50 protein-coding genes and 1 riboswitch (1 of these 51 cut by a window edge) are annotated in these 57436 nt (G+C 71.5%); of the genes, 26 read left to right on the top strand and 24 right to left on the bottom strand.

Going from position 1 to position 57436, the window contains the following annotated elements:
- A protein-coding gene (locus tag IG99_RS22385; protein ID WP_037676630.1) for a glycoside hydrolase family 65 protein crosses the window boundary here: on the bottom strand, positions 1-1739 show its 5' portion. 607 nt of this gene lie to the left of the window's left edge; the window shows 1739 of its 2346 coding nt (coding positions 1-1739); the start codon lies at positions 1737-1739; the stop codon falls past the left edge of the window.
- The gene (locus IG99_RS22380; RefSeq protein ID WP_037676629.1) at positions 1736-2476 is read right to left on the bottom strand and encodes an HAD family hydrolase; all 741 of its coding nucleotides are present in this window, start codon (positions 2474-2476) and stop codon (positions 1736-1738) included. Before IG99_RS22380 ends, IG99_RS22385 begins: the two co-directional genes overlap by 4 nt.
- A gap of 90 nt (positions 2477-2566) precedes the next feature.
- On the opposite strand from IG99_RS22380, the gene IG99_RS22375 reads away from it, so the two are divergent.
- Positions 2567-3226, top strand: a complete 660-nt coding sequence (locus tag IG99_RS22375) for a nucleoside/nucleotide kinase family protein (protein ID WP_037676628.1) — start codon at positions 2567-2569, stop codon at positions 3224-3226.
- Positions 3227-3230: 4 nt separating this feature from the next.
- Positions 3231-3842, top strand: coding sequence for a hypothetical protein (locus IG99_RS22370; protein ID WP_037676626.1), 612 nt, complete (start codon positions 3231-3233; stop codon positions 3840-3842).
- Positions 3843-3848: 6 nt separating this feature from the next.
- On the opposite strand, the gene IG99_RS22365 is transcribed toward IG99_RS22370, so the two are convergent.
- The 6 genes from IG99_RS22365 to IG99_RS22340 form a co-directional block, all read right to left on the bottom strand.
- Positions 3849-5678 (bottom strand): hypothetical protein, encoded by a 1830-nt coding sequence (locus IG99_RS22365; protein WP_037676625.1) that lies wholly within the window; start codon positions 5676-5678, stop codon positions 3849-3851.
- A 5-nt stretch (positions 5679-5683) separates the two neighbouring features.
- Complete coding sequence (locus IG99_RS22360; RefSeq protein ID WP_037676624.1) at positions 5684-7384, bottom strand: hypothetical protein; 1701 nt, start codon at positions 7382-7384, stop codon at positions 5684-5686.
- Positions 7385-7386: 2 nt separating this feature from the next.
- Positions 7387-8289 carry a carbohydrate ABC transporter permease gene (locus IG99_RS22355; RefSeq protein ID WP_037676622.1) on the bottom strand — a complete coding sequence of 301 codons (903 nt, stop codon included), beginning with the start codon at positions 8287-8289 and terminating at the stop codon, positions 7387-7389.
- A complete protein-coding gene (locus IG99_RS22350; protein ID WP_037676621.1) occupies positions 8286-9197 on the bottom strand; it encodes a carbohydrate ABC transporter permease in 912 nt (303 codons plus the stop codon). The genes IG99_RS22355 and IG99_RS22350 overlap by 4 nt, the downstream gene beginning before the upstream one ends.
- A 119-nt stretch (positions 9198-9316) precedes the next feature.
- Positions 9317-10642 (bottom strand): extracellular solute-binding protein, encoded by a 1326-nt coding sequence (locus IG99_RS22345; protein WP_037676620.1) that lies wholly within the window; start codon positions 10640-10642, stop codon positions 9317-9319.
- A gap of 273 nt (positions 10643-10915) precedes the next feature.
- Complete coding sequence (locus IG99_RS22340; protein ID WP_234311917.1) at positions 10916-12049, bottom strand: ROK family protein; 1134 nt, start codon at positions 12047-12049, stop codon at positions 10916-10918.
- Positions 12050-12314: 265 nt separating this feature from the next.
- Here IG99_RS22340 and IG99_RS22335 point away from each other — a divergent pair, with 265 nt between their 5' ends.
- The 7 genes from IG99_RS22335 to IG99_RS22305 all read left to right on the top strand — a co-directional run bounded on the left by IG99_RS22335 (position 12315) and on the right by IG99_RS22305 (position 22431).
- On the top strand, positions 12315-13223 hold the full coding sequence (locus IG99_RS22335) for an N-acetylglucosamine kinase (RefSeq protein WP_037676786.1): 909 nt from the start codon (positions 12315-12317) through the stop codon (positions 13221-13223).
- Positions 13224-13440: 217 nt separating this feature from the next.
- Entirely contained in the window at positions 13441-15360 is a 1920-nt protein-coding gene (locus IG99_RS22330; RefSeq protein ID WP_037676617.1) for a phosphatase PAP2 family protein, read from the top strand.
- Positions 15361-15556: 196 nt separating this feature from the next.
- Positions 15557-17167, top strand: a complete 1611-nt coding sequence (locus IG99_RS22325) for an ArnT family glycosyltransferase (RefSeq protein WP_051865792.1) — start codon at positions 15557-15559, stop codon at positions 17165-17167.
- Positions 17168-17215: 48 nt separating this feature from the next.
- Positions 17216-18136: a MurR/RpiR family transcriptional regulator gene (locus IG99_RS22320; protein WP_037676616.1), complete on the top strand. Its 921-nt coding sequence runs from the start codon at positions 17216-17218 to the stop codon at positions 18134-18136.
- Between the two features lie 284 nt (positions 18137-18420).
- A complete protein-coding gene (locus IG99_RS22315) occupies positions 18421-18801 on the top strand; it encodes a hypothetical protein (protein ID WP_037676615.1) in 381 nt (126 codons plus the stop codon).
- Between the two features lie 534 nt (positions 18802-19335).
- Positions 19336-19899, top strand: a complete 564-nt coding sequence (locus IG99_RS22310) for an antibiotic biosynthesis monooxygenase (protein ID WP_037676614.1) — start codon at positions 19336-19338, stop codon at positions 19897-19899.
- Positions 19900-19986: 87 nt separating this feature from the next.
- Positions 19987-22431, top strand: a complete 2445-nt coding sequence (locus tag IG99_RS22305) for a SpoIIE family protein phosphatase (RefSeq protein ID WP_078947829.1) — start codon at positions 19987-19989, stop codon at positions 22429-22431.
- Between the two features lie 135 nt (positions 22432-22566).
- On the opposite strand, the gene IG99_RS22300 is transcribed toward IG99_RS22305, so the two are convergent.
- Both IG99_RS22300 and IG99_RS22295 read right to left on the bottom strand, forming a co-directional pair.
- Positions 22567-23244 carry a peptidoglycan-binding domain-containing protein gene (locus IG99_RS22300; RefSeq protein WP_037676612.1) on the bottom strand — a complete coding sequence of 226 codons (678 nt, stop codon included), beginning with the start codon at positions 23242-23244 and terminating at the stop codon, positions 22567-22569.
- A gap of 71 nt (positions 23245-23315) precedes the next feature.
- A complete protein-coding gene (locus IG99_RS22295) occupies positions 23316-24140 on the bottom strand; it encodes an ATP-grasp domain-containing protein (RefSeq protein ID WP_037676611.1) in 825 nt (274 codons plus the stop codon).
- A 549-nt stretch (positions 24141-24689) separates the two neighbouring features.
- On the opposite strand from IG99_RS22295, the gene IG99_RS22290 reads away from it, so the two are divergent.
- The 4 genes from IG99_RS22290 (at position 24690) to IG99_RS22275 (ending at position 30011) form a co-directional block, all read left to right on the top strand.
- On the top strand, positions 24690-25538 hold the full coding sequence (locus tag IG99_RS22290; RefSeq protein ID WP_037676609.1) for a bifunctional methylenetetrahydrofolate dehydrogenase/methenyltetrahydrofolate cyclohydrolase: 849 nt from the start codon (positions 24690-24692) through the stop codon (positions 25536-25538).
- Positions 25539-25657: 119 nt separating this feature from the next.
- Positions 25658-26380 carry a TetR family transcriptional regulator gene (locus tag IG99_RS22285; protein WP_037676608.1) on the top strand — a complete coding sequence of 241 codons (723 nt, stop codon included), beginning with the start codon at positions 25658-25660 and terminating at the stop codon, positions 26378-26380.
- Between the two features lie 210 nt (positions 26381-26590).
- A complete protein-coding gene (locus IG99_RS22280; protein WP_037676606.1) occupies positions 26591-27058 on the top strand; it encodes a Zn-ribbon domain-containing OB-fold protein in 468 nt (155 codons plus the stop codon).
- A 172-nt stretch (positions 27059-27230) separates the two neighbouring features.
- Positions 27231-30011 (top strand): alpha/beta hydrolase, encoded by a 2781-nt coding sequence (locus IG99_RS22275; RefSeq protein ID WP_037676605.1) that lies wholly within the window; start codon positions 27231-27233, stop codon positions 30009-30011.
- A gap of 50 nt (positions 30012-30061) precedes the next feature.
- Here IG99_RS22275 and IG99_RS22270 read toward each other — a convergent pair whose 3' ends face one another.
- From IG99_RS22270 to IG99_RS22245, 6 genes are read right to left on the bottom strand one after another with little or no spacing between them, the layout of a single operon-like run.
- Entirely contained in the window at positions 30062-30445 is a 384-nt protein-coding gene (locus IG99_RS22270) for a PPOX class F420-dependent oxidoreductase (protein WP_037676603.1), read from the bottom strand.
- Between the two features lie 26 nt (positions 30446-30471).
- On the bottom strand, positions 30472-31728 hold the full coding sequence (locus IG99_RS22265; RefSeq protein WP_037676602.1) for a glucarate dehydratase family protein: 1257 nt from the start codon (positions 31726-31728) through the stop codon (positions 30472-30474).
- The gene (locus IG99_RS22260; protein ID WP_037676601.1) at positions 31725-32633 is read right to left on the bottom strand and encodes a 5-dehydro-4-deoxyglucarate dehydratase; all 909 of its coding nucleotides are present in this window, start codon (positions 32631-32633) and stop codon (positions 31725-31727) included. Before IG99_RS22260 ends, IG99_RS22265 begins: the two co-directional genes overlap by 4 nt.
- A 26-nt stretch (positions 32634-32659) precedes the next feature.
- Positions 32660-33601, bottom strand: coding sequence for a carbohydrate ABC transporter permease (locus IG99_RS22255; protein WP_037676599.1), 942 nt, complete (start codon positions 33599-33601; stop codon positions 32660-32662).
- Entirely contained in the window at positions 33598-34509 is a 912-nt protein-coding gene (locus tag IG99_RS22250; RefSeq protein WP_037676597.1) for a carbohydrate ABC transporter permease, read from the bottom strand. The genes IG99_RS22255 and IG99_RS22250 overlap by 4 nt, the downstream gene beginning before the upstream one ends.
- Complete coding sequence (locus IG99_RS22245) at positions 34506-35837, bottom strand: ABC transporter substrate-binding protein (protein ID WP_037676596.1); 1332 nt, start codon at positions 35835-35837, stop codon at positions 34506-34508. The genes IG99_RS22250 and IG99_RS22245 overlap by 4 nt, the downstream gene beginning before the upstream one ends.
- A gap of 235 nt (positions 35838-36072) precedes the next feature.
- On the opposite strand from IG99_RS22245, the gene IG99_RS22240 reads away from it, so the two are divergent.
- Positions 36073-37098 carry a hypothetical protein gene (locus tag IG99_RS22240; RefSeq protein WP_051865750.1) on the top strand — a complete coding sequence of 342 codons (1026 nt, stop codon included), beginning with the start codon at positions 36073-36075 and terminating at the stop codon, positions 37096-37098.
- Positions 37099-37209: 111 nt separating this feature from the next.
- Positions 37210-38586, top strand: a complete 1377-nt coding sequence (locus IG99_RS22235; protein WP_037676594.1) for a S1 family peptidase — start codon at positions 37210-37212, stop codon at positions 38584-38586.
- A 4-nt stretch (positions 38587-38590) separates the two neighbouring features.
- Here IG99_RS22235 and IG99_RS22230 read toward each other — a convergent pair whose 3' ends face one another.
- From IG99_RS22230 to IG99_RS22225, 3 genes are all read right to left on the bottom strand, one after another.
- A complete protein-coding gene (locus IG99_RS22230) occupies positions 38591-39406 on the bottom strand; it encodes an EamA family transporter (RefSeq protein ID WP_037676592.1) in 816 nt (271 codons plus the stop codon).
- A gap of 71 nt (positions 39407-39477) precedes the next feature.
- Positions 39478-39639: a hypothetical protein gene (locus IG99_RS47730; protein ID WP_107055995.1), complete on the bottom strand. Its 162-nt coding sequence runs from the start codon at positions 39637-39639 to the stop codon at positions 39478-39480.
- A gap of 128 nt (positions 39640-39767) precedes the next feature.
- Positions 39768-40928, bottom strand: coding sequence for an ROK family transcriptional regulator (locus tag IG99_RS22225; RefSeq protein ID WP_037676591.1), 1161 nt, complete (start codon positions 40926-40928; stop codon positions 39768-39770).
- Between the two features lie 167 nt (positions 40929-41095).
- Here IG99_RS22225 and IG99_RS22220 point away from each other — a divergent pair, with 167 nt between their 5' ends.
- From IG99_RS22220 to IG99_RS22205, 4 genes are read left to right on the top strand one after another with little or no spacing between them, the layout of a single operon-like run.
- Entirely contained in the window at positions 41096-42061 is a 966-nt protein-coding gene (locus IG99_RS22220; protein ID WP_037676590.1) for a carbohydrate ABC transporter permease, read from the top strand.
- Between the two features lie 16 nt (positions 42062-42077).
- A complete protein-coding gene (locus IG99_RS22215) occupies positions 42078-43004 on the top strand; it encodes a carbohydrate ABC transporter permease (protein ID WP_037676587.1) in 927 nt (308 codons plus the stop codon).
- A 9-nt stretch (positions 43005-43013) separates the two neighbouring features.
- Entirely contained in the window at positions 43014-44357 is a 1344-nt protein-coding gene (locus IG99_RS22210) for an ABC transporter substrate-binding protein (protein WP_037676586.1), read from the top strand.
- A gap of 38 nt (positions 44358-44395) precedes the next feature.
- Complete coding sequence (locus IG99_RS22205; RefSeq protein WP_037676584.1) at positions 44396-45598, top strand: Gfo/Idh/MocA family protein; 1203 nt, start codon at positions 44396-44398, stop codon at positions 45596-45598.
- A gap of 25 nt (positions 45599-45623) precedes the next feature.
- On the opposite strand, the gene IG99_RS22200 is transcribed toward IG99_RS22205, so the two are convergent.
- Both IG99_RS22200 and IG99_RS22195 read right to left on the bottom strand, forming a co-directional pair.
- The gene (locus IG99_RS22200; RefSeq protein WP_037676782.1) at positions 45624-46322 is read right to left on the bottom strand and encodes a L,D-transpeptidase family protein; all 699 of its coding nucleotides are present in this window, start codon (positions 46320-46322) and stop codon (positions 45624-45626) included.
- A gap of 103 nt (positions 46323-46425) precedes the next feature.
- A complete protein-coding gene (locus IG99_RS22195) occupies positions 46426-47817 on the bottom strand; it encodes an aminotransferase-like domain-containing protein (RefSeq protein WP_051865747.1) in 1392 nt (463 codons plus the stop codon).
- Between the two features lie 62 nt (positions 47818-47879).
- Between IG99_RS22195 and IG99_RS22190 the strand changes: the two genes are divergently transcribed.
- Together IG99_RS22190 and IG99_RS22185 are read left to right on the top strand one after the other, a co-directional pair.
- On the top strand, positions 47880-49277 hold the full coding sequence (locus IG99_RS22190) for a pyridoxal phosphate-dependent decarboxylase family protein (RefSeq protein WP_037676583.1): 1398 nt from the start codon (positions 47880-47882) through the stop codon (positions 49275-49277).
- A gap of 26 nt (positions 49278-49303) precedes the next feature.
- A complete protein-coding gene (locus IG99_RS22185; protein WP_037676581.1) occupies positions 49304-49840 on the top strand; it encodes a hypothetical protein in 537 nt (178 codons plus the stop codon).
- A 2-nt stretch (positions 49841-49842) separates the two neighbouring features.
- Here the strand turns inward: IG99_RS22185 and IG99_RS22180 are convergent, their stop codons facing one another.
- The 3 genes from IG99_RS22180 to IG99_RS22170 all read right to left on the bottom strand — a co-directional run bounded on the left by IG99_RS22180 (position 49843) and on the right by IG99_RS22170 (position 52577).
- A complete protein-coding gene (locus IG99_RS22180) occupies positions 49843-50757 on the bottom strand; it encodes an SDR family oxidoreductase (protein ID WP_037676580.1) in 915 nt (304 codons plus the stop codon).
- Between the two features lie 102 nt (positions 50758-50859).
- On the bottom strand, positions 50860-51489 hold the full coding sequence (locus IG99_RS22175) for an MBL fold metallo-hydrolase (protein WP_037676579.1): 630 nt from the start codon (positions 51487-51489) through the stop codon (positions 50860-50862).
- Positions 51489-52577 (bottom strand): S-(hydroxymethyl)mycothiol dehydrogenase, encoded by a 1089-nt coding sequence (locus tag IG99_RS22170; RefSeq protein WP_037676578.1) that lies wholly within the window; start codon positions 52575-52577, stop codon positions 51489-51491. The genes IG99_RS22175 and IG99_RS22170 overlap by 1 nt, the downstream gene beginning before the upstream one ends.
- Before the next feature lie 117 nt (positions 52578-52694).
- Between IG99_RS22170 and IG99_RS22165 the strand changes: the two genes are divergently transcribed.
- From IG99_RS22165 to IG99_RS22150, 5 genes are all read left to right on the top strand, one after another.
- Positions 52695-54449 (top strand): ABC transporter ATP-binding protein, encoded by a 1755-nt coding sequence (locus IG99_RS22165; protein WP_037676577.1) that lies wholly within the window; start codon positions 52695-52697, stop codon positions 54447-54449.
- Positions 54450-54797: 348 nt separating this feature from the next.
- Complete coding sequence (locus IG99_RS22160; RefSeq protein ID WP_037676576.1) at positions 54798-55160, top strand: nuclear transport factor 2 family protein; 363 nt, start codon at positions 54798-54800, stop codon at positions 55158-55160.
- Between the two features lie 239 nt (positions 55161-55399).
- A riboswitch (ZMP/ZTP riboswitch) is annotated at positions 55400-55484 on the top strand.
- Positions 55485-55506: 22 nt separating this feature from the next.
- On the top strand, positions 55507-55647 hold the full coding sequence (locus IG99_RS48805; RefSeq protein ID WP_158973221.1) for a hypothetical protein: 141 nt from the start codon (positions 55507-55509) through the stop codon (positions 55645-55647).
- A 116-nt stretch (positions 55648-55763) separates the two neighbouring features.
- Positions 55764-57005, top strand: coding sequence for a glycosyltransferase (locus IG99_RS22155; protein WP_037676780.1), 1242 nt, complete (start codon positions 55764-55766; stop codon positions 57003-57005).
- A 62-nt stretch (positions 57006-57067) separates the two neighbouring features.
- The coding region (locus IG99_RS22150; protein WP_037676779.1) for a VOC family protein at positions 57068-57436 on the top strand (369 nt) is incomplete at its 3' end.

Below are 57436 nucleotides of genomic sequence, written 5' to 3'. Positions count from 1 at the left end.
AAGTGCAGCATCAGCGGGTACTGGTCGGCGCGGGTGTCCGCGAAGTCCCAGCGCTGGTAGCGGGTGAAGCCCGCGTGCTGCTCGTGGACGCCGAGATCCTCGTTGTAGGGGATGAAGACCGCTTCGGCGGCGTCCCGCCAGGCCGCGCTCTCCTCAGCATCGACACCGAGCCCGGCCGCCTGCTTCGGGTGGCGTTCGACGACGTCGGCGGCGGCCAGCAGGTTCGCCCGGGCCATCAGGTTGGTGTACGTGTTGTCGTCGGCGACGGCACTGTACTCGTCCGGTCCGGTCACGCCGTCGATGTGGAAGGTGCCCTGCGCGTCGTGGTGTCCGAGCGAGCGCCACAGGCGGGCCGTCTCCACCAACAGCTCCACGCCGGTGTCGCGTTCGAAGTCGGTGTCCCCGGTCGCGGCGACGTAGCGCACCACGGCGTCCGCGATGTCGGCGTTGACGTGGAAGGCCGCCGTGCCGGCCGGCCAGTAGGCGGACCCTTCCGAGCCCTCGATGGTCCGCCAGGGGAACGCCACGCCCCGCAGGCCGAGTTGGGTGGCGCGCTCCCGGGCCGCGGGCAGGGTGCTCTGGCGCCAGCGCAGTGCCTCGGCCACCGCGTCGGGGGCGGTGTAGGTCAGCAGGGGCAGGACGAAGGTCTCGGTGTCCCAGAACGCGTGCCCGTCGTAGCCGGAGCCGGTCAGCCCCTTGGCGGGTATGGCCCGTCGCTCGGCGCGGGCGCCGGCCTGCAGGACGTGGAAGAGGGCGAAGCGAACGGCCTGCTGGATCTCCTCGTCGCCGTCGACCTCGACGTCGGCGCGCGCCCAGAAGTCGTCGAGGTACGCGCGCTGTTCGTCGACGAGTCCGGACCAGCCGCTCTGCCCGGCGGCCGCCAGCGCCGCCTCCACCTGATCGCTCATCGCGGGCCGGGAACGGGCGCCGGACCAGCCGTGGGCGACCAGCTTCTCGACGCGCAGCCGCTCACCGGGCTCCAGCACGGAGGTGACCGTCAGCCTGGCCACGTCCACGTTGCTCTCGCTGCTGGTGGAGGTCCCGTCGGGGCCGCTGACGACGTGGTCGGCGGCGACGGCGACGCGCAATCCGCTGCGCCGGGTGCGGTGCACGAGCCGCAGCCGCCGCCCCGAGGTGTAGTCCTCCTCGGGCTCCAGGGGCGACTTCAGAACCCGCGCGGCCCGCGGGTCGCCCTTCGGCTCGGGCAGGGACTCGTTGGCGACGAGCTCCGACTGGATCACCACGCGGGTGCGGCTGTCGACGGGTTCCACCTCGTAGGCGACGGCGGCGATCGCCCGTTGGGTGAGGGAGACCAGGCGCGTCGAGCGCACCCGTACCGTCGTCCCGGCCGGGGAGGTCCATTCGCAGGTCCGCTCCAGGACGCCCCGGCGCAGGTCCAGGGTGCGTTCGTGGGTGACGAGCCGCCCGTAGCGCAGGTCGAACGGCTCGTCGTCGACCAGCAGGCGCAGCACCTTGCCGTTGGTGACGTTGATGACGGTCTGGCCGGACTCCGGGTAGCCGTAGCCGGCCTCGGCGTACGGCAGCGGGTGCAGTTCGTGCACGCCGTTGAGGTAAGTGCCGGGAAGGCCGTGCGGTTCGCCCTCGTCGAGGTTGCCGCGCCAGCCGACATGGCCGTTGGACAGGGCGAACACGGACTCGCTCTGGGCCAGTACGTCGAGGTTGAGGTCCGTCTCCCGCACGGTCCACGGCTCGACGGCGTACGAGCGCTGACTGATCACGACTTCCCTCCCAGTTCGGCGAGGTCCTTCACGACCACGTCCGCGCCGTGCCGGTACAGAGCGTCCGCCTGACCGACGCGGTCCACGCCCACGACGTACCCGAAGCGGCCCGCGCGACCCGCGTCCATGCCGGCCAGCGCGTCCTCGAAGACGGCCGCCTTGGAGGGTTCCACGCCGAGGTCGCGGGCCGCGGCGAGGAAGGTGTCGGGGTGCGGCTTGCCCGGCAGCTTCCGCTCTGCGGCCACCACGCCGTCGATCCGGGTGTCGAAGAGGTGTTCGGCGTCGATGGAGCGCAGCACGTCGCGGGTGTTGGCGCTGGAGGAGACGATCGCGGTGCTCAGGCCCTGCTCGCGAACCGCCTCGACATAGCGGAGGGTGCCCTCGTACGCCTCGACGCCCTGGGTGCGGATCTTCTCCAGGAGCAGTTCGTTCTTGCGGTTGCCGAGGCCGTGGACCGTCGCGGCGTCCGGCGGGTCGTCCGGGCCGCCCTCGGGCAGTTCGATGCCGCGGGAGGCGAGGAAGGTGCGCACCCCGTCGGCGCGTGGGCGGCCGTCGACGTACTCGTCGTAGTCGGCGCCCGAGTCGAACGGCCGGAAATCCTCGCCGTCCCGCTCGCGCAGGAACGCGTCGAACATCTCCTTCCAGGCGGCCGCGTGGACGACGGCCGTCTTCGTGACCACACCGTCCAGGTCGAAGAGGCAGCTCACAATTGTTTCGGGAAGACCGAGATCCGTCATACAGGACACGGTTCCCCTTTGACGGCCGTCCACGGGGTGGCGCACGCCACACGACCGGTTTTCGGTGTGCGCCGGTGACAGACTCTGTGTGTGTCCCTGACGTTCGACGATCTGCTGCTGCGGGCCCGCGCCCTCGTCCCCGGGGGGCGGCGCGCGCTCCTCGGCATCGCCGGGAGCCCCGGCGCGGGCAAGACGACCCTCGCCGAGCACCTGGTACGCGAGCTGAACGGCTCCGGGGAGCCCTGGGTCGCGCATGTGCCCATGGACGGCTTCCACCTGGCCGACGTGGAGCTCGACCGGCTCGGCCGCCGCGACCGCAAGGGCGCGCCGGACACGTTCGACGCGGCGGGTTACGCGGCGCTGCTGAGACGGCTGCGCGAGGAGACCGACGGTGAGGAGATCGTCTACGCGCCCGGTTTCGAGCGGGTCCTGGAGCAGCCGCTGGCAGGGGCGATCGCGGTGCCGCCGACGGCTCGGCTGGTGGTGACCGAGGGCAACTACCTGTTGCTGGAGACGGGCGCCTGGGCGCGGGTGCGGCCGCAGTTGGACGAGGTCTGGTTCTGCGCCATGGACGAGGAGGAGCGCGTGAACCGGCTGGTCTCCCGGCACGAGCGGTTCGGCAAGAGCCACGCGGAGGCGGTCGCCTGGGTCATGCGCACGGACCAGCGCAACGCCGACCTGGTGGCGACGACCCGGGAGCGGGCGGACCTGGTGGTGCGGCAGTCGGCGCTGCCCGCGCCCCTGGGGTGACCCCATGGGCCTCGACATCAGCGTGCTGGCGCTGGACTGGGGAACGTTGAGGGCCACGCCGGTCCGCGAGCGGCTGGGGCTGCTGGAGGATGCCGTCTTCCCCGACGCCGACGTCGGCCTCGACGGGGACGTGGAGCCGCGACACGGCTGGGTGTGGCCGGCGGCGGCCGGGATGCCGTGGTGCGCGCGGTACGAGTTCCCCGGCACGACGGGTTCGTACAAGCCGCACTTCTGGGCCGGGCAGGCGTGGGAGGACGTACGCGACTTCGCCGTGCCGGCGCTGCGGGAGGATCTGGACCCGTTTCTGCGGGGCCTGTTCTGGCACGACGACCCCGTCGCCCCGCCCCTCGACGGTCTCCTCCCGCCCGACCACGGCCCCTGGCGGCCAGGGCTCCTGGTCGCCTGCCCGCCCCCGACGGTGTCGGCCCTGGCCGCCCACTGGGCCCGGGCCGAACCCCTCTTGGAGGGGCTGCGACCGGCCTACGACGTGCACGCGGCCCGTCCGGGGCGGTGGATCGCGGACTTCGACGAGTTCGCCGCGCTGCTGCGCGAGTGGGCCGTGGCGGTCGGGGAGGCCGAGCGGCGTGGCTGGGGACTGCTCGGCCTGCCCTGGTGATCGCGCTCAGGGGCGCAGCGTCAGCTCCGGCTCGCCCCGCGCGTCGCCCGCCGGCCTCCCGATGACGGCGGTGAAGGCCTCCGTCCGCACGGTCAGGACCTCTCCGTCGAGCTCGAAGGACGGGGTGAACGGCGCGTCGGGACCGTAGCGCACGGCGAACACGTGCAGGTCGTGCGGTGCGTCCGGAGCCGGGTCGGCCTCCAGTGCCGAGGAGGCGACGAGGTGGCGCCAGCCCTCGTCCGGGTTGCCGTAGCCGCGCGGGTCGGCGGCCAGGGCGAACGCGGCCTGTTCCTGGGTCTGTTCGGAGCGGGCGTCGAAGTGGTGGACGTCCCCGGCGTGCGGGTGGGTCAGGCGCAGGGCACCGGCCGATGTGACCCGGGCGTCCGCCGTTCGGCGCACCCGGTCGCCGTCGTCCGCCGCGTAGGGCAGACCCGCCAGCAGGTACGGCGTGCCGTCGAGGCGTTCCACGGCCACCGTCATCCACAGCCGCGTGCCGTCGGTGACGTACAGGGAGCGCACATGTCGCAGGACGTGGTCGCGGCCGACCACCGGCTTGGTGACCAGCTTGGCCGCCAGCCCCTCGGTACGGACGTCGCGGACGCGGACCTCGCCCATCGGGCGGCACAGCAGGAAACCGTCGAGTACGGGTCCGAACCCGTGCTGCCGGTTGACGGCCGCGGGCAGGTAGTAGATGCCGTCGGCCTCGACCAGGGACGGGGTCATCCGGTCGTCGAAGGCAACCGAGACCGTGCCGGCGCGCAGCTGGTGGCGGGCGGTCACGGCGGACGGGGTGCGGTGCCAGCGCGTGTCGTCCTGGGTCTGCCAGACCAGCATCCACGCGAAGTGGCCGTCGACCCCGCCGTCCGCCTTGACCGCGTGCCGGGCCCAGCGGCTGTCACCGCGGTAACGGCCGAGGTCGGAGCCGATGCGGGCGCCGAAGTAGCGCAGGCCGAGGACCGACTCGAAGGCGGAGTGCTGCTCGCTGTAGCGCGGTCCGCCGTTGTCGAAGCCGCCGTTCGTCAGGCGGGCGTCGATGTAGCGGGCGAGCGCGTCGCCGTCCTCGGCGAAGATCGCCTCGCCGCTGACCCGGTGGGCCTGGGCGAGGAAGGACAGGGAGATCGGGCCGTAGTTGTTGTCGTAGGCGCCGCCGTGCTCGGGGGGCAGGAGGGCGCCCCGGTCGCGGACGCGGTGGGCGTGGATCTCGTCGACGTACAGCTCCAGCGCCCGCTGTCGGACCGACTCCCCCTCCGGCGGCGGCAGATGCTTGGCCAGCATCAGGCCGCCGACCACACAGCCGATCGCCTGGTTGCCCGCCTCCTGCGGGTTGAAGAAGGTCGCCTCGGTGAGCCAGCGCCAGTACCCGCGCGCCACGTCGACGAGGTGACCCCGGGCCTCGTCCTCGACGAGACCGTCCGCCAGATCCAGCACGTTGACCGCCTGGAGCAGTGCCCAGACCGTGCTCGGCCAGTCGCCGATGGGATGGGCGCCCGCCGCCAGGGTGTAACGGGCGTACGGAAGTCGGGAGTTGCACACCTTCAGGTTCGGGTAGCCGGGGTTGTCGTCGGTGTACACCCGCTCGCGCAGATGGAAGGCGAGGCTGCGGCCGACCGCCTCCGGCAGTCGCGGGTCCTTGCTCCGCTGCCAGGCGAGGGCGAGCAGGGAGGTGATACCGAGCGAGGTGTCGCCGATGTCGTCGACGCAGTCGGGGTGTTCGAGGTTGCCCTCGGGCGTGAGGCGCGCGAGCGCCTGCTCGGTGACGTCGGCGAGCACGGCGTCGTAAGCCTCAGGAGAGTCCGGCAGGTCGTGCAACGGGCCGAGCTGGCGGGGGAGGTGCAAGGAGATCAGCCCTTCATGCCCTGAGAGGTGGCGCGCAGTGTGAGGGTCAGTGTCTGCGGTCCGTGCCCACCGAGGTAGACGCGGTTCCCGGTCGTCGCGTCGGTGCCGCCGACCACGGTGTAGTCCTGCCCGGGGTCGTAGCGCAGTACGTCGCTCCGGTCCGGTCCGGCGAGCGGTTCGCCCGTCTCGACGGCGGCCTCGACCCGGATCTCGTCGTCGCCGACGCGGTAGGTCAACGGCTCGGTCGTCAGGCACCAGCTTCCGTCGCCGAGCGGTACGGCGCCCTGCGGCTCGCCGCCCGGCCGGAAGGTCAGTTCGAGGGACCAGGGCACCGATGGGCCGCTGATGTCGATCCGCAGGTCGGCCCCGTCGTCCCGCAGGTCGACCTCGACCCGGGTGGTGTGGGAGACCTCGTCCTGAGGGCGGTCGGGGAAGGCCATCGCCGCGGAGAAGCGGCCCTCGTCCACCAGGCGGTAGGCGCCGTCGTCGCGCCTGAGGTCCTTCGGGAGCGGCTGGTAGTAGGCGGATGTGAGGGTTTGGGTGAGCCGGTACCGGTTGTCGGCGAGCTGTTCCATGTCGGCGGCGCGGAACGGGCCCAGGTCGAAGAACGCCCGCGAGAGGCGGACCGCGTCGAGGACGGCGGCACCGGCGAACATGCGCAGGAAGGTGGGGTTGCAGGCGAGGCCCGAGCGGATGCGCCGGTGCTCGGGCACGTCGGAGCCGCCGTACACCACGGTGTGCGCGGTGGCCGAGACGTGTGCGGCGAGGCGTGCGGTGGAGAGGTACCGGTCGCGCGGGAGCTGCTCCGCGTCCGGGGTCGGCAGGGCGCGGCACAGATCCGGGGTGAGGAGGGTCTGGGCGAGCAGGTCGGGGTCGTTGATACCGCCGGCGGCGGCCAGGCGCGCCGCGCGGGCGAAGTCGCCCCGGCCGGTGCGGATCGCGAGCAGCCGGTAGTGCGGCAGGTAGGGCCACAGCGCGAACGACAGCCTCTGGTCCTGGCGGCGCGAGTGGACGGTCTCCACCGTGCCGTCCGGCCTGATCAGGCCCAGGGTCGCGGTGAGGTTGCGTTCGACGGCGTCCACCAGGTCCGTACGCCCGAGCACCTCGGCCAGCAACAGCAGCGCCGGGTTGGTCACGATGGACGCGTAGACGGCGCTGCGTTCCGAGTACAGGCCCTCCGCGTCGATGTCGACGCCCTCGGCGAGCCACTCCTCGGCGCGGGCGAGCAGCCGGTCGTCGGGGAACGACCGGTGCAGCCGGGCCAGCGCCGCGCTCAGCTCCCAGCGGTGGTTCGGGGTGTGGACCCCGCCGGTCAGGAGGCTTTCGGCGGCGGCGCCGGCGATCTCGGCGAGCGCCGCCGTGACGTCGGCCAGTTCGGGCCCCGCGCCCGCGGCGAGGACGTGCGCGTCGCACACGTCGTTGACGGTGAACGCGGAGTCCGGCGGCGACTGCACGTTGTCGCCGCCCGCGAAGAGGCCGGAGGCCGTCTGCACGGACCGCAGGGCACGGAGGTGGGTCAGCGCGGCGGTGACGGCCTGCTCGCTGCCGTGCAGGGCCGACTCCGGCGAGCGGTACGCCGCGACCAGGGTCTTCACCCGCCGGGCCAGGGCGCGGTGCGGCTCGATGAATTCCGCCGACGGGTCCGCCGACCCGTCGGCGGCGAGCGCTGCCGCGCGGACGAACTCGTGGTCGATCGGAGCGGCCAAGGTCAGTCCTTCAGACCGGCGTTGATGTCGGCACCCATGACGTAGCGCTGGAAGACCAGGAAGACGGCGATCAGCGGGATCATGGAGATGACCGACGCGCCGAGCAGGACCGACCAGTTGATGTTCTGCGCGCCGACGATGCTCTGGATGCCGATCTGCACGGTGAACTTGTTGGGGTCGTTGAGCATCAGCAGCGGCCAGATGTAGTCGTTCCACCGCCACTGGAACGACAGGATCGCGAGGGTCAGCATGATGGGCCGGGAGAGCGGCACCATGATCCGCGCGAAGATCGCCAGTTCGCGGGCGCCGTCGATGCGCGCGGCTTCCACGAGCTCGTCGGGCACCGTCAGGAAGAACTGGCGGAACATGAAGCATCCGGTCGCGGTGAGCACGGCCGGGAGGACGATGCCGGCGAAGGAGTTGTAGAGGCCGAGATTACGGACCACCAGGAACTCCGGGGCGAGCATGACCTCACCCGGCAGCATCGTGGTGGCCAGGATGCACAGGAAGAAGGCCTTGAGCCACTTGTTGTCGTACTTGGCCAGCGCGTACCCGGTGCAGCAGCTGACACCCACCGTGAGGATCGTCGTGATCACGCACACGATGGCCGTGTTGATGAAGTACTGGGAGAAGTTGGCGCTGTCCCACGCCGCCCTGAATCCCGACAGGGTGGGGTTGTGCGGGACCAGTGTCAGCGGATAGGAGAACAGGTCGCTGGCCGGCTTGAAGGCACTGAGGATGAACCACAGCACCGGGAACCCATAGAGGAACGCCAGGATCCACAGGAGTGTCGTCGCGGGTACCGCCCGCCGGATCCCACCGCGGGCCGCGCTGCGGGGGCTCTGCTTGGAAACGGGCTGTTTGGCGTCGGCGTCGAGCGGGCGTGGCATGTCTGTGGTAGTCATCGGTTCTCCACCCGCCGGTTGACGATCAGCTGGATGATCGCGACGGCCATCAGGATGAGCATGAGCACGAAGGACGCGGCGCTCGCGTAGCCGATCTGGCCCCGCTTGAAGCCGGTTTCGTAGATGTACTGGACGAGCAGGTTGTTCGACGATCCGGGTCCGCCGTTGTTGAGGGCGACGAACACCGGGTATTCCTTCATCGCGTTGATCGTGTTGAGCAGGATGACGATGAACGAGGTGGGTGCGATGCTCGGCAGTGTGATGCTGATGAACTGGCGCCACGGACCGGCGCCGTCGAGCGAGGCCGCCTCGTAGTACGACACCGGTACGTTCTTGATCGCCGCTATGAACAGCAGCATCGTGAAGCCGGTCCACATCCAGGACGCCGCCATGACCACGACGAGCAGTGACAGGTCCGCGTTCGACTGCCACGGAACGGCGCCGCCGCCGAGCTTCTCGATGACGTAGTTGACCAGTCCGAAATTCTCACCGAACATCCACCGCCACAGGACACCCACGACGATGGGCGACAGCAGCCACGGGATGAAGAAGATGACGCGGGCGAGCGACGACCCCTTGGCGTGCTTGCTCACCACCAGGTTGGCGGCGAGCAGCGACAGCGCGAAGTTCAGCGGGACGAACAGGACGGTGTAGAGCAGGGTCCTTGTCAGCGCGTCGTAGAACGTGGAGTCCCCGAACAGGTTGTGGTAGTTGTCCAGTCCGACCCACTGGAACACCCCCACGCCCGTGTAGTTCGTGAAGGAGTAGACAAGCCCGATCACCGCAGGCCAGACGAAGAACAGCGCGAAGAGCACGACATTGGCCGCGATAAGGACGAGCGGCGCAAAGGTGTACTTACTGCGTTTCCTGGGCGGGCTCGCGGACACGGTCGAGGCGTGTGTGGTCATCTTCCTGACTCCGTGCTGGTGGAAGGGATTGCAGGTGGGCTCACGCCATGAGCCCGGGATCGAGGGGCGCGTACAGGGCCGGGCGGCGGTGTCTCACCCCCGCCGCCCGGCCCTGCGGCCTACGATCCGCCGCCGACCTGCTGGTTGTAGCCGGCCACGATGTTCTCCAGGGCCTTGTCGGCCGACTGCTGGCCGTTGATCGCCTTGCCGAGCTCCGTCTTGGTCGGGTCCTCGGTGATGCTCTTGCCCTTCAGGACCCACTGCGTCTGCGCGCCGTTGAAGTAGCCGGAGATCGGGGCGTAGAGCGGGATCTCCTCGTTGTACAGCTTGAACGCCGCCTGCGCCGCCTCCGAGGTGAAGGGGTACTTCGGGTTCAGACCGTTCTCGACCGGCAGGAACCCGGAGGCCTCGCACAGCGTGCGGTAGTGGTCCGGCTCGTAGACCCAGGACAGGAACTTCTGCGCGGCGGTGGCCGCGTCGCCGTTGTTGTTGAAGCCGACCATCATGCCGCCGGCGTTGACGTCGCTGGCCTGCACCGGCTGGGCGGGCGTCGGGACGCTCGCCCAGTCGAACTTCTTGATGCTGTCGGCGAAGGCGGCGACCTGCCACACGCCGGACCAGTAGGCGACCACGTCACCGCTCTGGAACATGGCGGACGGGTCGGCGCCGCTGGTCCACACCGACTTCGGCATGGTCTTGTTGTCGTTCCACCCGACGAAGGTGTTCACGGCCTTCTTGGTCGCGCTGTCCACCGAGAACTTGCCGGAGGAGTCCGCGTGGACGTACTTCCCGCCCATCTCGTACACCATGGCGCGCAGCCGGGACGGCGACTGGTCGAAGGTCAGGGAGTACTTGGCGCCGGTCTTCTCGCGGACCTTGTTCGCCGCCTTGATGAAGTCGGTCCAGGTCCAGGTCTTGTCGGGCGAGGTCGGGAAGGGGACCTTGGCCTTCTCGAACAGCGACTTGTTGATGAACAGGCCGGACGCGGTGACGTCCGAGGGGATGGACAGCACCTTCCCGGACGAGTCCTTGGCCAGGAAGTTGGCGTTGATGTTGTAGCTCTTGTTGTTGGCGATGGAGCTGAGGTCGATCAGCTTGCTCGACCAGATCGGGTCCAGCGCCGGTACGGCCGCCACGTCGGGCAGGGAGTTGGCCTGCGCGGCGTTGTGCAGCTTCGTCGTGTAGCCGTCGTAGGGGATGTTGACGAGCTTGACGGAGACGCCGGCTTCCTTCTTGTACTGCGCCACCAGCTTCTTCCAGCCCGCGTCCTGCCCCGGAACCGTGGAGATCCAGAACGTCAGGGACTTGGAGGTCCCGCCCGAGTCGGACCCCGACCCACAGGCGGAGAGCAGAAGGGCACCTGCCGTGGCCACGGCAGCGAGGGGAACCACACGGCGTATGCCGCCGCCGAGTCGGCGGGAGCGCCGCACACCCACACTGGTCATTTTCGATCCCTTTTCGTCGTACTGGACGGAGCACGGCGCCAGCCGAGGCGGCACGGGTGCATTTTGCAGGAGATTTCGCTTTCCGGGGGCACGGCCTCGCCCGGCCGCATCGCCTTGACGGGTGGGGTCCCCGGCCATGACCGGCCGTCGTCGCACGAGCACGCCCTCGTGCGGCTGCCGTACTTCGCGTACGGGCGGGAGGCTACCCGGAGTCGGCGTCCCGGCCGACTTAGAAAGCGCTTGTCCGGACATTGGCAGATGGAGTGGAAGCCGTCAATCCTTCGTCCCCGCGGCCTCGGTCACGGTTTGGACTCCTCGGGAGACCGCGAGCCGGGCCGCGCCCACGACGGTGCCGAGATCACCAAGCGTGCTGCTGACGACTTCGGTGGGCCAGCTCAGTCGGGCGAGCTCGGCCCGGACACCGTCCAGGAGCTGCGGGTACGCGCCGGTACTGCCCCCCAGCACGACGAGCCCCGGGTCCAGTACGGCGGTCACGGCGGCGGCCAGCCGGCCCACGTCCACGGCATGGCGGTCGACGACGGCGCGGGCGGCGGCCCTGCCCTCCCCGGCCAGGGTGAAGAGCTGCTCGGCGGTGCCGGGGCACGGGCCGTCGGTGCTCGGCCAGGCCTCCGCGGCCCGCCGCAGCAGGGAACGCGCGCCGATGTACTCCTCCAGGGCCTCGTGGCGGGGTTCGCGGCCGTCGTCCCACGGGTAGGGCAGCCGGGCCAGCTCACCGGCGGCGCCGTTCGCTCCGCGCAGCACCTGGCCGCCGACGACGATGCCGAGGCCGATACCGACGCCGATGCGCAGGTAGCCGAAGGTGCGCCGGCCTCGCGCGGCACCCTCGTGCAGTTCGGCGAGGGCGGCGCAGTTGACGTTGTTCTCGAGGTGGACGGGAACGCCCGGCGGCAGGGCCACGGCCATGGCGTCGAAGACGGGGCCGGCCTTGGCCGTGGCGGGGCGCATGCGGGTGCCCTCCCTCTCCCGTGCGGTGACGTCACCGACGGCGACGACCACGGTGCGCAGCGGTGCGTCGGCGGGCAGCGCGCCCAGTACCTCGCGCACCACGTCGGCGGCATCCGCCCGGGAGCCACTGGCCTCGGCGAGCAGCGTGCCGTCCAGGGCGCAGACGCGCACCCGGGTGAGTGCCGGGCCGAGGTCGACGGCGAGCACGGCGCCGGCGGCCGGCCCGAGACGGTAGACGGCGGCGGAGCGGCCCGTGCCGCTGGAGGCCGTACCGGAGTGGGCGGCGAGCCGGACGCTCTCCAGCTCCGCGACGGCGGCGGACACCGTCGGTTTGGACAGGCCTGCCAGGCTCGCGAGCTGCGGCCGGGTCGCGCTGCTCGCCCCGGCCAGCACGGCGAACACCGCGCCCGCGCTCTCGGTCAGGCGCGGGGCTCTTGCCACGTCGTGTTCCAACGGTTACCCCACACAGGTCACGGGCCGCTCTCTCCCGGGCGGTCGGCTTCGCGAACGGCTCCGGGGGATGCGGCGATGGGATTCCTCTTGACGCACTGTACTTCGTTAGTTAACTTCCTAACGAACGTCACGGTACTCGCCTGCCGTGCTCCGTCAGAAGCCCGTCCCGGGGCTTCCCGAGGTCTTCAACTGCCCGTCCTTCAGGCACGGTTCGCCCGCCGTCGCAGCACTGCGCACCGACGAAAGAGGATCCGTGCAGGACTCCCCCTACGCCAGCTCGCTCGTGCTCGGCATCGACGTGGGCGGCACCAAGACGCACCTCCGCGCTCTCGCGGGGGACCACCGCGTCGTCGACCACGTCCGCACGAGCGGCGGCTGGCGACCGCACGACACCGCGGCCGCCGCCGACTGGCTGGCCGGACTGGTCCGTGAGGCCCTGCCGGCCGACGCCCGTCCCGCCGCCCTGGCGGTGGGCGCGCACGCCTGTGAGACCCCACCCCAGTGCGCGCGGATCCGCGCCGCGCTGGAGAGCGCCCTCGACGTGCCCGCGCTGGTCGTGGGCGACGCCGAGCTCCTCGTCCCCGCCGCCGGTCTGGACAAGGGTGTCGGCCTGGTCGCCGGCACCGGCTCCGTCGCCGTGGGGCGGCTGCCCGACGGCACCGCCGTCCAGGTGGGCGGCTGGGGCGCCGTACTCGGTGACGAGGGCGGCGCCGCCGGACTCGTCCGGGAGGCGGCCCGTGCCGCCTGGGCGGCGCACGACCGGGGCGAGGAACCGGACGAGCTGGCGCTCGGTCTCGTGGCCTCGTTCGGTGTGCCGGAGGTACCGGCGCTCGGCGCGGCCCTGGAGAGCGCCACCGACGTCTCGGCCGAATGGGGCCGGCACGCTCCCGTCGTCTTCACGGCCGCCGAGGCGGGCTCGACGCTCGCCCGTACCGTGATCGCCGAGGCGGGCCGCTCCCTCGCCGCGCTCGTCGCACGCCTCGCCGCGCGCGGGGCCGTCGTCGACGACGTGGTCGTCGCGGGCGGCACCGTGCTGTCCCAGCCCGCGCTCTACGACGCCTTCACCGCCTCCCTCGCCGAAACCGTGCCGGCGGCTCGTGCCAGGCCACTGCGGGAGCCTCCGGTCGAGGGCGCGGTGACGTTGGCACGGTCGCTGCTGTGAGCGGCGGGCGGGACCGGGCCCCCTGAGCCGTGGGTCCCGCGTTCACCCGCGGGCCACGTCCCGGCCGCCGGACCCTCGCCGATGGGACACAACTCGGCCGTAGATCTTCGCTCGTAGGCACCACCTGACCCATGGGTCACTCAAGTCCCCGTCGAATCAGGCAAGATCGCACGACTCCCACGGCCACACCGCCGAAGAACTGAAGAGAGGCACATCCATGCCGTCACCCGCCGGGCACCACTCCCCCACCCTGAACCGGAGGGGTTTCCTCAGAACGTCCCTGGGCGGCTCGGCCGCGCTGCTCGCCGCGCCGACGTTCGCCGGATGGCTGGGCGCGGCGGACGCCAAGGCCGCCACCGCGCCCGCCGCGTTCGTCGACGACTACAAGACCAACGTCCTGGCGAACCTCACGCCCGAGACCAACGCGGTCGTGCGGATCCTCGGCGGCATGGCCGAGGTGTGGAAGACCGGCGCCGCCTGGAACACCGGCACCCCGCTGCGCCCCGAGGTGCTGCGCGCCAACATGCGCTACTGCGCCCGCCTCACCACCGCACGGACCGAGGAGCAGGCGAAGGAGGCGTTCCTCTACGACCGCCAGCACCAGAGCTACGCGATGATCGCCGGCCTGGGCCGGCTGTCCGGCCTGTACAAGGCGGGCGCCAAGGCGGTCACGTCGATCACCGGCGCCCCGGACACGACTCCCCCGACCAAGATCGACGACTCCGTGCCTGCGGACGCGCCCGCCGGTTCCGCGCTGGGCGCCGGCTCGTACACCTCCGACCTCGGCCTGGTGGCCAAGCTCGTCGACACCGTGCGCGGCCCGTTCGCCTCGGGCAACCCGGGCAAGTACGCCTTCCAGTACCCGCGCCCGTGGCGCATGAACGAGGACAGCGAGGTCGTCGACACCGGCCGTACGGATGAGTTCGGCTTCCCGGTGTACGACTCGAAGGTGGTCGTCGCGAAGCAGCTGCTGCGGCAGCGCAGCACCTCGCCCGTCGACGACGGCGGTTTCCCGAGCGGTCACACCAACGCCTTCCACCTGGCGGCGCTGGCGTACGCGTACGCCGTCCCCGAGCGCTTCCAGGAGCTGGTGACGCGGGCCCTCGAGCTCAGCCACACCCGGATCATGTCGGGCATGCACTCCACCGTCGACGTCATCGGCGGCCGGATCATGGCCACCGCGCTGGCCGCCGCCACGCTCGCCGACCCGGCCAACGCCGATCTGAAGAAGGCGGCGCGCGCCCAGGCGCTGGCGTACTTCCAGGAGAAGACCGGCACGACGGCCGACACCCTGTACGCCTACGCGCACTCCGCCCCCCTCGCCGAGGACCCGTACGCCGACCGCGCCGCCAACGCCCGATCGGTCGAGCCGCGCCTCACCTACGTATTGACCCGCGAGGGCCGCCGGGAACCGCTGACCGTGCCCAAGGGCGCGGAGGTGCTGCTGGAGACGCGGCTGCCGTACCTGGACGCGGCGCAGCGGCGCGAGGTGCTGCGCACGACGGCGCTGCCCTCCGGGTACGTGCTGCTGGACGGCTTCGAGCAGTGGGGGCGGCTCAACCTGTTCGCCGCGGCGGACGGTTACGGCTCCTTCGACTCCGATGTCACGGTCGCCCTCGACGCGGCGGCCGGTGGCTTCGGGGCGGCCGACGTCTGGCGCAACGACATCGACGGCCGGGGCGGTCTGACGAAGAAGGGCACCGGCACACTCACCCTGACCGGCCACAACCGGTACACGGGCGGGACCGTGCTGGAGGACGGTGTGCTGGTCTCCGCCTCGGGCCACGCGCTGGGCCACGGTGACGTCCGGGTGCTGGGCGGCACGCTGCGGGTCGACGAACCGGTGCAGGTGCACGGTGTGTTCGCGCAGGAGTCCGCCGCCCTGGCGCCGACCCTGCGCGCGGGCCGGCACAAGGCGGTCCTGACGGTGACCCGGCGGGTCGTCCTGGGCGCGGGCAGTGTGCTGTCGCTGCGGCTCGACCCCGAGTGCCCGCCGGCTGCCGGGAGCACGGTCCGCGTGATCGGCGCCCCGGCGCTGCGCGGGCAGTTCGACCGCGTGGAGGTGAACTCCGACGCTCTGCGGGCCGTACCTGTGTACACGGCGGAAGGTCTGTCGGTACGGATCCTGAAGCGGTGACGCCGGCGCGGCGGGGGCCGGCGCGGAGGGCCCGACGCGGCCCCGCGCACCGGCCCCCGCCGCCGCTCGGACAGGTGTCACCGTGGGGCGGATGATGGCACGCGCACAGCACAGGGTGGTCGACTCGCAGACACCGGCACCGGCACCGGCACCGCACGCGCCGAAGCCGGGGAAGACCCCGGCGATGCCTCTCCGCATGATCCTCGCGCGCTCGCCCGGCCGGGCACGCGGACCATGGCTGGTACGGCTCCTGGTGGTCGTCCTGCTCGCCCAGATGGGCGTCGCGATGGTCACCACGGCCGTCCAGCAGACGCCGACGATCGACGAGCCGGTGTACGTCGGCGCGGCGGCCGACTATCTGCACGAGCACCGGTTGCGCTACAACCCCGAGCACCCACCGCTCGGGAAGCTGGTCATCGGCGTCGGCGTGGCACTCGCCGACCCGCGTTTCGATCCGACTCCCGCCGCGACCCAGGAGGCGTTCGGGCAGCGGCTGCTGTACGCGTCGGGCAACGATCCCTGGCGGCTGATGCTCTGGGCCCGTCTGCCGGTGATCGCGCTGACGCTGCTGTTCGGTCTGGTCGTCCTCGCCTTCGCCCGTGACCTCGCGGGTACGCGGGCCGGCCTCGCGGCGCTCGCCCTGTACGCCTTCTCCCCCGACCTGATCGCGCACGGTTCGCTGGCCACCCTCGACGTCCCGGTGGCGGGTTTCCTGTTGACGTCGGTGTGGCTGCTGTGGCGGGCGCGCCGGCGGCCGCGCCTGTACGTGCCGCTCGCGGGGGTGGCGCTCGGTGCGGCGATGGCCACCAAGATGAGCGCGCTGCCGGCCGCCGTGGTGCTGGTGGGTCTGGCCGCGCTGACCGCGTGGCGGGGGCGCTCCCCGAACTGGTCGCGGGCGCTGCCGCGGGCCGCGGTGGTGGCGGTGGTGGCCCTCGCCGTCGTATGGGCGACGTATCTGATGGTCGATCCCCGGCTGCGCTGGGAGCCGCTGGAAGCGGTGCCGCCGCTGCGCGGGAAGCGCGCGTTGCTGGTCCGGTCGCTGCCGTTCCCGGCGGCCTACCGGGACGGTATGCGCGTCCAGTTCTGGATGGAGAACCGGCCGTGGGAGGGCTTCCTGTTCGGCCGTCTCTACGACGGGTCGCGCTGGTACTACCTGCCGGCCGCGCTGCTGGTGAAGACCCCGCTCGGCATGCTCGCCCTGTGGACGGCCGGTGCGGTGGTGCTGCTGGCGGTGCGGCGGCTGCGGCCCGCGGCGCCCTTCGTGCTGCTCCCGTCCGCGGTGCTGCTCGTGGTGGCGATGGAGGGGGCGCGGGACTTCGGCACTCGGTACGCGATCTTCCTACCGGTGTTCCTGGCGGTGGCGGCGGGCTGTGTCTTCGCGGTGCGCTGGCGCTGGGGGCCACTGGTGACCGGGGTGCTGCTGGCGTTCGTGGCGGTGAGCTCGCTGCGGACGTTCCCCTACTACCTGCCCTACTCCAACGAGGCGTTCGGCGGGCCCGCGAGGACACATCTGCTGCTGCACGACTCCAACGTGGACTGGGGCCAGGACCTGGGCCGGCTGGCGGACCGGCTGCGTGAGCGGTATCCGGGCGAGCGGGTCTGGCTGGTGTACAAGGGCAGCGGCCTTCCGGCGTCGTACGGCATCGAGGCGTCCGATCCGCGCGGGGTGCCCGCCGACCGGGTGCGCGGGCTGCTGGTGGTGTCGGACACCGCGGTGGCCAAGGCGCAGGGGTGGCTGGCCGGGCTGATCGACAGCGGTCGTCCGATCGACGAGGTCGGGCACTCGATCACGATCTACCGCAGATGAGCGGCTGAGCTATGTTGAGTTCTCGTGGAAGACAAAGGAGGCGCACCGGTGCCATCGCCGCAGCAGGCACGCGCACAGGCATCCGCGATCACCTCGGGAAAGACGGTTCCCCGGGCCGAGGCCGCCCCTACTTCCCAGCTCCGGGCGCTCTTCGACGGGCCCCATCTGTCACCGGGTCAGCGCCGCATCGCCCAGTACCTGATCGAGCACATCACCGAGGCGGCGTTCCTCTCCATCACCGATCTCGCCGAGCGCGTCGGGGTCAGCCAGCCCTCGGTGACGCGGTTCGCCGGGGCGGTGGGCTTCAGCGGGTATCCCGCGCTGCGCGAGAAGCTCCAGTCGATCGCCCTCGGCACCCTGGCCGGCGGCGGCACGGCCGAGGAGGACAAGAGCAACGAGCTCCAGGCGGCGGTCGACGCGGAGATCACGAACCTGGAGAACCTGCGCCGCGACTTCGCCGACCCCGACCAGGTCATCGACATCGGCCGCCAGTTGTCGCAGTCGACCCCGCTGACCGTCCTGGGCCTGCGCATCTCGGCCTCCCTCGCCGAGTACTTCGCCTACGCGGCGCGCCGTGTCCACCCCGACGTGCGGCTGGTGAACCGGGGCGGCAGCGTCGCCTACGACGCGCTGTTGCAGTCCCGTGAGGCGGGCGGCACCTGGGTGCTGGCGTTCTCGATGCCCCGGCACGCCCAGGAGACGCTGAGCGCGGTCCGGGTCGCCCGTAAGGCCGGGTTGCGGGTCGCCCTCGTCACCGACCTCGCGCTCGGTCCGGTCGCCGACGAAGCGGACGTCACCTTCGCCACCGGCACCGGGTCCCGGCTGGTGTTCGACTCCTACGCCGCGCCGGGTGTGATGGCGGCCGCGCTGCTCCAGGCCATGACGGACGCGGGTCCGGAGCGTACCCAGGCCCGGCTCGAGGAGTACGAACAGATCTCGGAGCAGCACCAGTTCTTCCTCCGGGACTGAGCTCACCGATTTCATACATAAGCCGCCTTGCACTCAAATCACGCATGAATGTTTTCATACGTCTTGCAAAGGCGACGGCATATATAAATACTGCTCACGCCGCACCGCCCACCTAGGGCTCCACAACGAACGCCCGGAGCCGCCGTCCCCTACCCGCGTCGGCGACCAGGGTGTTCGGGGCATCGCCTGCGCGAGCGCCCTCGGCGGCTCCGGTCATCCCCTGGACCGGGGCCGCCCACCCCGTCGGACCACCCCTCCGACCCGCACACCCGGAAGCGACGAACATGGCACTGACGACGACGATCACGCGCATCGGCCCGGACTGGCCGTGCCAGGTCAAGACCCCCGGCAGCTTCGACTGGGAGCGCTCGGCCGTCAAGTGGCTGCGCGAACTCGTACCGGCCCGCTACGCCAGCTATCCCGTCCTCCTGCGCCACCCCGTGCTGCTCGCCCGTCACGCCGAGATCCAGGTCCAGCAGGAGATACGGGTCGCCCGCACCGCCCTGCAGACCGCCCGCGCCGACCTCCCGCGCCTGGGGCTGCCGGAGTCCGTCATCGAGCACACCATCAAGCTGTACGCGGCCGAGGTCATGCAGCTCCAGCACATCGCCCGCAGCGTCCGCGCGGTGAGCCAGGCGCTCGTGGACCACGGCACCACCCGCTGACGGCCTCCGGCCGCTGACGACCCACGGCCGTTGACGGGCTCGCCCGCGGATGGGCCCCCGACCGTGCTACGGGCCCCGCCCGCGGATGGGCCCGACCGTTCTACCGGGCCCGCCAGCCAATGGGCCCGGCCGGCCGTTCTACGGGTCCTGCCAGCCGACGGATCCGCACGCCGACGGATCCGCACGCCGAGGGACCCACACGCCGACGGCCCGCACGCCGAGGACCCGCACGCCGACGGATCCCGCACGCCGAGGACCCGCACGCCGACGGCCCGCACGCCAACGGATCCCGCACGCCAACGGACCCCACCGCCAACGGATTCCGCACGCCAACGGACACGACCACCGACGGCCCAACGTCCGTTTGTGTCCCGTCCACCGACGGGCCCCCGTCGACGGCCACTGTCCGCTGGCGGCCCAGCCTGCTTTACAGCCGCGCCCCGCTGACGGCCCCGCCTGCCGACGGCGGCCGCGGAACGGCCCCGCAGCGTACGGCAGGCATGGCCGCCGCCATACGTGGCACCCGTGGTGAACATGAGTACCACCACCCGGCACGAACCGGTAACCACCGTCCTGACCTGGCGGGTACGGCCCGGCCACGAGCACGAGTTCGAGGAGTGGACCCACCAGGTCACCCGCTGCGCCCGCCGCTTCCCGGGCAACGAGGGCGTCGCCTGGCTGCGTCCTCAGGACGGTGGCCACCGCTTCCACGCGGTGCTGCGCTTCAGCGATCCGCACCGGCTCACCGCCTGGCTGGAGTCCGACGAACGGGCCGAGTGGCACGCGCGGATCGAGGGCATCGCCTCGGAGGAGAGCACCGAGCGGCAGTCCACCAGCGGGATGGAGACCTGGTTCAGCCTCCCCGGCACCGCGGTGCAGTCGCCGCCGCGATGGAAGATGGTGCTCACCACCTTCCTCGGCGCCTACCCGTTCACGCTGCTGATCCAGTGGCTGGTGACGCCCCGCACGACGGAGTGGCCCCTGCCCCTGCGCGCGGCCGTGTTCCCGCTGGTGCTGCTGCCGACGCTCACCTATCTCGTCATGCCACGGCTCAGCCGGCTGCTGCGGCTGTGGCTGTATCCGCCGCCCGAGCGCTGAGAGAGCGGTACGAGCCGGGAAAATCGGCACGTCCTACCACGTGCGAGTGAATCGGGGAAGGTCAAGGCATCTCTCCATCGCGGCGCGATGTGCCATGCTCGTCGCGTGACGAGCGAACCCGCCGTCCCGGCGGAACCGGGTGCTGTACCCGACCTGGTCGCGCTGACCAGAGTCGTGGCACGACAGCGCGCCGAGATGGACCGGCTCCAGGACCTCGCCGCCACCTCGGCGGTGCTGGAGCGGGCCAAGGGCGCGCTGATGGCACTGACCGGGTGTACACCGGACGCGGCCCAGGAGGACCTCCAACAGCGCGCCAAGGCGGCCAACCGCACCCTCCTGGAGGAGTGCTGGATCACACTCGGCACGCTGGCGCCACCACTGCACGCCACCGTCCCTGACCCCGCACCGGGCGCCGCCGAGGCCCAGTCCTACGACGTCGCGTCCGCGGACCCGGTCACGGACGACGACTCCGCCGCGCTGGGCCGCTTCGCCGAGGCCCTCGCCCGGACCGGCGGCACCGAGGATCTCGCCAGGTGTCTGCTCGAACACCTCGCGCCGGGCACCGGCGCCGAGGGAATCATGATCTACTCCCGGCTGCCCGCCGGCGGGCTCGAACTCGTCGGTCACGCGGGGGTCGACAACACTCTGGCCACCCAGTGGCGCCATGTGCCGCCGCTGGCCGGGATCGCCGCGCTGGACGCCCTGCGCACCGGCGAGGAGCGGTGGCTGGAGGATGTCGAGAAGGACCGCGAGCAGTACCTGCTCATCGGGGACCCGCCGGAGCGGTGGAAGTCCCGCGCCTGGCTGCCCGTGCCGCCCAGCGGCACCGCCGAGATCGTCCTCGGCTTCCTGCGTCGCCACGAAGAGCCGTTCACACCCCGCGTCCGCGAACACCTGCGCGCCGCAGTCCGGCTCTGCGCGGGCTGGCTGCGCACCGTCGACATCCGCCACCGGCCCGTCGCCGAAGGGGAGGCGGACACCGTACAGGCGGTGTTCGACGGGCTGCCGGGCGCGGCCGTTCTGCTCAGCCCGCTGCGCACCCCGTCGGGCGAGGTCGAGGACTACCGCATCGACGCCGCGACCGCGGACACCACCGACGCCGTCGGCCGCGCCGGCCGGGAGATGGTCGGCCTGCGGTTCCTGGAGTGCTGGCCGACCGTGGTGGGCGAGGGGCTGTGGCAGGGGTGCCTGCGTGCCCTGACCACCGGGGAGCCGTACGAGGGCCGGCCGTTCGCCCGGACACACGTCGTGGGCGGTGTTTCCGAACTGTCCACGTACTTCGTACGGGTGGCGAAGCTGGGCGACGGGTTGATCGTCACCTGGATCCGGCACGAGCCCTCGGACCGCCAGGAGCAGCGGCTGGCGGACGTGCAGCGGCTGGGCAACCTCGGCTGGGCGAACTGGAACCTGGTCTCGCACGAGGCCAGCTGGTCCTCCCAGGTGTTCTCCCTCTTCGGCCGGGACCCCGCCGACGGCCCGGTGCGGCTGCCCGAGCTGCCCTCCCTCGCGCTGCCCGAGGACGTGCCCGCGCTGACCCGCGCCGTCACGGGCCTCCTCGAAGCGGGGCAGCCGTTCGACATCCCTTTTCGGATCCGCACCGGCGCGGGCGTCCGGCATCTGCGGGCCGTCGCCGAGGCGGTGGCGGACATCCACGGCACCCCGGTCGAGGTGCACGGTTTTGTGCAGGACCTGACCGCGCAACGCAGCGCGGAGCTGGCGCTCGTGGAGTCCGAGCGGGCGATCCTGACCCAGCACGGTGTGCTCCAGGCCGAGCGGACCCTGGCCGCCCGACTGCAGCAGGCGCTGCTGCCCCTGCCCAAGAAGGTGGCGCGGCCGGCCGGGCTGGAGGTCGCGGTCGCCTACCTCCCCGCCCAGTCGGGGCTCAACGTCGGCGGCGACTGGTTCAGCGCCATCGAACTGCCCGACGGGGACGCCCTGTTCGTGGTCGGTGACGTCGCCGGTCACGGCATCGACGCCGTGGCCACGATGGCTCAGCTCCGCTTCACCACCAAGGGCATGGTCATCACGGGCTCGTCGCTGACCGGCGCGCTCGCCCGGCTCAACACCCTGCTGCTGCACTCCCGCGACTCCCAGAGCACGGCGACGATCGTGCTGGCCCGCTACAGCCCCGACCAGCGCCGGCTGGCCTGGGCGCAGGCCGGCCATCCACCGCCGCTGCTGCACCGGGGCGGCGAGGTGCGCTACCTCGCGCGTCCGCGCGGCATGCTGCTCGGGGCGTGCGACACACCGGTGTACGAGGAGGCGGAGTGCCTGTTCGAGCCCGGTGACCGGCTCCTGATGTACACCGACGGTCTGGTCGAGCGGCCCGGGGAGAGCATCGACGTGGGCCTGGAGCGGCTGGCCCGCACCGTGGGCGAGCATGCCCCGGGCGAGCCGGACGCCCTGGACCGGCTGCTGACGGAGATGCGGGAGGGCGAGCAGCAGGACGACGTGTGCGTGCTCGACATCCGCGTGCCGCGGGACGCGGAGGACGCCGATGACGCCGACGGGGCGGGTGCCGACGGGGACTGAGCGTCCCGGTAGCCGCTCGGGCGCCCTCGTCACGGTGCCGCGGCAACCGTTCACCGGCTCCATCATGCTGTGCGGCCGTTCCTGGCCGCCGCCGCTTTCCCGCGGCGTCGCCCGCTGTTCGAGCCGGCGCACCCCTCAGCCCCCGCCGGTGCGGGACTCCAGGTCGCGCCGCGTGTCGTCGCCGTAGACGCCGGTCTCGTCGCCGCGGATGCCGTACCAGAGCTGGAAGCGGGCCACGGCCTCGGTGAGAACGGCGTCGTAGCGGCCGTCCGTGGGGCCGTGGTCGTAGACGTTCGGGATGCGCAGGAGGCGTTGCTGGAGGTCGGTGACCTCGGCGCCGGAGTCCCCCTCGCGCAGGGTGCCGGCGCCGTCGGGGTCGGTGGAGGGCCGGGGAGCCGGGGCGGCCGGAGCGGCGGTGCCGGCCGTCGGGGCGGGGGCGCTCGTCGGGGGTGCGGGGGTGGCGGTGTCGGCGGTTTTACCGCCGGGCAGCAGGAAGGCGCAGCCGAAGCCGACGAGCGCCGCCGCGAGGACGCAGGCCGCCACGAGCGTGCCGCGGCCCGACCGGGGGCGGTGGCGCGGTACGCGGTCACGCGCCGGGTCGCGACGGCCGGTGGACACGGGAGGCAGTTCCTGTGTCTCGGCCTCGGATCCGGGCGCCGACCGGGGAAGTCGTACGGACTCGTACTCGCCGGTGTCCTGGGTCAGCTCCTTGAACAGCTCCGCGAGGGCGTCGGTTCGGCGCAGCCGCATGACGCGGATGGGTTCGAGCGGTGGGCGGTCGTCCGGCGCCCCGGGTTCCTGCGGTGTCGGCACGCTGCTCTCCTTCCGTCCCGTGGTCCTCGGGGAGAGATACGCGCGCGCCGCCGCGCGGGTTCAGCGGGGCCTCATTCGGCGAGGAAGCGCCGCAGGGAATCCTTCAGGGCCGTCACGAAGGCGTCGCGTGCGGTGTCGTCGAGGGCGTCCAGGGAGAGGTAGGGGTTGAGGTCCTCCAGCTCCACCAGCAGCAAGTCGCCGTCGGGGGCACGGCAGGCGTCGACGCGCTGGACGCCGTGGGCGAGGCCGTTCCACTCGACGAAGCCGCGGGCGAACGTCAGGTCCGCCGGCGTGGGGGCGTACGGTTCGAGCTGCCAGCGCCGGTCGGGGTGCGGAGCGTAGAGGGCGTACTGGAAGTCGTGGTCGACGAAGTAGAACGAGACCTCGTAGGCGAAGTCGACGCACGGCTGGACCAGGACGGTCCCGTCGACGAGGCCGGGCAGACGGTCGGCGGTGACGATGTGCAGGCCCAGGGAGTCGGCGCCGAGCTTGGGTTTGACGACGTAGCGGTCGGTCTCCGGGAGGCGGTGCAGGTCCGCCAGGCGGTCGACGGTCGGGATCACCGGCCTGCCCTCGGCGCTGAGGTCCAGGAGGTATTGCTTGCCCGCCATGTCGGCCCTGCCGGTGAGCGGGTTGTAGACCCGGGTGCCGCTGCGGACCGCGTGCACACGGAAGTCCTCGTACTGTGCCTGGTACGTGAGGACGGGGCCGCTGTTGCGGACGACGACGGCGTCGTAGGCGTCCATCAGGGCGGCCGCGTCGAGCGGGTGGCACAGCGCCAGGTCGAAGTCCTCGCGAAGGCGGGCGGTGAGGTGGATGTCCTCGTCACAGTAGCGGCGCCCGCGGGCCTGGTACGCGAGGTCGGTGACGTAGAGAAGGCGGGGGCGGCGGGTCATGCGGGGGGCTCCTCCGAGGTGCGATGGGCGGGGCACGGCGGGCGGGGTCACGCGCGGGGGCGGGGTCACGCGCGGGCGCGGTGGACCGCCGGCCGGGGTGGACCGCCGGCCGGGGTGGACGAGCGGGTTCATTGGACGAGCGGGTTCATTGGACGAGCGGGTTCATTGGACGAGCGGATTCGTTGGACGAGCGGATTCGTTGGACGAGCGGGTCTGGTGGGCGGGCGGCCGGCCCGGTGACGGACGGGTACGGCGGTCGGGCCGTGCACACGGGCGCGGCGGGCGGGGATCCGTGTGGGCTCGGTGGACCGACGGGCACGGTGGACGGGCGGCGGGCACAGGGGGCGGGCTCGGTGTGGCCGGGCACTGTGCGCTTCCCGCGGCGAAAGGTTACTTCGCGGGCGGGGTCGGGCCGGCGTGGGCCGTACGATGGCACATCGAGGGCCGGGGCGTGCGCGCCGGGTCCCGGACAGCGTCGTCCTCTCCCGGATCTTCTCCGCGTCCTCCTCCGAGTCTTCTCCCGAGTCTCCCGAAGGGTTCGCGACTCCCGTGACCACCGCAACACTGCTTGACGGAAAGGCCGCCGCGGCCGACATCAAGGACGAACTCGCCCTGCGCGTCCAGGCGCTGAGGGACCGGGGCGTCACCCCCGGCCTCGGCACCATCCTGGTCGGCGACGACCCCGGCAGCCGCAGTTACGTGGGCGGCAAGCACCGCGACTGCGCGCAGGTCGGGATCGCCTCGATCCGGGTGGAGCTGCCCGCCACCGCCTCCCAGGCCGATGTCGAGGCCGCGGTGCTCCGCCTCAACGCCGACCCGGCGTGCACCGGCTTCATCGTCCAGCTGCCGCTGCCCGCGCACATCGACACCCACGCCGTGCTGGAGCTGATCGACCCGGCGAAGGACGCCGACGGGCTGCACCCGGCGAACCTCGGCCGTCTGGTGCTGGGCATACCCGCGCCGCTGCCCTGCACCCCGCGCGGCATCATCGACCTGCTGCGTCGCAACCACGTGGCCATCACCGGCCAGCAGTTCTGCGTCATCGGCTGCGGGATCACGGTCGGCCGCCCGCTCGGCCTGATGCTGACCCGCAGCACCGAGCACGCCACGGTGACCCTGTGCCACGAGGCCACCCAGGACGTCGCGGCGCACACACGCGTGGCCGACGTCGTCGTGGCGGCGGCCGGTGTGGCGCACCTGGTCACGCCGGACTGGATCAAGCCGGGCGCGACGGTCCTGTCCGTGGGCCTCACCCGGACGGTGGAGGGCATCCTCGGCGACGTCCACCCCGACGTGAGCGGCATCGCCGGGTCGTACGCCCCGCCGGTGGGCGGTGTCGGGCCGATGACCCGGGCCATGCTGCTCACCAACGTGGTGGAGGCGGCCGAGCGGCTCTGACCTCGACCCCCGTTTCATGAAGGGCAATGAAGAGCAACGAAGGGCACTCAGTTCCCCCGATCCTCGGCTTCGAGGGAACTGAGTGCCATCGTTGTCTCTCCGGTGCTACGTTCACGTCCATGAGCTCCAGCAGCGGCGCCGAGGCGGCGTCCACCAAGCCGCCCATGCGGGACGCCCTGGTCGCGGCGGCCTTCCAGCTCTTCCTGGAGCGGGGCTACGAGCGGACCACCGTCGACGACATCGTGGCGCTCGCCGGCGTCGGACGGCGCTCCTTCTTCCGTTACTTCCCCTCCAAGGAAGACGTGGTCTTCCCCGACCACGAACGCTGCCTCGCCGACATGACGGACTTCCTCGCGGCGAGCGACGAGGGGCACGAGCCGGTGCGAAGGGTGTGCGACGCGGCCCGCCTGGTGCTGGGGATGTACGCCGAGAACCCGGGCTTCTCCGTGCAGCGCTACCGGCTGACCAAGAAGGTGCCCGGACTGCGGGCGTACGAGCTGTCGGTGGTGTGGCGCTACGAGCGGGCCCTCGCCGAGTACCTGCGCGGCCGCTTCATCGGCCGGGCCGACGGGAACCTGCGGGCGGACGTGATCGCGGCCGCCGTGGTGGCCGCCCACAACAACGCCCTCCGCTCCTGGCTGCGTTCGGAGGGGCGCGGCGACGCCGGCGCCACGGTGGACCACGCGCTGGGCTATGTGCAGTCCGCCTTCGGCGCGGCTCCGGTGCGCGTGGCCTCGATCACCGGCGAGCGACCCGACGACGTGGTCGTGGTCGTCACCCGACGCGAGGCACCGCTGTGGCGGGTGGTGCAGGAGGTCGAGACCGCGCTGGGGCGGGCCTGATCACCGCTCGATCCGGAGAAACTCCGGGGGACGTCGGAAGCCTCGGGAACCTCGGCACTCAGGGAACTTCGGGGAACGCAGTGCCTTTACGAGTGGCACTGAGTGCCATACTCTGATGCCCGTGCACGGTGGCACGGTGAACCGGGCACAGGCGTGCACGGGTGAGCCGCGCACGCGCGATTTCCGCCCGAGCGCAGGGAGTTGACCAGCGTGTACCACCGCTCAGGAAGCGCCGTTCAGCAGGCAGCCGGTTCCGCGACGGCCCTCCTAGATCCCCTGGCCCGGGGCTCGTTCTCCGCCTCGGCCCCCGCCTCGGCCCCCGCGTTGACGCCGGCTTCGACGTCGGACGCGATCCTCTTCCAGCGCTGCACCTGGTGCGGCACCGCCATGTACCACCGGGTGCTCTGCCCGGTGTGTCGCGGCAGCGACCTGCGCACGGAGCGCAGCGAGGGCACGGGCACGGTCCGCCACTCCACCGTCGTGCACCGCAACACCCCGGCCGCGCGCAACGTGTCGCTCGTCGAGATGACCGAGGGCTTCGTGGTGCGGGGCCGGGTCATGGGCCCGCCCATCGGCATCCACAGCGGTGACCGGGTACGCCTGTCGACGGTCAAGGACCCGGTCCGCGGCGAGCCGGTCTTCCAGCTGCTGGACGAGCCGTACCGCGCCTGGCGCTGACTCCGTCGACACTGACGGCACGGCGCCCCGCCTTGGCTCGATCACGTCGGTGCCACCCGGCCTGTTTCCTCCTCACAGGCAACCCACAGGGGTCTTTCACCGTCATCCGGGACGCGTGAGGACCCCCGGGACCGACGGGGCCGCCCGCGCTCAGGGATCGAGGAGGGGACCATTGATCCGTGCCCGGCGAATAAGTGTCACCGCCGTGGCGGTACTGGCGGCCCTGGCGGCGTCGCCAGGGTTGGCGCAGGCTGAACAGCCTCCCGGGGGCGCGCCGTTGACGAAGGTGGACGATGGCCGGGGCGGGCTTCCGCCGGGCTGGCGGATCACCGGCGAGGGTGAGGCGCGGGAGTTGGTCTGGCGCGCGCCGGAGCGCGTGCCGATGGGGGACGCGCGTGTGGAGTTCCATGCCGCGGGCCGCCTGCTGGGCGTTCCCGCACCGCAGACGGACGGCCGGACCTTCCGGCTCAACCTCGACGACGTCCACGCCACGAACCTGACCGACCTTCAGGTCCTGGCGTCCGGGCGTCGGCTCGACGCCGGGGAGAAGACCGCCGCCCCGCGCGAACGCGACTCCCTGGCCGCCGCGCAGCCACCAGCCCAGCTGCCCGCGGGCGCCGTCGACCCCGGCAAGCCGGGGTCGTTCCGTACGACGACCGGCGAGTACACCCTCGACTCCGTGAAGCTGCCCGACTTCCCGTCCAAGGTCGAGATGAAGGCCGTCGTGGTGGCACCCAAGGGGGCCACCGGCAAGCGTCCGCTCGCCCTGTTCCTGCACGGCCGGCACGTCACCTGCTACAAGGGTGACGACGTGAGCGGCAACTGGCCCTGCAAGACCGGCGAGAAGCAGATCCCGAGCTACCGCGGCTACCTGCGGGACCAGCAACTCCTGGCGTCCCAGGGGTACATGACGGTGTCGATCTCGGCCAACGGCATCAACGGCCAGGACTGGGACGCCCCGGACAGCGGCGCGCAGGCCCGGTCGTCCCTGGTACGGCAGCACCTGGCCCGTTGGGCCGACTGGGCCGCCCGCCCGTCCGGCGCGCCGGCGGTCGTCCGCAACGCCCCGAAGGCCGACCTGTCCCGCGTCCTGCTCGTCGGGCACTCGCGCGGCGGCGAGGGCGTGAACCGGGCCGCGATGGACAGCCTCTACCCGGCACCGGCCGCCCAGGACGGCTACCGCGGCCCCGTGCGCTGGCACGTGCGCGGCACCGTGCTGATCGGACCGACGATCTTCGGCCAGAATCCGGTCGCCGACGTGCCCTCCGCGACGATCCTCCCCGGCTGCGACGGCGACGTCTCCGACCTCCAGGGCGAGGTCTTCGTCGACGGCACCCGCGGGGTCAGCCGTGGAGCGGCGCTGCACAGCGCGGTCTACATGGTCGGCGCCAACCACAACTTCTTCAACACCGAGTGGACTCCCGGCCAGGCCGTGGCGCCCGCCGCCGACGACTTCTACGACGACGAGCAGGAGCCGGACCCGGTCTGCTCCAAGGGCACCCGGACCCGGCTGACCGCCGACCAGCAGCACAAGGCGGGCTCCACGTACATCGCGGCCGCGGCCCGGCTGTTCGTGGGCGGTGACGACCGGGCGCGCGAACTGCTCGACGGCACGGGCCGGCGGGCCCCCTCGGCCGACCCGGCGCGCGTCCTCACGCACGCCGTCGGCGCCAACCGCCATGGCGGTTTCCTGCCCGACGGGCCGGTCACGGTGACCGGTGGCCGGCTCTGCTCGGCCGTGGACCCCGCTCCGGCGACCGCCTGCCTGGGCGAGAACGTATCCGGGTCGTCGCCGCACTTCGCGATGTGGGAGACCGGGCGGGAGACCGGGCGCCGCGCGGTGGCGCTGCGCTGGTCCTCGCCCGGCTCCGCGGTCCGCGTCAAGCCCGCGACTCCGCTCTCCCTGGCCGGTGCGAAGAACCTCGCGCTGCGCGTTTTCGTGCCGCCGAACAGCACCGGGACGCAGCTGGACGTGTCCGTCACCGACGCCTCCGGCAAGCGGGCCGCGCTCGGCCGGGTCACGGTGGACGGGCTGCCGGGCAGCGACCGGACCTCGTCGTACTGGGCGCGTGAGGTGCGGGTGCCGCTCGCGGCCGCCGCGCTGCACGGCTTCGATCTGCGGCACGTGAAGACGCTGGAGCTGACACCCCGCTCGCGCAAGGGCCAGGCGTGGCTGATGGACGCCTGGGGCTGGCGCCCGGGCACTCCGGCCGTCAAGGAGGCCGTGCTGCCGCGCGTCGACATCGGCCGCGCCACGGTCAAGGAGGGCGACTCGGGTGTCCGTACGTACCGGGTTCCGGTGAAGGTGTCGGGGCGGGGCAGCGGCAAGGTTCGGCTGTACGTCGTCGACCCGACGACCGGTCAGGCCAAGGACCGTTTGGTGGCCGTGCGGCCGGGTGGCCAGGGCATCGACGTCTCCGTGCGGGTGAAGGGCAACACGCGCTTCTCCTACGACATGGACCACGGTGTGCTGGTGAAGGCGGTCCGGGGTGCCGTGGTCGGCGCGCACCACGGTGGGGTCGCCGTGCTGAACGACGACCCGATGCCCAAGGTGGCCGTGGCGCCGGTCGCGGACCGGGTGACCGAGGGCAAGCCGCTGACCTGGCGGGTGACCCTGTCCAAGGCCGCGGACGTGGAGCTGTACACCTCGTTCGTCGTGGCACCGGTGTCGAACGGTACCGAGCTGTCCACCAAGGACGTCGACCCGCAGTGGTTCACCGACGCGACCGGCGAGTCCCCGGACCCGGAGCGCCCGCTGTCGAAGGTGGATTGGCTGTCGGTGGGGACGGCCGTCCCGGCCGGGCAGACCAGTGCGGAGATCTCGCTGCCCACGGTCACGGACCGGGTGACGGAGCCCGTGGAGTCCGTGCGCTTCCGGCACATCGACGACATGTCGGGTGAGCCGGAGGAGGGCGGGCCCGAGCTGACGGGTACGGTGCTGGACGCGTCGTAGCCCCAGCCTGCCGAGAGGGGGCACGGACCACTGGGTCCGTGCCCCCTCTCTCATGTCAGCCGCACACGAACACCCACGGTCCCCTCGGTCCCGCGGCGCAGTCGGCTGCCGAGGAGGGTCAGCCGGCCGAGGATGCCGTACTTGCGTGCCACGAGCGTGCGGTAGTGGGCGGTGGTGGCCGCGTCGCAGATCTCGGCGGTGGCCGGGACCTGCTCGCCGGTGGGGTTGCCCCGTACGTCGCACGGGCCGACGAGGACATCGCCGCGGGCCCGGATCCGCTTCGCCTTCCAGGAGTCCGCGGCCGTCCAGACGCCGAGGGCGTCCTCGTCGCGCACCACCCACACCGGGGTGGGCACGCTCGTGCCGTTCTTCCGGTAGCTGGTGATCAGCAGGTACTTGCCCGCCGCGAGCCGGTCCAGCGCGGTGTCGTCCATGTCCGGCAGTCTAGTCAAGCCCGCTCTCACCAGCGAGGCAACAGCCGTTCGTACTCCGGCTGGATCCGCCGCATGTAGCCGGTGTCGTCGCGGCCGCGCATCCCTGAGTCGAGGTAGCGCCGGTGCAGCCGCTCCAGGGCGTCGTGGTCGAGTTCCACACCGAGGCCGGCGCCGGTGGGGACCTTCACCTCCCCGTCGCGCAGCTCCAGGACGCCGGGGACGATCACGTCGTCGGCCGAGTTCCACGGGTAGTGGGTGTCGCACGAGTGGTCGAGGTTCGGGATGGCCGCGGCTACGTGGGTCATGGCGGCGAGGCTGATGCCCAGGTGCGAGTTGGAGTGCATGGACAGCGCGATCCCGAACGCCTCGCACACGGCGGCCAGTTCCCTGGTGCGGCGCAGCCCGCCCCAGTAGTGGTGGTCGGTGAGGAGCACCTGGATCGCGTTCTGCCCGATCGCGGGCCGCAGATGCTCCCAGGCGATCACGCACATGTTGGTCGCCAGTGGCAGCGGCGACCGCTCGGCCACCTGCGCCATGCCGTCGATGCCCTGGGTGGGGTCCTCCAGGTACTCCAGTACACCGTCCAGTTCACGGGCGACGTATGCCGAAGTGTCCACGGTCCAGGCAACGTTGGGGTCCAGGCGCAGCGGCTGGCCGGGGAAGGCCTCCGCGAGCGCCCTGATCGCGGCGATCTCCTCGTCCGGCGGGAAGACCCCGCCCTTGAGCTTGAACGACCGGAAGCCGTAGCGCTGTTGCATGAGCCGGGCCTGCTCCACGATCCCGGCCGGGTCCAGGGCCTCGCCCCAGTCGTCGCCGATGGCGGGGCGGCCGTCGAGGGCGGGGTGCTCGGCCCACTTGTAGAAGAGGTACGCGGCGAAGGGCACCGAGTCACGGACGGTGCCGCCGAGCAGGTCGCTGACCGGACGGCCGAGCAGTTTGCCCTGGGCGTCGAGGCAGGCGACCTCCACGGCGGAGGTGGTCCAGCCGCGTTCGTGGGAGCTGGGCACGGTGGGCAGCAGGGCGGCGTCGATCGCGGCGGCGACGGCCGTGGTGTCGAAGACGTCCATGCCGACGACCGTCTTGGCCGCGGTCAGCAGCCGTTCGAGACGCGCCTCGCCGCCGGGCGACTCGCCGAGGCCCACCGTGCCGTCCTCCAGGACGAGTTGGAGGACGATCCGCAGCGCGAGGGGCTCGTGGACGCCGTTGGAGTTGAGCAGCGGCGGGTCGGAGAAGGCGATGGGGGTGACGATCAGTTCCCGGATCCGGGTGGTGGGGGTGCTCATGCGCGGGCCACCTCCAGGCCGTGGTCGATGAGTTTCGCGAGCCGGGCGACGTGCTCCGGCGTGGGGTCGACGAGGGGGGCCCGTACGCCGCCCACGTCGAGGCCGCGGAGAGTCACTCCGGCCTTGATGAGGGACACGGCGTATCCGGGGACCTCGTCGCGGAGTTCGACGAGGGGGCCGTAGAACTCGTCGAGAAGGGTGGTCACCCGGGTGTCGTCTTCGCCGGCGAGCGCGCGGTGGAAGGCGAGGGCGATCTCCGGGGCGAAGGCGAACACGGCGGAGGAGTAGAGGCCGACGCCGATTCCCTGGTAGGCGGGGGCGGTCATCTCGGCGGTGGGCAGGCCGTTGAAGAACTGGAAGTCCTCGGTGCCCGGCACGGCGCGGACCGCCCGGACGATGCGGTGCATGCGCTCGATGTCGCCGATGCCGTCCTTGAGGCCGACGACCCGGGGCAGGGCGGCGATCTCCGCGGCCGTGGTCCCGGTAAGCCGGGCGGTGCCGCGCTGGTAGAAGACGACGGGAAGGTCGGTGGCGGCGGTGACCTCCTCGACGTAGCGCACCAGGCCCGGTTGGGGTGCGGTCACCAGGTACGGCGGCAGCAGCAGGACGCCGTCGGCGCCGGCACGGGCCACCCGGCCGGCCTGGTCGCGAGCGACGGGGGCCGGGCCGCCGGCGGCCGCGAGCACGGGAACGCGTCCGGCGGTCGTCTCGACGGCGACACGGGTGGCCCGCTCGATCTCCTCGGGCGTCAGGGCGTGGAACTCGCCGGTGCCGCAGGCGACGAACACGCCGCCCGCGCCGGCCGCGACACCGGACTCGATGTGCCGGGCGAGCCGCTCCTCGTCCAGTGAGCCGTCCGCGGAGAACGGCGTGACCGGGAAGAACAGCACTCCTTGGAACTTCATGTCTCCCTCACGGGTGGGGGTCGGGATCAGCCCTTGGTGGCGCCGGCGGCGATGCCGGCGACCAGCGAGCGCTGGAGGAGCAGGTAGACGATCAGGCTGGGGACGAGGGCGATGACCGCGCCGGCCAGGACCACGCCCGAGCCGACCTCGGGGTCGGTGCGCAGGATGGACAGGGCGACGGTGACGGTGTAGTCGGTGGGGTCCTTGGCGGCGATCAGGGGCAGCAGGTACTGGTCCCAGATCATCACGAAGCCGAGGACGCCGGCCACGCCGAGGGCGGGCTTGCACAGCGGCAGGACGACCTGCCACAGCATCCGGAACTCGCCGACGCCGTCGAGGCGGGCTGCCTCCTCGATCTCGGTGGGGATGTCCTTCATGAACTCGGTCAGCAGCATCACGGAGAAGCCCCAGGCGCCGAGCGGCAGGATCACGCCCCACGCGGTGCCCTTGAGGTCGACGCCGACCACGGGGACGTGGCCGAGGACCAGGGAGAGCGGGATGGCGATGACCTCCTCGGGGAGCATCATCGTGAGCATGAACAGAGTCAGGATCAGGGCCTGGCCGCGGAACCGGTGCCGGGCCAGCGCGTACGCGGCGAGCACGGACACCGCGAGCTGGAGCAGCAGCGCGCCGCCCGCGATGACGAGGGAGTTGGTGAAGTAGTCCCAGATGCCGCGCTCCCCCGCCACCTTGAAGTTCTGCAGGGTGCTGTCGTGCGGCAGGAACGACAGGGACGAGCCGCTGGCGTGGGTGGTGAAGGCGCCGGAGACGATGGTCAGGAAGGGCGCGGCGAAGATGCCGAGGGCGATCGCGCAGAGCAGGATCCGCAGGGCCCAGGAGACGCCGGGCCGGTCGTTCCAGCCGAGGGCGGTGTCGAAGCGGGCGGGCGTGGTGCGCCGCTCCTGGGTCGCTTTGTCGACCGTCGTCGGGACCGGTGTCCGGATCGGGTCGATGGCGGGTGCCGTCATCGCACGTCTCCCCTCTTGCGGAAGTAGTTGACCGTCACGGTCAGCAGGAGCGTCACGCAGAGCAGCACCACGGAGGCCGCGGAGGCGCCGCCGATGTCGTTGCGGGTGAAGCCCAGGGTGTAGGCGCGGGTCATCCACACCTCGGTGGAGCCGGCCGGGCCGCCGCCGGTGAGGACGTAGACCTCGGTGAAGACCCGCAGGCCGCGGATGGCCGCGAGGGTGAGGACGATGCCGAGGGCGGGGCGGATGGCGGGCAGGGTGATGTACCGCAGCCGCTGCCACAGGGAGACGCCGTCCATCGCCGCGGCCTCGTACAGCGTCCGGTCCACGCCGGCGAGTCCCGCGAGGATGATCACCATGTTGTAGGGGGCGAGCATCCAGACGCTCATCACCATCGTCGCCCACAGCGCGGTGTTCGGGTTGTCGAGGTACTGCACCGGCCCAAGGCCGAGGAAGCCGAGGGCGTGGTTGATCAGGCCGTCGGAGGTCGGGTAGTACAGCAGCCGCCACAGCTCTCCGACCACGGCGGTGGCGGTGACGACGGGCAGGAAGACGGCCGTGCGGACGATCTTCAGGGTGCGGGCCTGGCCCTCCAGCAGCAGGGCGAGCAGGAAGCCGACGGCGATGGCGCCGAGGGACTGGCCGATGCCGAGGAGGAGGGTGTGTCCGATGGCGTCGAGGAAGCGATGGTCGGTCAGGACCCGGGTGTAGTTGTCCAGGCCGACCCACTGGTCGCCGAGGAAGGGCCGGACCTTGAAGAAGCTGAGCCAGACGCCCTTGCCCATGGGAAGGAACTTGAAGACCAGGGCGAGCAGCAGGCCGGGGGCGAGGAAGACCCAGGGCAGCAGCGCCTTCTTGCTGAGGACCCGAGTTCTGCGTGCCCCGGGGGTGGTCACGGTGGCGGTCATTTCAACAGGTCCTGGTCCTTGAGGTCGCCGGCGAGGGTGTCGTTGAGTTCCTTGAGACCGGAGCGGACGTCGCTGCCGCAGTAGGTGAACAGGGCGTTCAGGGCGTCGGCGGTGTCCTGCTTGACGGGAGCGAAGTCGGGGGCGTTGGGGAACACCACGGAGTCGTTCTCGTAAGCCTTCTGCACCACGCCCCAGCGCGGGTCGTTTCGGACCTTCGCCGCGTCCAGCGTGGTGTTGACGGGGATGCGGACGACGGGCTGGTGTTCGCCGCCGGTCATGGCCAGGCGCTGGCCCTCGGGCGAGACGAGGAAGGCACCGAGGGCCTGTTCCTGCTCGGTCTTGCCGGTGCGGGCGCCGAAGTAGACGTTCTCGCCGTCGGCGAGGACCTCGTTGCCGGCCGGGCCCGCGGGGGCGGGCAGGACCTCGTACTTGTCCTTGCCGATCGTCTGGTCGAACGTGGTCATGTTGTAGGGGCCGGTGAGGTACATGCCGGCGTTGCCGTCCTGGAAGTTGGTGGCGGTGCCGGTGATGGCGGTCAGGGCGCCGGGCTGTATGACACCGTTGTCACCGCAGAACAGGTTGTCCTTCAGCCAGGTGACGGTGCGCACGGCGGCCGGTGAGTCCATGACGGGCTTGTAGCCGCCGTCGGAGGTGCGCTCGACGATGCGCGCCCCGCCCTGCCACAGGTAGCTGGCTCCCCACCAGGCGGCGTAGCCGTTCTGGGCGCTGCCCGGGACGACCATGCCGTACGTGTCCTTCTTGCCGTCGCCGTCGGGGTCACGGGTGGCGAAGGCCTTGGCGAGGGTGAGCATGTCCTGCCAGGTCTTCGGCTGCGGCAGACCGAGCTTCTCGCGCCAATCCTTGCGGACCATCAGGGTCATGGCCTGGCGGGAGTAGGGGATGCCGTAGTGCTTGCCGTCGATGCCGACGGTGGAGGCCCAGGTCTTGGCGTCGATCTGGTCGTGACCGGCGATGCCGTCCGGGTCGATCGGCTTCAGCAGCCCCTGGCTCTGGTAGCTGCCCATCAGCGCCGTGTCGTTGATCATCACGTCGGGCAGGTCCTTGGTGGACGCGCGGCTCTGGAGCTGCTGGTCGAAGTTGATGATCGGCTGGTAGTCGATCCTGATGCCGGTCTTCTTGGTGAAGGCGGCGAAGACCCGCTCGTAGGTGGCGGCGTCGTCCGGGTTGCTCCGGGTCCAGACCTCCAGGGTGTTCGGGTCGCTGCTGCCCGCGCTGCCGGAACCGGAGCCGCATGCGGCCGTTCCGAACATCAGCCCCGTGACGGCGAGCGTGGCGACCAGGCGGCGACGTCGTCGGCGATGCCCCATGGACTCACTCCGTTCATATCCGTGAACTCTCTTCACGAATCTAAATCGAGGCGCCCAAGCTACGAACGGTTTCAGCCGCATGTCAATACATGGCTGGAACATTGCGCGGAGGCCACACGTTCCTGACGAGCTCCTCACGAACGGCTCGTGCGGCGGCCGCGCGCCAGGAAATCCCCGGCCCGCCGGGCTCCTCGTGCGGGATGCTGGTCTCGGAGCACAGGACAGGGGGCCCGGTGTGACCTGGCAGCGCGTGAACGAACTGGACGTCGCCTGCGACGAGTCGGGATCCGACGGCGAGAACCTCACCGGCGGGAACACCGACGTGTTCGCGCACGCGAGTGTGCGGCTGCCCGTGGAATTCGCCGCCGCGCAACTGCGCGAGATCCGCGAGCGAATCCGCTCCCCCGCCGAGGAGTACAAGGCGAATCATCTGCTGCGGGAGAAACACCGCGCCGTCCTGGAATGGTTCCTTTCGCCCTCCGGGCCGCTCCACGACCACGCCCATGTGCATCTGACCGAGAAGGCCTTCTACATCGTGGACCGGGCCGTCGACCTGCTGCTGGGCGACGGAACGGCGGCAGTCGCCCTGTATCGGACGGGGCCGCGGACCTTCGGGGAGGGGCGGTGGAGGGAATTCCTCGAAGCCGCCAACCAATTGCTGCGGGTGCGTTTCAACGGCGATCCCGGCGCAGCCGTCGACGCGTTGTTCCGGACGGTGGACTCATTGCAGGGCGAGCATTCCGGTTCCGACCCCGCCGTCATCCTGGGACGGCTCGCGGAAACCCGCTCCCGGGGGGTCTCGTACCGCGCCCGCATCACGAACGGACCGGCCCCCCTGATTCCCGTCCTCGATCCCCTGCTCCCGGCGATCGTCCGCACGGCCGCGCACTGGAGCTCCGGCGGGCGGCCGGTGACCCTCGTGCACGACCGGCAGAACATGCTGACGCCGGACCGGATCGCCTGGATCGAGGAGACGGCCCGGCTGCACGGCGTCCGACTGGCCGGATTCCGGCTCGTCGTCGCCCGGGAGGACCCGCGGGTGCAACTCGCCGACTTCCTGGCCGGCATCGCCCGCAAGATCGCCTCCGACGAGCTGAACGGCCACGGCGATCCGGCCCTGTCCGCCCTCCTGCGCCCGTACGTCGGCACGACGTCCGTATGGGGCGATGTGTCCAGCTGGACACGGCTCGGCCCGGCGGGAGAGGAGACGGACACCGACGCGGACGGGGGCACCGGGTGTCGGACGGAGATGACGGCGTGATCGTCCAGCGGTGAACACCGTCGGCTTCTGACCCGTATGAAAAGAAGGGCGCTCAACGACCGGAGGGCCTCGCGGTGTTGACACCGCACGTTCAGGGCTCGGGAGCCATTCATGAGGCACGTACGACGACGGATCGTCCGGCGAGTGACACGGCTGGCGGCAGTCGGCGGAGTCCTCCTCGGGGGGTTGATGGTCACGCAGGCCATGGCGAGCGAGACATCCGGCTCCCCCGCCGTTCCGTTCAGTTCCACGCAGACGGCCGGGAGCACCGGCGCGGAGCTCGTGTCCCGGCTCGGTACGGCCCGTACGGCAGGCAGCTGGGTCGACACCGAGGGACGGCCGGTCGTCGCCGTCACCGACGAGGAGACGGCCGCCCAGGTCCGGAAGGCGGGGGCCCAGGCCAAGGTCGTGGGCCACAGCATGAACGAACTCAAATCCGCCGCGGCGACCCTGCGTTCGGCTCCGCGGGTGCCGGGCACGGCCTGGGTGATGGACTACAAGACCAACCAGATCGTGGTGCAGGGCGACAGCACCGTCTCGACGGACGACTGGTCGAGGATGACGCAGGTGGCGTCGGGCATCGGCAGTTTCGTGCGGATGGAGCGCAAGGAGGGCACCTTCACGACGCGCCTCAACGGCGCCGAGCCCATCCTGTCGACGGGCGGACGCTGTTCGGCGGGCTTCAATGTGACGGACGGCAAGACCGACTACATCCTCACAGCCGGGCACTGCGGCCCCACGGGTTCGATCTGGTTCGCGGACAACCGCGCCAGTCAGCAGTTGGGCAAGACGGTCGGCGGAAGCTTTCCCGGGGACGACTTCTCCCTCGTCCAGTACGACGACGGTGAGGCCGGCAAGGGGGCCGACGTCGTGTCCATCGGCAACAACAAGGGCATCCGGATCACCGGCGCCGCCGATCCGGCCGTGGGGCAGCGGGTGTTCCGCAGCGGCAGCACCAGCGGGCTGCGCGACGGCCAGGTGACCGGGCTCAACGCGACGGTGAACTACCCGGAGGGCACGGTCAGCGGGCTCATCGAGACGAACGTGTGCGCCGAACCCGGGGACAGTGGCGGGCCGTTGTTCTCGGAGGGCATCGCGCTCGGGGTGACCTCGGGCGGCAGCGGCGACTGCAAGGTCGGCGGTACGACGTTCTTCCAGCCGGTGACCAAGGCGCTGACCGCGCTGCGGGTCAAGCTGATCGTGTCGGCGCAGGCCGCCGGCCAGGGCGCCGCGCCGACCGGTGGCCCGGCGCCGTCCGCCTCCGCCACGCAGAGCGCGATCGCCCCGGGCGCGGCCTCGCCGGGCTCGTCGGCCCCGGTGACGGGCACGAGCGAGTCCCTCGCGGCCCGGATCACGGACCCCCGTAACGTCGGCCCCGGGCTGCTGGTCATCGCGGGCAGCCTGGTCGCCCTGGTGGCCACCCGGTACATCCGCGCCGAGAAGGACCGCAACGCCTACCGCCGCTACTACTCGGCCACCTGGAGCTGACCGCTCACCCCACGGTCAGCAGTACGGTGGCCACCGCGGCGCCCGACAGCCCCAGGACCTGCCGCAGGCTGACGCGTTCGTGCAGCAGAACCAGCCCGAGGATCACGGGGAGGGCGGGGTAGAGGGAAGCGAGCACGACCGCCACCGCCAGCATCTGCTGGTAGGTGGCGAGTTGGTACAGGGTGAGACCGAGCGCCGCCCCGGCCCCGACCGCCACCGCCTGCGTGCCGCACACCACTGACGTGCGCCTGGCGTGCCGCGCCGCGGTCGGCAGCAGCACGAGCACGGCGGCGGCGCGTCCCGCAGCCAGCGGCCACAGCCCGGCGGCCGGGCCAGCCTGGGCGAGGGCCAGGTACTGCACGGCGCCCCCGAGACTGGCGAGGAGACCGTCCCGGGTACCGCCACCCTCCCCCGCCCCGCCCCCGGAGACCAGCCACAGCGCGGGCACCGTGAGGGCGATGCCGATCCAGGCCAGACCGCCGGGGCGGTCGCCGTGGGCCACCCCGCACAGGACGGAGAGAGCGACCGAGGTGACGGCGCTCACGGGCACGACGACGCTCATCGCGCCGTGACTGAGGCCACGGTTGAGGAAGTGCATGGCCGCACCGCTGCCGACGCCCGACAGGGCGCCCCACAGCAGATCGCCGGAACCGACGGCCTCGGCGGGAACGACGAGGGCGGCCAGGGAGGCGAGCACGAGCCCGCCCACCTGGCCGAGGAAGGTGACGGTCGCGAAGTGGGTTCGGCGGGAGAGGATTCCGCCGGTGAAGTCGACGATGCCGTAGACGACAGCCGAGGTCAGTGCGAGGAGGGCACCCATCCGTTACGGGGTGCCCAGGGACGGCGCTCCGATGCCGGGCGGCGACCGATCGGGCGGCTGTCAGGCCGCCGTCACCGGCTGGGGGCCGCGGCGGCCCACTCCAGGACGAGGCGCTGGTACTCCTCGCGCTGCTCGCCGTTCAGTGTCCCGCCCGACCGGAGCCACAGCGCCCGGATCTCCTCGTTGACCTCGGCAGCCGATCGATCGGAGACGGGTTCAACAGTGGTGGACATGGTGTGAATCTTACGGGGGTCGGAGTGAAGGCCACGTGAGTAAAGTCGAGTTATCCGGACATTTCGGACCGTGTTACTGATCACGTCGAACTGTCAACCCACGGTGCCCGGTTCCTCATCGCCGCAGCTCACGCCTCCGCGGCGCCCAGCACCAGCACCTGAATCGCCAGGACGGCGGCCCCACGCGCCCAGTCATGGAAGTCGGAGACCTTGGTCTCCAACTCGACGGGGGCGGCCAGCGGATGCCGGTGCGAGCGGATGGTGTCCTCGACCACTTTTCCGGAGACGTCCATCAACCCGACCCCCTCTCCGGCGAGGAGGATCTTCCGCGGCATCACGAAGTTGGCGATCTGCGCCACCAGTGTGCCCAGGGCGCGGCCGGCCTCCTCGATGACCCGGGCCGGCATGGGTTCGCCCGCCGCGGCGAGGGCGAGGATCTCCTCGTAGGTCCGGTCGCGGCCGGTGGCGGCGTGGACCTGGTAGCGGATGTTGGGAATGGTCAGCAGTGAGACGGCGCTGCCGCGCTCGCCGTCGGGGGTGAGCGGGCCGTTGGGGTCGAGGATCCAGTGCCGGCCGAAGCCGCGGTCCTCCTCGGCGCAGGGGACCCGCCTGCCACCCAGCACCAGCCCGTAGCCGATGCCGGCACCGATGGTCAGGACGACGAAGCGGTCCAGGTCGCGGCCGGCTCCGAACCAGGTCTCGGCCTCGACGAGGGCGGCGACGTCGTTCTCGACGACCACCGGCAGTCCCGTGCGTTCCTCGACGAGCGCGGCCAGCGGCACGTCCCGCCACTGCAGGAACGGGGACTCGGCGACCACGGACCGGTCCTCGACGAGGCCGCCGACGCCGATGCCGATGCCCGCGAGCCCGGGGTGGGCGCGGGTGAGCTCCGCGGTCATCTCGCCCAGCACGTCGACGACTCCGTCCGGGTCGTGCGAGGTGAGCGGGCGGTCGTGGCGGGCGACGATGTCGCTGCGGAGGGTGGTGACGACGCCGTACACCATGTCCTCGGTGATCTTGAAGCCGATGAAGGAGCGGGACTCGGCGACGACGTCGAGCGGCTGCGAGGGGCGCCCCTGGCGCACCTCCGCCTGGACGCCCCCCTCGGGGACCTCGACGAGCAGGCGGGACTCGATGAGCGGCTTGGTGAGACGGGTGACGCTGCCCGCCGAGAGGTCCAGTCGTCGCGCGAGTTCGGTGCGCGACAACGGGCCGTGGACGAGCACCTCGATCGCCACCGAGCGTTCCCCCGGGCTCAGCGGCAGCCAGCTGGCAGCACCTGTGGTCATGAAGGTCAGACTCCCACATTATTTCTTTCGCGAAGAAAGTAACAAGGTCACTGTATGCGACCTGAGACCCTTCCGAAAAGATGTTTGCGGGACTCTTGACGCCTGGATTCTTTTGCTACAAAAGTAAGTGGCCCGAGGACGAGCCGCGCAGACGAGGGAGTCTCCCGATGACCGTCGCCTCCAGCAGCCCTCCGTCACGTCTCCCCCTGGACGGCGTCACGGAGGCACGGACCAAGCCGAGGACGAGCCGGGCGGGCGCCCGGGAGGGGCGGGGAGACGGGCGGCTCGCCGCGGTCTTCGTCGCCCCGGCCATGCTGGGCTTCGTCGTCTTCCTCCTGTGGCCGACGCTGCGGGGCATCTATCTCAGCTTCACCCGCTTCAACCTGCTGACCCCGGCGGAGTGGGTGGGCCTGGACAACTACGTCCGGATGGTCCACGATCCGATCTTCTGGGACTCCATGAAGGTCACCGTCGAGTACGTGCTGATCAACATCGGGGTGCAGACGGTGTCCGCGCTCGCGATCGCCGTACTGCTCCAGCGCCTTACCCAGTCGGCGGTGCTGCGTGGGATCGTGCTCACGCCGTATCTGATGTCGAACGTGGTCGCCGGCATCGTCTGGCTCTGGATCCTCGACACCCAGCTCGGCATCGGCAACGAGATCATCGCCGGGCTCGGTCTCGACCGCGTCCCGTTCCTCGCGGACGAGACCTGGGCGATCCCCACGATCGCGCTGATCAACGTCTGGCGGCACGTCGGCTACACCGCGCTGCTGCTCTTCGCCGGTCTCCAGGCCATCCCGAACGACATGTACGAGGCCGCCAAGGTGGACGGTGCGAGCGAGTGGCGGATGTTCTGGCGGATCACCATGCCGTTGCTGCGGCCGGTGCTCGCGGTCGTGCTGATCATGACGGTGATCGGTTCGTTCCAGGTGTTCGACACCGTCGCCGTCGCCACGCAGGGCGGCCCGGCCAACGCCACCAACGTGCTCCAGTACTACATCTACGGATCGGCCTTCGGCCGCTTCCAGTTCGGCTACGCCTCCGCGATGTCGGTGGCCCTCCTGGTCGTGTTGAGTGCGATCACCTTCCTCCAGTACCGGCTCACCCGAGCCGGTCAGAGCGACCTCGGCTGACCCGGAAGGAGTCGACATGGCTGCTGTGACCGCATCGACAACGCGGACGGGCATACGGCCCGTACGCCGTCGCCTCTCCCCCGGCCGGATCGTGGCCTGGGCGGTGATGGCCGTGATCATCCTGGTGACCCTGCTGCCGTTCTACTGGATCCTGCGCACCGCGCTGTCCACCAACAGCGCGCTCGCCGCCCACCCCGGCGACCCGCTGCCCGTCGATCTGACGACCGGCGGCTTCGAGCGGGCCCTGGGACTTCAGTCGACGAAGGAAGCCATCGCCCAGGGCGGCGCGGGCGGCGGACTGAAGTTCTGGCGCTATCTGATCAACTCCGTGGTCGTGTCCACCCTGATCACCGTCTGCCAGATCTTCTTCTCCGCCATGGCCGCCTACGCCTTCGCCCGGCTCAGGTGGCGCGGCCGGGACAAGGTGTTCGGCCTGTTCCTGGCCGGGCTGATGGTGCCCACGATCTTCACGCTGCTGCCGAACTTCGTGCTCATCAAGCAACTCGGCCTGGTGGACAACCTGTTGGGCATCGCCCTGCCGACGATGTTCATGACGCCGTTCGCGGTGTTCTTCCTGCGGCAGTTCTTCATGAACGTGCCCCGGGAGGTCGAGGAGGCGGCCCTGCTCGACGGCGCCGGGAAGATCCGGATCTTCTTCCGGGTGATGCTGCCCATGGCGTCGACCCCAGTCCTCACTCTGGGCGTCCTGACGTACATCACCGCCTGGAACGACTACTTCTGGCCGTTGATGGTGTCCTACAGCGACAGTTCGCGGGTGCTCACCGTGGCGCTGGCCATCTTCCGGGCACAGACCCCGCAGACCGGCTACGACTGGTCCGGCCTGATGGCGGCCACGCTCATCGCCGCCCTCCCGATGCTCGTGCTCTTCGGCTTCTTCGCGCGCCGCATCGTCAGCAGCATCAGCTTCACCGGCGTCAAGTAAGGGGACGGCATGCGATTTCGTACAGTCACGGCGATGACCGGGGCGCTGGCACTGTCCCTCGTGGCCGGGTGCGCCCAGGGCGGTACCGCCGGAGCGGGCGGCGGCACGGTGACGTACTGGCTGTGGGACGCCAACCAGCTACCCGCCTACCAGGCCTGCGCGAAGGACTTCGAGAAGGAGAACCCGGGCCTGGACGTGAAGATCTCTCAGATGGGCTGGGACGACTACTGGACCAAGCTCACCGCGAGCTTCATCGCGGGCACCCAGCCGGACGTCTTCACCGACCACATCCAGAAGTTCGGCCAGTTCGCCGACCTCAAGGTCCTCGAACCGCTCGACGACCTGGGCATCGACGACTCGGCCTATCAGCCGGGGCTCGGCGCCAACTGGGTGGGCGAGGACGGACACCGCTACGGATCCCCGAAGGACTGGGACACCGTGGCCCTCTTCTACAACAAGAAGCTGGCCGACGCCGCCGGACTGACCGCGCAGCAGCTCAACGACCTGTCCTGGAACCCGAAGGACGGCGGCACGTTCGAGAAGGCCATCGCCCATCTCACCGTCGACACCAAGGGCCGGCGCGGCGACGAACCGGGCTTCGACAAGAAGCATGTGAAGGTGTACGGCCTCGCCACGGGCGGCGGCGGGGACGGTGACGGCCAGACCCAGTGGAGCAACTTCGCCGCCTCCGCGGGCTGGACCTACACGGACAAGAAGCGCTGGGGCACCAAGTACCAGTACGACAGCACGACGTTCCAGTCCGTCATCAAGTGGTACTTCGGCCTGGCGAAGAAGGGGTACATGGCCCCGCTCACGGACTACAGCGGCGGCGCCAGTCCGGCCAACATGCAGGTCGCCGGGGGCAAGGCCGCCGCCGCCTTCGACGGTGCCTGGATGATCTCGACGTACTACGGCACCAAGGGCCTAAAGGTCGGCACCGCCTTCACGCCGGTCGGCCCGACGGGCAAGCGGGCCACGATGATGAACGGCCTCGCCGACTCCATCACCAAGAACGCCCACAACAAGGCGGGCGCGAAGAAGTGGGTGAAGTACCTGGCGTCCGACGCCTGCCAGAAGACGGTGGGCGGTTACGGCATCGTCTTCCCGGCCACGCCCGACGGCACGAACACCGCGGTGGCCGCGTACAGGAAGAAGGGCATCGACGTCACGGCGTTCACGAAGCCGGTCGCCGACAAGAAGGACTTCACCACCTTCTCCTACCCGATCACCAACTACGCAGCGGACGTATTCGCGTTGATGCACCCCGCCATGCAGGCCATCTACGGCAACGGCAAGTCCGTGAGCAGCCTCGACCAGACCACCGACCAGATCAACCTGATCCTCGACCAGTGACTCGACCAGTGACTCGACCAGTGAAGGACACGCCTTACATGACGTTCTCCCTCGGCATCGTCGGCGCCGGCCAGTTCTCCGGCCAGTTCGCCACGCTGTTCCAGGCCCACCCCGGCGTCAGTGACGTGTACGTCACCGACCTGCTCCCCGAACGGGCCGAGCAGCTCGCCTCGGCGCAGGGGCTGGCCGGCACCTTCCCCTCGTACGAGGCCATGCTGGAGTCGCCGGAGGTCGACGCGGTCGCGATCTTCACCCAGCGCTGGACGCACGGCCCGCTGGTGCTCCAGGGCCTGAACGCGGGCAAGCACGTGTACTCCGCCGTCCCCATGGCAATCACCACGGAGGAGATCGCGGCCATCATCGACGCGGTCAAGGCGACCGGGCTGACGTACATGATGGGCGAGACCAGCCAGTACAACCCGGCCACCGTGCACGCCCGCAACCAGATAGCGGAGGGCGCGTTCGGGCGGTTGTTCTACGCCGAGGGCGACTACGTCCACGACATGGACCTCGGGTTCTACGAGGCGTATCAGTACAGCGGCGGGGAGAACTGGAAGGCGACCGCCAGCTATCCGCCGCTGCTGTACCCGACGCACGCGGTGGGCGGGGTGCTGGGCGCCTGGCAGACGCACGCGGTGAGCGTGTCGGCGATCGGGGTCGTGGACGACCGGGGTGACGGTGTCTTCGACAAGGAGGTCAGCCAGTTCGGCAACGACGTCTCCAACGCCACGGCGCTGTTCGAGGTGGCGGGCGGCGGCTCGTTCCGTACGAACGAGTTCCGGCGGGTCGGCTACCCGTCCCACATCCGGGAGTCGCGTTTCCGGTTCTTCGGGACTCAGGCGAGCATGGAGCAGCTCGCCACGGTGGCGCTGTGGCAGGACAAGCAGGGCGTGCAGGACATCAGCGAGCTCCTTGAGCCAAAGCCCACCATGGCTGCTGACGATCCGTCACTCCAGCACATCGCGCCGGAGCTGCGGGCCGCCTTCACCTCGGGTTCGGCGCCGGTGCACGACCGCGCGCGGCTGCCGCGGGAGTTCGACAACCTGCACAACGGGCACGAGGGCAGCCATCACTTCCTGGTGGACGACTTCGTGACCGCGGTCAACAACCGCACCCTGCCGTCGGTGAACGCGTGGGTCGCCGCCCGCTACACCCTGCCGGGCGTCGTCGCGCACGAGTCCGCCCGGCAGGGCGGGGTCCGGCTGGAGATCCCGGACTTCGGGGACGCGCCCGGGGCGTGAGGCGCGAGGCCGGGCGCCTGTGCCGTCAGGTGCCCGGCTTGCGGCCGTACACGAAGACGTCGTCGCCGGTCCTCAGCAGCGACCAGTACTTCTTCGCCGCGGTCTTCGTCATGTTGACGCAGCCGTGCGAGCCCGGCGGATTCCACATGCTGACGCCGACCGAGTGGAACGCCTGTCCGCCGTCGAAGAACTGGCTGTAGGGCATGGGCACGTGGTAGATGCTCGACACGTGGTCCTTGTGCCGCCAGTAGATCTTCTTCAAGCCGGTGCGGGTCTCGTACTTGTCGCGGCCCGTGCGCACCGGCACCGGCCCGTAGACGAGCCGGTCGCCGTCCTGGATCCAGCTGAGCTGAAGGGTCAGGTTGACGCAGGCGATCCGGCCCTTGTTCGTCGGGCACTTGCGGTCCCTGTTGGGGTTGGTGCCGACGGCCTTCTGCTTGTTCATGAGGTCCATCACGCCCCAGGTGACCGGCCCCGCGTAACCGATGTTGGGCGTGATGCCGTGCTTGTTCTGGAATGCCCGGATCGCCGTGCAGTCGGCGGTCGACTGCCTGCCGTCGACCGGGCGCCCCAGGAACTTCTCCACCTGCTTCTGGTACGGGCCGGCCTGCGTGGTGCAACTCCCGGCTGCCTGCGCGGGCGCGGCGCCCAGCGCGAGCGTGAGCGGTGCGACCAGTCCGGCGATCCCGAGTGCGACGGCACCTCGTCTGCGTATGTCCCCCATGTCGGGCCCTTCGTCCTCCGTGAGTACTGCGGTCTCGTACATCCAGACCCGTGTGCGGGGATGTCGGTTGTATGCCTTTACGGGCTGTGACGAAACGGTGAACTTACCCATCGGCGACGCAGGCGCGCAAGAGGGCGACGGCGCGGGTGAGGACGTCCGGGGTCGCCGTGAACGGCAGGCGCAGATGGTGGGTGAGGGTGGCGCGGTCGGCGGCGAAGAGCGGGCCCGGTGTCAACGCGAGCCCGCGCCCGGCCGCCCGGTCGGCCAGCTCCGTCGCCGTCGCTGTCGCTCCGAGGCGCAGCCACAGCGCCAGTCCGCCTCCGGGGACCGTGTACGTCCATCCTGTCCCGTCGAGCAGTCCGGCGAGGTGGTCGCGCTGGGCGCGCAGGCGCTCGCGACGGTCGGCGAGTACGGCGTCGAGGCCGCCCCCCAGCAGCTCGGCGGCGATGAGTTGTTCCAGGGGCGGCGGTGAGAGCTGGGCCTGCAGCGGGTTGTGGCGCAGTTCACGTACGAGATCGGCCCGTGTGCGGATCCAGCCGACCCGAAGGCCGCTCCAGAGGATCTTGCTGGCGGAGCCGACCTGGATCACAGCGGGGCCGGCCAGGTGCGGTTCGGTGCCGGGCGGGGTCCTGAGGTCCAGGTCGCGCATGGTCTCGTCGGCGATCACCGGCAGCGGCAGGCGGGCGATCTCCGCGCGGGTCGCGGCGCTCATGTGGGCGCCGGTGGGGTTGTGGAAGTCGGGGATGAGATAGGCGAGTTGGGGGTTGCGGCGGCGCACCGCCGCCGTGAGGTACGCGGTGTCCCAGCCGTCGGCCGCCGAGACGGGCACCGGCAGCAGACGGGTGCGGCGGCCGCGCAGGACGGCCAGGGCGCCCGGGTAGGTGGGGCTCTCCACGGCCACCGGTCGTCTGCGGTCGGTGTGGAGGTGGTCGACGAGCAGGGTGAGCGCGGCCTGGGCGCCGGAGGTGACGAGAATCTGCTCCGGGCGCGTGGACAGGCCGCTTCGGGTGTAGCGCTCGGCGAGGAGCTCGCGCAGCCGGGGCAGGCCCGCGGTGGCGACGCCGGAGTCGACGAGCAGGGCGGCGCTGCGCCCGGCCGCGCGGTCCAGGGCGGCGAGGTAGGCCTCGTGCGGTGCGGCGGTGACCGCGAGGGTGAGGTCGAGGTCGGCGCCGTCCGCTCCACCGCGGTCCAGGGACCAGGGCGTGGTGCGTTCGGTGAGGCGGGCGGGGAGTCGTACGACGCTGCCGCTGCCGTGCCGGGTGTGCAGCCAGCCGTCGTCCCGCAGCCGGGTGAGTGCGGTGACGACGGTACCGCGGCTGAGCCGCAGGGTGCGGGCGAGCTCCCGCTCGGACGGCAGCCGGGTACCGGCGGGCAGGCGGCCGTCGACGACCGCGTCCCGGACGGCCGCGGACAGCGCGTGGGCCAGTGGTCCCTTCCGGTCGCGCCAGGCTCCGAGCGCGGCGGCGAAGCCTGTTTCCGTCGGTCCGGTTTCCATTGGTCCAGTTTCCACCAACTGGACCAGGCAACGGCCCCGGTGCCCGGCCTAGGCTCCCCCGCATGCACCCCACACTCGCCGACGACCTCGACCGGCTTCCCGAACTCCTCCAGTCCGCCCGGGACCTCGCCACCCGGGAGGTGACCGGTCTGGCGGACCGTCCCGTGGTACGGCTGGACGAGATGCCCCACCGGTACGCCCTCCCCGCCGAGGGGACGGGTGCCGAGGGCGCCCTCTCGCGGTTCGCCGAGCGGTGGGCGCCCGGCTTCTCCGGTTCGGCGGGACCGCGCTACCTCGGCTTCGTCACGGGCGGTGCCACGCCCGCCTCGGTCGCCGGGGACTGGCTCACCAGCGCCTACGACCAGAACGTGTCCGGATCGGCCGGGTCCTGGGCGACCGCTCTGGAACGGGAGACGGTGGCCTGGCTGCGGGAGCTGTTCGGGTTGGGCGAGCGGCACTCCGGGGCATTCGTGACCGGCGCGACGGTGTCCAACACGGTGGGGCTGGCCGTCGCCCGTGAGTGGCTGGGCGAGCGGCTCGGGGTGGACGTCTCGCGGGAGGGAGCCGCCGCCCTCGGGCCCGTCGACGTCCTGTCCGGCAGCCCGCACTCCAGCACCGCCAAGGCGCTGTCCGTACTGGGCATCGGACGGGACCGGCTGCGCCGCCTGCCCGTGCTGCCGGACAACCGCGAGGCCGTCGACCTGGCCGCGCTCGAGGACGCCCTGGCCGGCTCGGAGGGGCGGCCGGCGATCGTGGTGGCGAACGCCGGCACGGTGAACACGGTCGACTTCGACGATCTGCGGGCGATCGCGGCCCTGAAGGAGCGCCACGACTTCTGGCTCCACGTGGACGCCGCGTTCGGCGGCTTCGCCGCGCTGTCCCCCGCGTACGCGCATCTGCTCGACGGCCTTGACGAGGCGGACTCGGTCTGTGTCGACCTGCACAAGTGGCTCAACGTGCCCTATGACGCGGCCGTCCAGTTCACCCGCCGCCAAGACCTCCAGGTGCGGGTCTTCCACAACGCCTCGCCGTATCTCGGCCTGCCCACGGGCGAACCCGACTTCCTCCATCTGACCCCGGAGAACTCCCGGCGGCTGCGCGCCCTGCCCGCGTGGTTCTCCCTCGTCGCGTACGGCCGCGCGGGGCACCGCGAGATCGTCGAGCGCAACGTCGCCCTGGCCCAACGGCTCGGCGACGGTCTGGCCGCGCTGGACGGGCTGCGCCTGCTGTCGCCGGTCCGCCTCAACGTCGTCTGCTTCACCCTCGCCGAACGGCCGACCCCGGAGCGGGTGGACGCGCTGGCCCAGGCGGTCGCCTCCTCGGGCGAGGCGTTCCTGACGCCGACGGTGTACGCCGGGCTGCCCGCGCTGCGGGCCGCGTTCAGCAACTGGCGCACGACGGAGGCGGACATGGAGCGGGTCCTGGCGACGGTGGCCTCGGCTGCGGCGCGGGTCGGCTGAGCGGCGCGGGGCTACTGTGCCCCCCCATGTCGATCTTCCTCCAGCAACTCCCCGCGCTCCTCGGCGTCGTGATCGGCGCGCTCGGTTCGTACCTGGCGGTCGTGCGCAGCGACCGGGCCCGTTTCCGGCGCGAGCGGGCGGCGCACTGGGAGGAGCGTCGGCTGGCGGTGTACGGCGACTACGCGAGGGCGGTGAAGAAGTCCGTGGTGCTGATGTACCGGGTCGCCTCCGGTCTCGGACGCGATCCGCATCCGCACCCCCTGACACCCGAGGAGGCCGCTCCTGTGATGGCCGCCGCGGCGGATGCGGTCGACTCCCACTGGGAGTCGCTGCTGCTGCTCGGCAGCGCTCGGGTGGTGGAGCGGGCCCGCGCCTGGATCGTCGTCCTGCGGGAGATGGAGCGGTTCCTGAACTCCGGGAGCCGGGACGGGGGCACCTGGGAAGCGCTGCTGGAGCGGCAGCGGGCCGGTCGTGAGGGGTACTACGGGGCCGTACGGGAGGATCTGGCCCTCCCCCACGGCCCCGAGGCGCTCGGACCGCTTCCGGCGGCGGACCCGGTCTGACCTCAGCGGTATTCGGTCGGGTCGGCCGGCTCGCCCGCGTCCTTCGCGTCGGCGAGGTACCGCCAGGCGTCCGGGCGGCTGCCGTCGAGGTCGGTGAAGCCGTACTCGCGGGCGAGGCCGCCGCTGGAGAGGGACTGCCCGTTGAAACGGGCCACCTCGGCGTCCGCGGCGAGGGCGGCGACGGCGCGGCCGACGTAGCGGGGTGTCTCGGAGATGGCGAAGTCCGGGACGCGGTCGAGGGCGTCGCGCCAGTTCTCCTCGCTCACCCCGAAGTGCTCCAGCATCATCTCCGAGCGCATCCAGCCCGGCGTGAGCGCGACGGCGGTGGCGCCGCGCGGGCCGAGTTCATGGCCGAGGGAGAAGGCCATGCGCAGCACGGACGCCTTGGCGAGGTCGTAGAAGAGGTTGTTGCGGTACGTGTCGCGGTTGTACTCGGCGGTGCCGTCGGTCATCTCCACCACCAGGCCGCCCGGGTGGCGCAGGAGCAGGGGCAGGGCGTGGTGGCTGGTGATGGCGTGCGTCTCGACCGCGAGCCGCAGCAGCCGGAGCCCGTTGTCGAGGTCGTGCTCCCAGACGGGGGCGTCGAACTCGAAGAGTTTCTCGCCGCCCCAGATGTCGTTGACGAGGACGTCGAGGCGTCCCTGGTCGTGGGCGATCCGGTCGACGAGGGCACGGACCCGCGCCGGGTCGAGGTGGTCGGTGGGGACGGCGATGCCCTGACCGCCGGCCTCGGTGACCAGGTCGGCGGTGTCCTCGATGGTTTCGGGCCGGTCGTACTCGGAGCGGTGCGCGCGGGTGCTGCGTCCCGTGACGTACACGGTGGCGCCGGCGGCCCCGAGTTCCACCGCGATCCCTCGTCCCGCGCCCCGCGTCGCTCCCGCGACGAGCGCGACCCTGTCCTTCAACGGCCCTGACATGTCCGGCCTTCCGTTCTCGTGGTTCCCGAGTGCTGTCGCCTTCGAGAGTGACGGGAAAGCCGGACATCTCTTGTCGCCTTTCACTGAGGAGAGTCCGCCCCGTCAGTGCCCCCGGTCGATCCACTCCCGCAGTTGCGGGGCCTCGGCGCCGATGGTCGTGGCGTCGCCGTGGCCGGTGAGGACCTGCGTGTCGGGGGGCAGGGTGAGCAGGCGGTCGCGGATCGAGTCGATGATCGTCGGGAAGTGGGAGAAGGAACGTCCGGTGGCGCCCGGGCCTCCCTTGAAGAGGGTGTCGCCCGTGAACACCGTCCCGAGGCCCGGGTCGTGGAGGCAGACCGCGCCCGGCGCGTGGCCGGGGGTGTGCAGGACCCGCAGGTCCGCGCCGGCGGACTCGATCACCTGGCCGTCGAGCAGCCAGGCGTCGGGGTCCCGGTCGGGGTGGGTCTGCTTCCACAGCGGCAGGTCGTCGCGGTGCAGCCAGATGGTGGCGCCGGTGCGCTCGGCGAGGGCCGGGGCGGCGTCGATGTGGTCGTTGTGGGCGTGGGTGCACACGATCGCGGTCAGCCGCCGGTCCCCGACCGCCTCGGCGATGGCGTCGGCGTCGTGGGCGGCGTCGATCACGATCACCTCGTGGTCGTCGCCGACGATCCACACGTTGTTCTCCACGTCCCAGGTCCCGCCGTCCAGGCTGAACTGCCCGGAGGTGACCAGTCGTTCGATGCGGGCGGCCATCAGAGCACCACCACCGAGCGCAGGACGTCGCCTTCGTGCATCCGCTCGAAGGCCTTCTCCACCTCGTCGAGCTGGATCGTCTCGGTCACGAACGCGCCCAGGTCCAGGCGCCCCTGGAGGTGCAGGTCGATCAGCATCGGGAAGTCCCGGCTGGGCAGACAGTCCCCGTACCACGACGACTTCAGCGCGCCACCGCGTCCGAAGACGTCCAGCAGGGGCAGCTCCAGCTTCATCTCGGGGGTGGGCACACCCACCAGGACGACCGTGCCGGCCAGGTCGCGGGCGTAGAACGCCTGCCGGTACGTCTCCGGGCGGCCGACCGCCTCGATCACCACGTCCGCGCCGAACCCGCCCGTCAGCTCACGGATCGCCTCCACCGCGTCCGTCTCCCGCGAGTTGACCGTGTGCGTGGCGCCCATCTCCCGGGCCTTGGCCAGCTTGCGGTCGTCGATGTCGACGGCGATGATCCGCGCAGCGCCCGCCAGGCGTGACCCGGCGATCGCCGCGTCCCCGACCCCGCCACAGCCGATGACCGCGACCGAGTCACCCCGGCCCACGTTGCCCGTGTTGATCGCCGCGCCGATACCGGCCATCACCCCACAGCCCAGCAACCCCGCCACCTGCGGCGCCACCGACGCGTCGACCTTCGTGCACTGCCCGGCCGCCACCAGCGTCTTCTCCGCGAACGCGCCGATGCCCAGCGCCGGGGACAGCTCCTGCCCCGTCGAGGTGAGCGTCATCCGCTGCTCGGCGTTGTGGGTGTCGAAGCAGTACCAGGGCCGGCCGCGCAGACACGCCCGGCACTGCCCGCACACCGCGCGCCAGTTCAGGATCACGAAATCGCCGGGCGCGACGTCCGTGACACCGGCGCCGACCGACTCCACGACCCCGGCCGCCTCATGTCCCAGCAGGAACGGGAACTCGTCGTTGATCCCGCCCTGTTTGTAGTGGAGGTCGGTATGACAGACCCCGCAGGCCTGGATCCGCACGACGGCTTCCCCGGGGCCGGGGTCCGGGACGACGATCGTCTCGACCCGTACCGGCTCGTCCTTGCCCGGTGCGATCACGCCGCGAACTTCCTGCGCCATGGTGCTGTCCCTTTCCTACGGCGGCTCTCGGTCCAGTTCCCGACCCTAGACGTAACTGATCAGTAACGGCGGCTGACCGGCGACATACCCTTGCGGGTACCCCGACCGAGGAGCACCGTGAGCATCGCAAAGACGGAGACCGGCGCGCCCCCGTGGCGACTGCTGCTCGGCTATGTACGGCCGCACCGGTGGACCCTGCTGCTGGGCGCGGTGCTCTCGCTGCTCACCGGGGCCACCGGGCTGCTGCTGCCGCTGGTGGCGCGGGGGCTGATCGGCGACCTGGGACACGACCGGGCCATCACAAGTGCGCTGCTCGTCATGTCGGGGCTCGTCGTCGCCAACGCGGCGCTGGGAGGGCTGGGTTCGTACGTGCTGCGGCGCACCGCCGAGTCCGTGGTGCTCGGCGCGCGGCGCGCGTTGTCGTCGTATCTGCTGCGGCTGCGGATCACGGCCGTCGACCGCAGCGAGCCGGGCGATCTCATGGCCCGTGTCACCTCCGACACCACCCTGCTGCGGGAGGTCACCACCGACTCGCTGGTGGGCCTGGGCACGGGCGGGCTCACGCTCGTCGCGACGGTGGTGATGATGGGACTGGTGGATCCGGTGCTGCTGGGGGTCACGCTGGCCGTGATCCTGGGCGCGGGCGTGGTCCTCGGTCTCATCGTGCCGCGCATCAACCGGGCGAGCCGGCGGGCGCAGGACGCGGTCGGGGTGATGGGCGCCTCGCTGGAGCGGGTGCTGGGCGCGCTGCGCACGGTGAAGGCGTCGGGCGCCGAGCACCGGGAGGAGCACAGGCTGCACGACGCGGCAGAGGAGTCGTGGCGGCAGAGCGTGAGCGCCGCGAAGTGGTCGGCGGCCGCGGGCAACACGGCCGGTCTGGCGATGCAGGTCGCCTTCATCACGGTCCTCGCGGTGGGCGGGGCGCGGGTGGCGACGGACGCGATCGACGTGGGCACGCTGGTCGCGTTCCTGCTGTACGTCTTCTACCTCATGTCGCCGATCCAGCAGGTCGTCGGCGCGATCACCCAGTACCAGACGGGCGCGGCGGCCCTGACCCGGATCCAGGAGGCGCTGAGCCTGCCCGCCGAGCCCGCGGCCGGTGCCGCCGAGTCGCCGTCGGACGAGGCGCCTCCGGCCTCGCTCGCCTTCACCGACGTGCGCTTCCGGTACGCCGAGGACCTGCCCTACGTGCACCACGGGGTGACGTTCGAGGTGCCGGCCCGCGGGATGACGGCGTTCGTCGGGCCGTCCGGCGCGGGCAAGACCACCGTGTTCTCCCTCATCGAGCGGTTCTACGACCCCGAGTCCGGGTCGATCGCCCTCGACGGCCGGGACGTCACCGAGTGGGAGCTGCACCGGCTGCGGGCCGCCATCGGGTACGTGGAGCAGGACGCGCCCGTGCTCTCGGGCTCGCTGCGCGACAACCTGCTGCTCGGCAACCCGGGGGCGGACGACGGCACGGTCACGCGGGTGCTGAAGACGACGCGCCTGGACGGACTGGTGGCGCGGCTGCCCCAGGGCCTCGACACGCTGGTCGGGCACCGGGGGACCAAGCTGTCGGGCGGCGAGCGCCAGCGTGTGGCCATCGCGCGTGCCCTGCTGCGTCGGCCCCGGCTGCTGCTGCTCGACGAGGCCACGTCACAGCTGGACGCGGTGAACGAGGCGGCGCTGCGCGACACGGTCGCGGATGTCGCCCGTACGACGACGGTGCTGGTGGTCGCACACCGGCTGTCCACGGTGACGATGGCCGACCGGATCGTGGTCATGGACGCGGGCCGGGTCCGCGCGGTCGGCACGCACCGTGAACTCGTGACGGGCGATCCGCTGTACGCGGAGCTGGCGGCGACGCAGTTCCTCGCCACCGCCGAGTGAGCGTATGGGCTCGCGTCAGGCGGCCGCGCTGCTCCGCGACGGCGGCCGGGTTGAGCTGTCCGGCGTTCTGGGCAGCGGCGTCGGCCGCGTTCGCCTTGGGGGCGGCGAGGCCCGTGCTCCCGGCGGCGAGAGCGGTGGCGGCGACGATACATCGAGTGGAGATCATGCCCGCAGCGACTCCGCCGGCGCCCCGTCGGCGCCCCTCGGACACGGTCGGGCGGCGCCCTCTCCCGTCGGGACGAGTGGTCCGGCTGCGCTTGCCGAGCCCGGTGCGGCGGAGCAGGCTCGAAGGTGAGGCCGAGACGGCCCGGCGTCCGCGCGGGCCGCGGGTCTTCCGAGGAGGTCATCATGGGCACAGCGGCAAGCTCCACCTTCGACCGCAAGACCCTGCGCAGGGCCCTCGAAGGCGACGCGTCGTCCCTTCTCTCGCTCTACGCGGACGACGCGGAACTGCGCATCGTGGACCACAACACGCAACCCAGCAGCCCCCGTGTCCTGCACGGACGCGGCGAGATAGGCGAAATGCTCAACGACATCTACGGCCGTGACCTGTCGCACAAGCTGGAGGAGTGCATCGTGCAGGGCGACCGCGCCGCCTACAGCGAGTCCTGCGAGTACTCGGACGGCGTGCGCGTCCTCGCCGAGTCGATGGTCACGCTCAGGGACGGCAAGATCGTCGAGCAGACCATGATCCAGGCCTGGGACGAGTAGGCCGACGAGCAGCAGGAGCAGCAGGGAGGAGACCGGCGGTCCAGGTCACCGGCCTGCCTGGGCCTCCTCGGCACGTGCGGCGCCGGGTCCGGACCGGACGCGGCCGCCAGGACCAGCTTGCGCAACAGCGCAGGCCCTGGGGGCCGTGCGTCTCGCGGCGCAGGCGCGTGCCTTCCTGACCGGAGTGGATCCGACGGCCGCCCCGCCGGACGAGAGCGTGCCGGACAGGGCCTGAGCTGAGGGCGGGCCGTGACTGGCTCTGGGTGGAGTACCACCGGGGAGCGGTTTCCCGCGGAGCGGATGCCGTGCGCCTGGGCGACGAGAGCGATCGACCCAGGAGCGGATCATGTCGCAGGCGCGGCTCATGAACGGCACCGACCTCGCCCGCCGGATCGTCGAGGACACCGCGAAGAGGCGCCGTGCTTCTGGAGCAGACCGCGGGGCCGCCGCCGCGCGGCAGCCGGGGCTGTCAGCAGACATGCTGTGACAGCCGGGGCGTGGTCGGTGCGGCGGACCGCTCCGTGAACGCACGTGTTTCACGGGTCGTTCCCCACGCAGCGCCCGTCGCACGGCCATACTGACCATGTGTCACGAGTGGCGATCATGACGGCGGGCTCCCGGGGCGACGTGGCCCCCTACACCGGACTGGGGCATGCGCTCCGGCGTGCGGGACACGAGGTCACCCTGGTGACGCACGCCCGTTTCGAACCGCTGGTGGCGGGTTCGGGACTCGGCTTCCACGCGCTGCCGGTGGATCCCCGGGCAGAGCTGGAGTCCTCCCGCGGACGGGGGCTGCATCGCAGCGCGAGCGGGGTGGGCAAGCTGGTGCGGGTGGTCGAGATGGCACGGGCGCTGGTCGGGCGGATGACCGACGACCTCGTGGCGGCCGCGCGCACGAGTGACGTCCTGCTGCTGTCCAGCTCCCTCGCGCCCCTCGGGCACACCATCGCCGAGGGCCTGTCCCTCCCCAGCATCGGCGCCTACCTCCAACCCGTCGCGCCCACCCGGGAGTTCGCGCCGCCGGTCCTCGGAGGCGGATCCTGGGGAGCCGTCGGCAACCGCATCGCCGGGCACGGCGTGGGCCTGGCGGTGGAGCGGGTCTTCACAGGAGCCGTGCCGGAGGTGCGGGCCCGGCTGGGACTCCCCCGGCCCCCGCGCCCCGGCGCCGCGCTCCGCGCGCGCGAGCGGCAGGGGTGGCCGGTGCTGCACGGCTTCAGCCCCCTGGTCGTGCCCCGGCCGCGCGACTGGCGTGCGGGACTCGACGTCACCGGTTACTGGTGGCCGTACGACCGCGAAGATCAACTCCCGGCATATGTGCGGGACTTCCTTGACGCCGGCCCGGCGCCGGTCTTCATCGGCCTGGGCAGTGCCACCGTGCCCGATCCCCGGCGACTCAGCGCCGACATCGTCACGGCCCTGCGCCGGGCCGGGCTGCGCGGGGTGGTCCAGCGGGGCTGGGCCGGCCTGGAGGCCTCCGGCGACGACGTCCTGACGATCGACGAGGTCCCCCATTCCCTCCTCTTCCCGGAGATGGTGGCCGTCGTCCACCACTGTGGCGCCGGCACCACGGCGGCGGGCCTGCGCGCCGGCGTCCCGGCCGTGCCCGTCCCCATCCAGTTCGACGAGGGTTTCTGGGCCGCCCGCTTGGTCGGACTGGGGGTCGCGCCGCAGGCCGTCCCCTTGCGCCGCCTGACCACCGACACCCTGGCATCGGCCCTGACCCGGGTCACCCGCGAGCCCGGATTCCGGCAGCGCGCCCGGGAGTTGGGCACTCGGGTACGAGGGGAGGACGGGGCGGCCTCAGTGATCGATGCGGTCAACAGGCTGACTCTGCGGCGCAGTTGAGTCGATCTCTGTTTGGCGACGTTGCCCGCTTCGCCGCTGAGCGGGTGCATAGGATTACCGGCATGGCACTGCGACCTGTTCAGGTGAACATAAAGGCTCTTGACGACTCGGCGGTCGGCAGGTTCTGGGCGGATGCGCTCGGCTGGGGTGTTTCCAGCGAGGCACCGGGCGTGACCAACGTCGAACCCGGCGTCGGCTTCGTCTGGCCGGACCCGGTCGCCGTCTGCGTCGACGTCGTTTCCGTCCCGGAACCCAAGACGACGACGAAGAACCGCGTGCACCTCGATCTCGCCACCACCTCTACGGCCCATCAGGCGGAGCTGGTCGCGCGCCTGCGGGCCCTCGGTGCGACGCCCGCCGACGTGGGCCAGGGCGATGTGCCGTGGACGGTCCTCGCCGACCCGGAGGGCAACGAGTTCTGCGTGCTGGAG

It is taken from the genome of Streptomyces griseus subsp. griseus (genome assembly GCF_000720255.1).
Taxonomy (GTDB): Bacteria; Actinomycetota; Actinomycetes; order Streptomycetales; family Streptomycetaceae; genus Streptomyces; species Streptomyces griseus_I.
This window is presented reverse-complemented; position numbering and strand designations above follow the sequence as displayed.

Coding starts and splice junctions, on each gene's coding strand:
- IG99_RS22380 (WP_037676629.1), bottom strand. CDS start 2,476: ATGACGGATCTCGGTCTTCCCGAAACAATTGTGAGCTGCCTCTTCGAC.
- IG99_RS22370 (WP_037676626.1), top strand. CDS start 3,231: ATGGGCCTCGACATCAGCGTGCTGGCGCTGGACTGGGGAACGTTGAGG.
- IG99_RS22355 (WP_037676622.1), bottom strand. CDS start 8,289: ATGACTACCACAGACATGCCACGCCCGCTCGACGCCGACGCCAAACAG.
- IG99_RS22350 (WP_037676621.1), bottom strand. CDS start 9,197: ATGACCACACACGCCTCGACCGTGTCCGCGAGCCCGCCCAGGAAACGC.
- IG99_RS22345 (WP_037676620.1), bottom strand. CDS start 10,642: ATGACCAGTGTGGGTGTGCGGCGCTCCCGCCGACTCGGCGGCGGCATA.
- IG99_RS22330 (WP_037676617.1), top strand. CDS start 13,441: ATGCCGTCACCCGCCGGGCACCACTCCCCCACCCTGAACCGGAGGGGT.
- IG99_RS22325 (WP_051865792.1), top strand. CDS start 15,557: ATGATCCTCGCGCGCTCGCCCGGCCGGGCACGCGGACCATGGCTGGTA.
- IG99_RS22315 (WP_037676615.1), top strand. CDS start 18,421: ATGGCACTGACGACGACGATCACGCGCATCGGCCCGGACTGGCCGTGC.
- IG99_RS22310 (WP_037676614.1), top strand. CDS start 19,336: ATGAGTACCACCACCCGGCACGAACCGGTAACCACCGTCCTGACCTGG.
- IG99_RS22305 (WP_078947829.1), top strand. CDS start 19,987: ATGTGCCATGCTCGTCGCGTGACGAGCGAACCCGCCGTCCCGGCGGAA.
- IG99_RS22295 (WP_037676611.1), bottom strand. CDS start 24,140: ATGACCCGCCGCCCCCGCCTTCTCTACGTCACCGACCTCGCGTACCAG.
- IG99_RS22285 (WP_037676608.1), top strand. CDS start 25,658: ATGAGCTCCAGCAGCGGCGCCGAGGCGGCGTCCACCAAGCCGCCCATG.
- IG99_RS22270 (WP_037676603.1), bottom strand. CDS start 30,445: ATGGACGACACCGCGCTGGACCGGCTCGCGGCGGGCAAGTACCTGCTG.
- IG99_RS22265 (WP_037676602.1), bottom strand. CDS start 31,728: ATGAGCACCCCCACCACCCGGATCCGGGAACTGATCGTCACCCCCATC.
- IG99_RS22260 (WP_037676601.1), bottom strand. CDS start 32,633: ATGAAGTTCCAAGGAGTGCTGTTCTTCCCGGTCACGCCGTTCTCCGCG.
- IG99_RS22255 (WP_037676599.1), bottom strand. CDS start 33,601: ATGACGGCACCCGCCATCGACCCGATCCGGACACCGGTCCCGACGACG.
- IG99_RS22250 (WP_037676597.1), bottom strand. CDS start 34,509: ATGACCGCCACCGTGACCACCCCCGGGGCACGCAGAACTCGGGTCCTC.
- IG99_RS22245 (WP_037676596.1), bottom strand. CDS start 35,837: ATGGGGCATCGCCGACGACGTCGCCGCCTGGTCGCCACGCTCGCCGTC.
- IG99_RS22235 (WP_037676594.1), top strand. CDS start 37,210: ATGAGGCACGTACGACGACGGATCGTCCGGCGAGTGACACGGCTGGCG.
- IG99_RS22230 (WP_037676592.1), bottom strand. CDS start 39,406: ATGGGTGCCCTCCTCGCACTGACCTCGGCTGTCGTCTACGGCATCGTC.
- IG99_RS47730 (WP_107055995.1), bottom strand. CDS start 39,639: ATGTCCACCACTGTTGAACCCGTCTCCGATCGATCGGCTGCCGAGGTC.
- IG99_RS22225 (WP_037676591.1), bottom strand. CDS start 40,928: ATGACCACAGGTGCTGCCAGCTGGCTGCCGCTGAGCCCGGGGGAACGC.
- IG99_RS22220 (WP_037676590.1), top strand. CDS start 41,096: ATGACCGTCGCCTCCAGCAGCCCTCCGTCACGTCTCCCCCTGGACGGC.
- IG99_RS22215 (WP_037676587.1), top strand. CDS start 42,078: ATGGCTGCTGTGACCGCATCGACAACGCGGACGGGCATACGGCCCGTA.
- IG99_RS22210 (WP_037676586.1), top strand. CDS start 43,014: ATGCGATTTCGTACAGTCACGGCGATGACCGGGGCGCTGGCACTGTCC.
- IG99_RS22205 (WP_037676584.1), top strand. CDS start 44,396: ATGACGTTCTCCCTCGGCATCGTCGGCGCCGGCCAGTTCTCCGGCCAG.
- IG99_RS22200 (WP_037676782.1), bottom strand. CDS start 46,322: ATGGGGGACATACGCAGACGAGGTGCCGTCGCACTCGGGATCGCCGGA.
- IG99_RS22195 (WP_051865747.1), bottom strand. CDS start 47,817: ATGGAAACCGGACCGACGGAAACAGGCTTCGCCGCCGCGCTCGGAGCC.
- IG99_RS22190 (WP_037676583.1), top strand. CDS start 47,880: ATGCACCCCACACTCGCCGACGACCTCGACCGGCTTCCCGAACTCCTC.
- IG99_RS22185 (WP_037676581.1), top strand. CDS start 49,304: ATGTCGATCTTCCTCCAGCAACTCCCCGCGCTCCTCGGCGTCGTGATC.
- IG99_RS22180 (WP_037676580.1), bottom strand. CDS start 50,757: ATGTCAGGGCCGTTGAAGGACAGGGTCGCGCTCGTCGCGGGAGCGACG.
- IG99_RS22175 (WP_037676579.1), bottom strand. CDS start 51,489: ATGGCCGCCCGCATCGAACGACTGGTCACCTCCGGGCAGTTCAGCCTG.
- IG99_RS22170 (WP_037676578.1), bottom strand. CDS start 52,577: ATGGCGCAGGAAGTTCGCGGCGTGATCGCACCGGGCAAGGACGAGCCG.
- IG99_RS22160 (WP_037676576.1), top strand. CDS start 54,798: ATGGGCACAGCGGCAAGCTCCACCTTCGACCGCAAGACCCTGCGCAGG.
- IG99_RS48805 (WP_158973221.1), top strand. CDS start 55,507: ATGTCGCAGGCGCGGCTCATGAACGGCACCGACCTCGCCCGCCGGATC.
- IG99_RS22155 (WP_037676780.1), top strand. CDS start 55,764: ATGACGGCGGGCTCCCGGGGCGACGTGGCCCCCTACACCGGACTGGGG.